Here is a 57671-nt window from a genome sequence, read left to right as displayed (position 1 = left end):
CCTCGTCATACACGCCGACCCGCCGGCCGAGCACAAGGCATATCTGCACCGCTCCGGCCGGACCGCACGCGCGGGCGCCGAAGGCACGGTCATCACCTTGATGACTGACGACCAGCGGGGCGACGTCCGCAGCCTGACCAAGGCGGCCGGCATCAAGCCCACGACCACGAAGGTCGCCGACACCAATCACCCGGTGCTGGCCGAGCTCGCGCCCGGCGAGCGGGTGCTGGTCGAGGGCGGGTATGTCGCACCGGCACCGGCCCAGCAGACGGCCAAGGCGTCGGGGTCGAAGCCCCCTCGATCCGGTGGTCGTTCAGGCGGCAACCGTTCGGGTCGCAACCGCAACAAGAGTCGCGAGAACGGGAACCGTTCAGCCGCAGGCACTTCCGCACCGAACGCTAGTAATGGATCCGGCAGCCGGCGTCGCTCGAACGGCGGCTCCGGCGGGGGACAGGCATCGAAGGGTCGTTCCGGTGGCGGTCGACGCACCGGTGGCGCGGGGCGACCGAGCGGTTCGGGTCGCTCAGGCGCCAGCCACTCGGCGGCTGCGTTCAGCTCCGGGCGCCGCTGAGGCGCGTGCATAACCGGCGACGGTCGCTGGAAGGCCGGGGGTTCGGCCCTGCCGCGTGATTAACCGGCGACGGTCGCTGGCTGTGTGTATGACGAAAGCGGCTCAGTCCACCCACTGGCCGCGCTGCACCAGCACGTCGCGGAGTATGTCCGCCCGGTCGGTCATGATGCCGTCGACCCCGAGGTCGAGGAGCGCGTGCATCTGCGCCGCGTCGTCGATGGTCCACACGTGCACCTGCACGCCCATCTCGTGAGCCCGGCGCAGTGACGCTGCACTGACGACACGCACACGACCGGAGGACACCGGCACCTGCAGACAGTCGACTCCGCGAAGTGCGTTGCGTCCCACCGGGATCCGAGACCATGAGGGCACTGGACCGCCGATCACGAAGCGGGTGATCACCGACTGGCCGCCGGATGTCGCGACCGGCCGGGAAAGGCGCCGCAGCACGGCCCGTCGGCGCTTGTCCGAGAACGACGCGATGCACACCCGGTCGTGGGCGTTGTGCCGCTCGATGACACGCGCCAGCGGCGCGACCGCGGACTCCGCCTTGCAGTCGATGTTGACGCGCAGGTCGGGCCACGTCTCGAAAACCTCGTCGAGAGTGGGGATTTCGGCCGTGCCGGCGATGTTGGCCCGGCGGACCTCACGCCACGGCAACTCCGCGACAGTGCCCGTGCGATCGGTCACCCGGTCCAGGTGATCGTCGTGGAAGGCGATGAGTGTGCCGTCGCTGGTCGCGTGCACGTCCGTCTCGACATACCGGAAGCCGAGGTCGACGGCGGCGCCGAACGCCGGCAGCGAGTTCTCCGGGGCGCCGCGCCCGTCGGTGAACCCGCGGTGCGCCATCGCGATGACACTCGGATGGTCGAAGAATGCTGTGTGCGCCACCCGTGGAGTCTAAGCAGACAAACGTGAGACGCGTTGGTATGACGGGCAGCTCGCCCGTCATACCAACGCGTCTGTGGAATGCCTCAGATGTCGCGGAACGTCTGGATGTCAGCGCCCAGCTTGTTGAGCCGGGTGTCGAGCTCCTCGTAGCCGCGGTCGATGACATAGATGTTGCGCAGAACCGAGACACCGGGAGCAGCCAGCATCGCCAGCAGTATGACGACGGCCGGCCGCAGGGCGGGCGGCGACATGACCTCGGCCGCACGCCATTTGGTCGGGCCTTCGATCAGCACGCGGTGCGGGTCCATCAGGTGCACCTTCGCGCCGAGCGCGTTGAGCTCGGTGAGGTAGATCGCGCGGTTCTCGTAGACCCAGTCGTGCAGCGTGGTGGCCCCCTGCGCGTAGGCGGCGATCACCGCGAAGAACGGCAGGTTGTCGATGTTGAGGCCGGGGAATGGCATCGGGTGGATCTTGTCCTTGGGCGCGATCAGCGGCCCGGGCTTGGTGGTGATGTCCACCAGGCGCGTCTTGCCGTTGGCCGAGGTGTATTCGTCACCCTCGATCTCGTATTTCATGCCCATGCCCTCGAGCAGGGTCAGCTCGATCTCCATGAACTCGATCGGCACCCGACGGATGGTGATCTCCGAATCGGTGACGACCGCAGCGGCGACGAGGGTCATCGCCTCGATCGGGTCCTCCGACGGGTGGTATTCGACGTCGCGGTTGATCTCCTTGACACCGCGCACCCGCAGCGTCGTGGTGCCCACGCCGTCGATCTGCACGCCGAACTTCTCCAGCATGAAGCACAGGTCCTGGACCATGTAGTTGGGGCTGGCGTTGTGGATGACGGTCTCGCCGTCATGGAGCGCTGCCGCGAACAGGGCGTTCTCGGTGACGGTGTCACCGCGCTCGGTGAGGATGATCGGCTTGCCGGGGCGGACCGACGGGTCAACCTTGGCGTGGTAGTAGCCGTGCGACGCGACGACGTCGAGGCCGAACGCGCGCAATGCGTAGAGGTGCGGCTCCACGGTGCGGGAGCCGAGGTCGCAGCCACCGGCGTTGGGCAGTTGGAACTCGTCGAACTGGTGCAGCAGTGGCCCGAGGAACATCAGGATGGTCCGGGTGCGGCGCGCAGCGGTCTCGTCCATGGCGCCGAGGTCGAACTTCGCCGGAGGGATGATCTCCAGGTCGCTGCTGTCGGGCAGCCACCGGGTCTTGACGCCGATCGAGGTCAGCACCTCGGTGATGCGGTTGACCTCCTCGATGCGGGCGAGGTTGCGCAGCGTGGTCTTGCCCTTGTTGAGCAGTGTCGCGCACAGGCAGGCGACGGCGGCGTTCTTGGAGGTGCGGACGTCGATCTCGCCGGAGAGCTTGCGACCGCCCTTGATCCGCAGGTTGAGCGGTGTCGAGGAGGCGACCGCCACGACTTCGGTGTCGAGCGCCTCACTGATCCGGGCGAGGGTCTCCAGGCTGAGGTTCTGCTTGCCCTGCTCGATGCGGGCGACCGCACTCTGCGACGTTTGCAGCGCTTCGGCCAACTCACTCTGGGTGAGCTTCTTGTGCCGCCGCGCGTCGCGGATGAGCGTGCCGACTCGGGAGAGGTAGTCATCGGTCATGCGAGCGAGTCTAGCTCACATATGAGATGAAGCGAGCCCTGCGACACGCGATCCGTGTCACAGGGCCCGCTCCGGGATCCTCGGCGAGGACTCCGTGGTATGTCGGCGGCGTGTCGCCGGGATCGTGGAGTATGTCGCCGCTGGATCTCGATACGTGACGAGGCGCTGGTCGCAAGCTCCCAGCGCCTCGTCCCTACTCGATCAGCTTGGGTCGGCTACCGACGCCACACCGGGCGCGAGGAAGCGCTTGCCGGTGACCTTCTCACTGATCCCGGTCCGGTCCAGCAGCGGTGTGACGCCGCCGTTCCAGAACGGGAAGCCGGCACCGGTGATCATCGCCAGGTCGATGTCCTGCGGTGCCTGCACGACACCCTCGTCCAACATCCGGCGCACCTCGTCGGCCAGCGAACCCAGCGCACGCTCCCGCACCTCGTCGGCGGTGAGCACGACCGGCGACGCGGGTGCCTCGAAGAGGTCCAGCACCTTGATGTCGATCGCACCGTCGCTGCCGTAGAAGCTCGGGATCTTGGCCTCGACCACCTTCGCGAGGTTGGGGGAGACGTAGAACCGATCCGGGAACGCCGCCGTCAGGGTCTCGCTGTTGTGCAGCGCGATCGCCGGCCCGACGAGGCTGATCAGCATGAACGGCGGCATCGGGGTGAGCCCCGCGAACGCCTGCTCGACGACCTCGATCGGCGTGCCCTCGTCCACGATCCGGCCGGCGTCGCCCATGAAGCGACCGAGCAGCCGGTTGACGACGAACGACGGGCTGTTCTTGACCAGGATGCTGGTCTTGCCCAGGCCCCGCGAGGTCGCGAAAGCCGTTGCGAGAGTGGCGTCGTCGGTCTTGTCGCCACGGATGATCTCCAGCAGCGGCATGACGGCGACCGGGTTGAAGAAGTGGAAGCCCACGACCCGCTCGGGGTTCTTCAGCTCCGACGCCATCTCGGTGATGTCCAGCGACGAGGTGTTGGTGGCCAGCACGCACTCCGGCGTGACCACGGCCTCGACCTCGGCGAAGACCTTCTTCTTGACCGACATCTCCTCGAAGACCGCTTCGATGACGAAGTCGGCGTCGGCGAAGCCGTCCTTGCTGGTTGATCCGGTCACCAGCGCCTTCAGGCGGTTGGCGCCGTCGTTGCTCAGCCGGCCCTTGGCGAGCAGCTTGTCGATCTCGGCGTGGGTGTAGGCAACACCCTTGTCCACGCGCTCCTGGTCGAGGTCGGTGAGGATCACCGGCACCTTCAGCTTGCGCGCGAAGAGCAACGCCATCTGGCTGGCCATCAGACCCGCGCCGACGACGCCGATCTTGGTGACCTTGCGGGCAAGCGACTTGTCCGGCGCACCCGCCGGCCGCTTGGCACGCTTCTGCACCAAGTCGAACGCGTAGAGGCCGGCACGCAGCTCGTCACTCATGATCAGGTCGGCCAGCGCTTGGTTCTCGGCGTCGAACGCCTCGTCCCGGCTCGCGGTGCGCGCCGAGCGCATCAGCTCGATCGCGCGGTATGGCGCAGGCGCCGCCTTGCCCGTCTTGGCGTCGGCCTCGGCTGCTGCCTTGTCGAGCGGACCGTTCCAGCCCTCCTCGGAGGTGTCGACCGTCTCGCGCTCGACCTTCTCCTCGCCCTTGATCACCCGTCCGGCAAAGGCCAGCGAGTCCTCCAGGAACGTGACCGGCTGCAGTAGCCGGTCGGCGAGGCCCAGCTCAAAGGCGTTCTTGCCCTTGATCATTCGGTTCTGCGACAGCGGATTCTTGATGATCAGCTGGCTGGCCTTCTCGGTGCCGATCAGGTGCGGCACGAGGTAGGTCCCACCCCAGCCGGGCACCAGTCCGAGGAAGCACTCCGGCGTCGCGTAGGCCGGCACGTCGGAGGAAATGGTGCGGTAGTCGGCATACAACGCGACCTCGACACCGCCACCCATCGACGCTCCGTTGATGAACGCGAAGGTCGGTACGGACAGTTGCGAGATCTTGCTGAACGTGTCGTGGCCCATGCGGGCGATCTCCAGCGCCTGCTCGCGGTCGGTGATCGCCGGGATGCCGGTGATGTCCGCGCCGACGGCGAAGATGAACGGCTTGCCGGTGATTCCGGCGCCGACGAGCTCACCCTTCTCTGCGCGCTCGGCGATCGTGTCGAGTGCGGCACTCAGCTCGGCCAGGCCGGCCGGTCCGAAGGAGTTCGGCTTGGTGTGGTCGAAGCCGTTGTCCAGCGTGATGAGCGCGAAAGTGCCTGCGCCGCCGGGGAGTTCGACGTCCTGGACGTGCGCGTGGGTGACGACCTCGTCGGGAAGATTCTTGGTCTCGGTCATCACGCGGCTCCTTCGGTGATGCTGCTGACGTAGTCCTTGTGGTGCGGGTTCTCCCAGATGACGGCTCCGCCCATGCCGATGCCGATGCACATCGCGGTGAGGCCGTAGCGGACCTCGGGGTGCTCGGCGAACTGGCGGGACAGCTGCGTCATCAGGCGTACGCCGGAGGAGGCGAGCGGGTGACCGGTGGCGATCGCGCCGCCATACAGGTTCACGCGCGGGTCGTCGTCGGCGATGTCGAAGTGGTCCAGGAAGGACAGCACCTGCACGGCGAAGGCCTCGTTGAGCTCGAAGAGGCCGATGTCGCTGATGTCCAGGCCGGCGTGGTCCAGGGCCTTCTCGGTCGCGGGGACCGGGCCGATACCCATGACCTCGGGCTCGACACCGACGAACGCGTAGTTGACCAGGCGCATGCCGATGGGCAGGCCCAGCTCCGTCGCGGCGCGCTCGGACGCCATCAGGCACGCGGTGGCACCGTCGTTGAGGCCGGCTGCGTTGCCCGCGGTGACATTGCCGTGCGGACGGAACGGCGTCTTCAGCTGTGCGAGGTCCTCGACAGTCGTGCCGGGACGGGGCGGCTCGTCGGCCGTTGCGAGTCCCCAGCCCTTCTCGTCGTGGCGCGTCGCCACCGGCACCAGGTCGGGCTGAATCTTGTTCTCCGCGTAGGCCTTTGCCAGCTTGTTCTGGCTGCCGACAGCGAACGCGTCACACCGCTGCTTGGTGATCTCCGGGAAACGGTCGTGCAGGTTCTCGGCGGTCTCACCCATGACGAGCGCGGACGGGTCGACGAGCTTCTCGGAGATGATCCGCGGGTTGGGGTCGACGCCTTCACCCATCGGGTGGCGGCCCATGTGCTCCACGCCGCCGGCGATGGCGATGTCGTAGGCGCCGAACGCGATGCTGGACGCGGTGTTGGTCACCGCGGTCATCGCACCTGCGCACATCCGGTCGATCGAGTAGCCCGGCGTCGACTTGGGCAGGCCGGCGAGCAGGCCCGCGACGCGGCCGAGGGTCAGGCCCTGGTCGCCGATCTGGGTGGTGGCCGCGATGGCGCACTCCTCGACCTTGGCCGGGTCGAGGTCGGGCTGGCGGCGGAGAAGTTCACGAATGCATTTGATGACCAGGTCGTCGGCGCGGGTCTGGGCATACATGCCCTTGTCACCGGCCTTGCCGAACGGTGTGCGGACACCGTCGACGAAGACGACCTCTGAGAGCGTGCGGGGCACGGTGCCTCCCGAGGGTGAGGACGAATTGACGTCTCCGACTCTACGGGAGTTGTTACTCGTCAGTAGCAGGGGCCTCGGTCGGCGCCTCCAGGATGTATGGCGCCACCAGATCGACCTGCCACGGCCGGGCGCCGAGCTGCTCGAGACGATCACGAATCTCCTTGTCGGAGAACGGATACGGTGGCGTCCACAACACACGTCGCAGCGTGTCCGGGGTGATGAGGTTCTCCAGTGGGACGTGCTCTGCCTCGGAGAACTCACTCAGCCGCTCGCGCACGTAGGTCAGTCGCGCCGCAGCCTCCGGTCGCCGATCCGCCCAGGCCCGCTGTGGTGGCGGCGCATCGCTTCGGACGGTGGCCGGGGGCAGCTCGGACTCCGTCATCGCCGCGACGCGCGCAATGGCGTCGAGCCAGCGGTCGGCATACCGGTTGGTGCCGCGTCCGGCGGCACGGGCACGGCTGCGGGACTTGGTGCGCAGCGACGAGCCTGCCTGGCGCAGTGCTTCGGCGGTGCGTGGTGCGGTGTTGGCCAGCTCGACGATCATCGCGTCCGGGAGCACCCGCCCGGGTGCGGTGTCGGAGGCCTGGGCGATCTCGTCGCGGGTCAGCCAGAGCTCCCGCACCCGGGCGATCGCGCGCTTGTTCTTGATGCGGTGCATGCCCGAGGTGCGCCGCCACGGGTCGGTGCGCTGGCGAGGACCGGCGAAGGAGGTCAGCGCGGCGAAATCCTGCAACGCCCAGTCGAGCTTGCCCTGGGCGTCCAAGTCGGCGTGCAACTTGTTGCGCACCTCGACCAGCACCTCGACGTCGAGTGCGGCGTAGGTCAGCCACGGCTCGGGCAACGGCCGGGTCGACCAGTCGGCCGCGGAGTGCTCCTTGGCCAGACTGATGCCGAGGTAGTGCTCGATGACGGCCGCGAGACCGACGCGGGGCAGGCCAGCCAGCCGCGAGCCGAGCTCGGTGTCGAACAACGCGTGAGGGTGCATGCCTACCTCGGCCAGGCACGGCAGGTCCTGGGTCGCGGCATGCAGCACCCACTCGGCGTCACCGATGGCTTCCTGCACCGGAGTCAGGTCCGGCAGCGCGATCGGATCGAAGAGGAAGGTCCCGGCGCCCTCGCGGCGCAACTGGACCAGGTAGGCGCGGTTGCCATAGCGGAAGCCCGCAGCACGCTCGGCATCGAGCGCGACCGGGCCGGTCGCTGCGGCGATCGTCTCTGCAGCGCGCTGCAACTCCCGCTCATCGGCGATGACATCGGGTATGCCGTCGGCCGGCGCCTCCAGGACGGGGTAGGTCGGGGACTCGTCGGTGGGTTCGTCGCCTTGCTCGACACTCATCGCCGCTGACCGGGCAGCGCGACCACGCCCTCCGGCAGCGGCGGCAGGCCGGCGACTGTCGACAACAGGTCGGTCCACGCCGCGAGGTGCGTGCCCAGGTCGCGGCCGGTGGGTGTCCACGAGGCGCGGATCTCGATCTCGACGGTGCCGCCGTCCTCGGCGAGCGAACCGAAGCCCTCGGACAGCACACGCGTCACGGTGCCTGCCTCGGCGCGGAAGTCGGCGCCGGCTTCACGCAACGAGTCCATCAGCCAACTCCAGCCCACCTGACCCAGCAGCGGGTCGGAGCCGGTCTCGGCCTCCAGCTCGGCACGGGCGTAAGTGACCAGCCGCCACGAACCTTCCCACGGCTCAGGGAAATCCGGGTCGTGCAGGACCACGAAGCGACCGGTTGCGAGCTCGGTGTCGTCGGGGTCGGCGGTGTTGCACACGTCGGCGGTCATCGCCAGCGAATAAGGGGCGATCCGGCCCGGGGCCGGCACTTCGGTCAGCCGGATCTCCGGCCGGAGCCGCACGGTCTGCAGGTCGCGGACGGCTTCCTGGAAGTCCGGTGCGGCGGCGCCGCCAAGGTCTTGGTTTCCCACGGATGCAAGCCTAAGTCGTACATGCCTTCGAGTGCTGGACCTTGGTTCGGCGGGTCGCCGACCGCATGCAACGATGCCCGGCATGTCGACCTCGCACGTCGTCGTGTCGACGCCGCACCCGTCACGTGGCGTCACGCAATGAGTGCATTCCTGGCCATCGTCGCGAGCGTGGTGTGGGGGAGTGCCGACTTCGGCGGAGGCATCTTCAGCAAGCGCATCGCCGCGATCCGCGTCGTGGCGATCTCACAGTTCGGTGCCCTGCTGGCGATGTCGGTCGTGTTCGGTGCGCAACTGCTCCTCTCCGGAGCGCCGACCGGCACGACCTGGTTGTGGGGCGCCGCTGCCGGCGCCGCGAACGCGATGGCGTTGTGCTCGTTGTATGCCGGGCTGTCCGTGGGAACGATGGGTGTTGTCTCGCCGATCGCATCACTGGGCGCCGTCGTGCCGGTCACGATCGGACTGCTGACCGGCGACACGTTGGGCGTGGTCGTCGGCATCGGCCTGTTCCTCGCGATGGCGGGTGCGGTGCTGGCGGCGGGGCCGGAGTTCACCGGTGACGTCTCCCGATTGCCGGTGCTGCTCGCAGTCTGCGCGGCTCTCGGCTTCGGCGCCTCGCTGTACTTCCTGCACGCAGCCTCCGCAGGAGGCGTCATACCGGCACTGTGGATGATGCGTGTCGCCAGTGTCGTGGAGCTCGTGGTGATCTGGCGCCTCTGGCCCGGTCTCGCGAACGGCGGAAAGTCGCGCCGCCGCGACCTGCCGTTGCTGCTCGTCGTCGGCTGCGGCGACCTGGCCGCCAACGGGCTCTTCGGACTCGCCTCGAAGGACGGCGAGGTCAGCCTGATCAGCGTGCTCGGGTCGTTGTATCCGATCGCCACGTTGCTGTTGGCACGTTTCGTGCTGCACGAGCGGATGCGCCCGGTGCAGGCTGCGGGCGTCGCGGTCGCCCTGCTCGGCGTCGTGTTGGTCGTGAGCTAGCTGCAAGCGGGCGCTCCCGTGATGCGAGGATTCATCACGTGACTCATCCCGATCCCCGTGACAGCGCGTTGGTCCGAGCAGCCCGCGGCCTGCCCACGACACACACTCCGGTGTGGTTCATGCGTCAGGCCGGGCGCTCCCTGCCCGAATACCGTGAGGTGCGCGCCGACGTGCCGATGCTGCAGGCGTGCCGCACCCCCGAGCTGGTCTGCGAGATCACCATGCAGCCGGTACGCCGCCACGGGGTCGATGCGGCGATCTTCTTCAGCGACATCGTCGTGCCGCTGGCGGCCGCCGGCATCGACGTCGACATCAAGCCGGGCATCGGCCCCGTCGTCGCGCACCCGGTGCGCACGCAGGCAGACGTCGACGCGTTGCCGGAGCTGATCGCGGAGCAGGTCGAGGACATCACGCGGTCGGTGCAGTTGCTCGTCGCCGAGCTCGGCGGCACGCCGCTGATCGGTTTCGCGGGCGCGCCGTTCACCCTGGCCAGTTACCTCATCGAGGGCGGTCCGTCCAAGAACCACGAGCACACCAAGGCCCTGATGTATGGCGCCCCCGACGTCTGGAATGCCTTGTGCGCCAAGCTCTCTCGCATCTCGGGCACGTTCCTGCGGGTGCAGGCGGAGGCGGGCGCTAGCGCCATACAACTCTTCGACTCGTGGGTCGGTGCGTTGTCGCTGCCGGACTATCTGCGCTTCGTGCAACCGCACTCGGCGGCTGCGCTCGCAGCGGTCGCGGACCTCGACGTGCCGCGGATCCACTTCGGAGTCGGGACCGGCGAGCTACTTGCCGCGATGGGTGAGGCCGGAGCCGACGTGGTCGGGGTCGACTACCGCCTACCGCTCGACGTGGCCGCACAGCGACTGGGTTCGGCATACAGCGTGCAGGGCAACCTCGACCCGGCGCTGCTCTTCGCACCGCGCGAGCCGCTCGAGGCGAAGGTGCGCGAGATCCTCACGTTGGGCAAGGCCGCCCGCGGGCACATCTTCAATCTCGGGCACGGGGTGTTGCCGAGCACGGATCCGGATGCGCTGACACGGGTGGTGGACCTGGTGCACACGGAGTCGTCGTCGGGGTCGTCTGGGTCCGCCTGACCGGCTCGTCCAGCGGGACCACCAGATAGCGCAGGAAGAACTGCACGAGCGGGCCGATCGACAGGGCGTAGAGCAGGGTTCCGATGCCGACGATGCCGCCGAGCAGCCAGCCGACGACCAGCACCGTCAGCTCCAGCGAGGTGCGGACCAGCCGCAGGCTCAGCCCGGTGCGCAGGTGCAAGCCGGTCATCAGCCCGTCGCGCGGCCCGGGTCCGAGTTGGCTGCCGATGTAGAGCGCGCCGCCGATCGCGTTGACCACCACGGCAGTCAGCAACAGCACCACCCGCACCACCACGTTGTGCGGTGTGGGGATCAGGGCCAGCGAGATGTTCGTCGCGATCCCGATCCAGATCGCATTGGAGATGGTGCCGAACCCCGGCCACTGGCGCAGCGGGATCCACAACAGCAACACCGGGATGCTCACCAGGATGACCGCAGTGCCCAGGTCGAGGCCGAGGTGCTCGGCGACGCCGTAGTGGAAGACGTCCCACGGGTCGAGCCCGAAGCCGGCGCGCACGAAGATCGCCATCGCCAGGCCGTAGAGCGTGAGGCCGACGAACAGGCGGACCAAGCGCGACGGCAGCTTGCCGGCGCGCAGTTGCTCGCGGGGAGTGAGGGAGGCGAGAGGGATCGGCTTCACGTCATCCAGGATGGCGCCGTTTGGCCACCGGAAAAAGAGCCACTTGCAGACGAGTGGTGCTCTTTGCGCCGGGCATCGACCGGTTGGCCTTGTCCGAGCAGGCCATTGTGGCGACGATGGATCCATGGAGTCACGTGTGTCCGCTCGCCGACTGGCCGTGTTGCTCGGTCCCCGGCGCAGCGGCGTCCCGGCATACACCTGGCTGGCGGACAGCATCCGGCAGCTGGTCGCCGACGGCAGGCTGCTGCACGGCACCCGACTGCCCAGCGAGCGTGAGTTGCTGGGGCAACTGCAGCTCAGCCGGACCACCGTCACGCGCGCGTATGGCGTGCTGCGGGACCGTGGCTATGCGCGCGCCGTGCGGGGCTCGGGCACCGTCGTCCAGGTGCCCGGCGGACCCGTCGCCGGGGGTGGTGAACCACTCGAACTTGCCTCGCTGCAACCCGTCGGTGCAGACGTCGTCGACCTGACCTGTGCGGCGCCGGCGGCGCCTCCGGGCTTGAACCGTGCCTACGCCTGGGCGGTGGAGCGGATGCCGTCCTTCATCGCCGCGGCGGGCTATTTCCCGCTCGGCGTCCCGGAGCTGCGCGAGGCCATCGCGCAGCGATATGCCGATCGCGGCGTGCCCACCGACCCCGACCAGATCATCGTGACCACCGGCGCGCTCGCGGGACTGGCTGCGGTCTACCGCGCACTGCTCAGCCGGGCGGAGCCGGCCGTCGTGGAGAGTCCGAGTTATCCCAACTCGGTGCGCGCGCTGGCGCACTCCGGTGCGCGCGTGGTTCCGGCACCGTTGGTGTCCGACGATCTGGAGGGGCTGTCGGGCGTCATACGACGGTCGAGCGCGCGAATGATGTTGGCAATGCCCGATTTTCACAATCCGACCGGACATGTGTGGTCCGACGACGAGCGCGCGCGGGTTGCCGCGATGTGGCGGGCCGGGGGAGTGACCGGCGTCGTCGACGAGACGATGATCGACACCTGGTTGGACGAGCCGATCGAGGCGCGGCCGATGGCGGCATACGCGCCGGGATGCGTCACGGTCGGCAGCGCGGCCAAGACGTTCTGGGCGGGGCTGCGGATCGGGTGGGTGCGCGCTCCGCACGCGCTCGTCGGTGCGATCGCCCGCGCCCGGCTCACGATGGACCTGGGGGCTCCCGTGCTGGAGCAGCTCGCGGTCGCCCGGCTGATGGACACCCAGGGCGGGTTGAGCGAGGAGTCGCGACAGCGGTTGCGAGCTTCCCGGCGCGTGCTGCTCGAGCTCGCCGATCGCTGCCCGGGGTGGCAGGCCGAGACGCCGACGGGCGGGCTGAGCCTGTGGTGGCACCTGCCGAGCGAGCGGTCGAGTGCACTGGTGGCAGCGGCCGAGCGGCGTGGCGTGCTGCTCGCGCCGGGGTCACTCTTCGCCGTCGACGGTCGTGGTCTGGAGCGGTGGATCCGCACGCCATACGCGCTGGACGAGGTGAGTCTGCAGCGGGCCGTCGGCGGCATCGCGGACGCGTGGGCCGACGTGACTGCGCCGAGTCATTTTGCCGTAAAGAATTAACAAAGTTGCTTCTCCTGAGGTTGCCCTTTCCGTGAAGGTGGACGGCATACGGAAGGAGTGCAGTCATGCACGGAGAGTCGGTCGCTCGACGCGATCTGTTCAAGGGTGCCGCGGCCGGTGCCGGTCTCGTGGCGTTGGGCGCCGCCGTCGCGCCGGAGGCGCAGGCAGCCAACTGGAAGGTGCTGCCGTTCACCTATCAGGCACAGGTGAACGGCTACTGGTGCGGCCCGACGGCCACGGCGATCGCGTTGTCTTGTCGAGGGATCAGCGTCAGCCAGCAGCAGATGGCGAATGAACTCGGCACGACCACCAACGGCACCGACTGGATCGGCCAGGTGACCAGGGTCCTCAACAACTACGTCGGGTGGTACGAAACCAAGGAGATCCCCAACGACCCGCCGACACAGGCACAGAAAGATCTGCTCTGGCACGACATCACCTACAACGTCGACCACGGCTACGCGTTGGTCGCCAACATCTGGGCGCCGGCGAACAACCACCTGCCGGGCTACCCGAACTACCTGATCATGCACTACTTCACGGTGGTCGGTTACAACCCGGACACCATGCAGGCCTACATCGCCGATCCGGCGAATTTCGGTGGTAACTCTCAGTATTGGCTGACCTTCGACCAGCTTGCGTCGCTCATCCCGCCGAAGGGCTACTCGGCCTGACGGGATTCCAGGACTGCACATGGTGCGCGGAGCCGGCGCACGATGTGCAGGGGGGTTGACCGGTCCGGGAGCGGCCGGCCCATGAGGTCCAGCAGGAGGTGCGTCATTCCGCACCTACTGCTGGACCTCAGTAGCCGTACCGCGCCTATTGCGGACCGCACATGTCCGGTGGGAGTGGCAGGTTGGGGTCATGAGCCGTGAGATGCAAGTGACGTTCGACGCCGCCGACCCGCGGTCCCTGTCGACCTTCTGGCGCGACGCGCTCGGGTATGTCCATCCCGGACCTCCCGGCGTCCAACTGGCACCGGACGCCGACCCGCTGGCCGCATGGGATCAGTTCCTCGAGTCCGCGGGCGTCCCTGAGGGACAACGCAATTCAGCCTCCGCTCTGGAGGATCCGGAGGGTGACGGCCCGCGGCTCTTCTTCCAACGGGTGCCGGAAAGGAAGAGCGGCAAGAACCGCGTCCACCTGGACATCCGGGCCGCGCCGGAGCTCGAGGGCGATGAACGGATGAGCGCCTTGGAGGCAGAGGCCGCCCGGCTCGTGTCGCTCGGCGGGGTTCGGGTGCGCCGCTTCGATCCGGAGCCGCCGATGTCCCAGGGGTTCATCGTGATGAACGACCCCGAGGGCAACGAGTTCTGTTTGGACTGAGCCGTTCTCACGCATGGGCCGATGCGCCCCGCGGTGACACAACTTGATGATGAGAAGCTGGGCGCATGGCTCGCATCGTCATCGTCGGCGCAGGGATCAGCGGTCTGACCGCGGCTCTGGAAGCCTCCGCATCCGCGCACGAGGTTGTCCTCCTGGAGGGTTCGCCGACGATCGGCGGCAAGCTGCGGCTGGCGACCATCGCCGGCCACCAGGTCGACGTCGGCGCGGAGGCGATGCTCGCTCGGCGTCCCGAGGGACTCGAGCTGCTCGCCGATCTCGACGTCGCGCCGGTGCACCCGGCCGGCGTTTCGGCATCGATCTGGAGCCGGGACGCGCTGCGCCCGATGCCACGCGGCACCGTCCTCGGCGTGCCCGCCGACCCGCAGTCGCTGAGCTCGCTGCTGACCGACGACGAACTGGACCGGGCCCGTGCCGAGCAGCGTGTCGATGTCGCCGATGACATCTCGGTCGGCGATCTGGTCGAGGCCGCGCTCGGACCGGCGGTCGTCGACCGACTGGTCGAGCCGTTGCTCGGTGGCGTGTATGCCGGGCACGCGCGACGACTCTCCGCGGCTGCCGCAGCACCGGCGCTGCTGGCGGCAGCCCAACACCAACGCCTGCTGACTGACGCGGCACGGGCCGCGACGGCGCAGTCCACCGCCGGCACTGCGCCGAAGCCGGTCTTCGCCGGGGTGCGCGGCGGGATGGGTTCGCTGCCCAAGCACCTGGTCCGAGCGTTGCTCGAGCGGGGCGTCTCGGTCCGGACCGGGGCGACCGTGCGCGCGCTGGACCGCACGGACACCGGCTGGCGGGTCACCGTCGGCGAGACACGGTCGCCGGAGCAGCTCGATGCCGATGCGGTCGTCGTGGCGACACCAGCGCGTGCGACCTCTCGACTCGTGTCGTCGGTCGCACCTGACGCGGGTGCCGCGCTTGAGGCCATCGAATACGCATCGATGGCGATCGTGACCTTTGCCTTCAACAGATCCGAATCCGCAGTGTTCGCAGACAGTTCCGGCTTCCTGGTGCCTCCCGTCGACGCGCGGCGGATCAAGGCGTCCACCTTCAGCTCGAGCAAGTGGCCGTGGCTGGCCGAGGCGGCGTCGGAGCTGACGTTCGCACGGGTCTCGCTGGGCCGGCACGGTGAAGAGGCCGACCTGCAGCGCAGCGATGCCGAGCTCGCTGCTGCCGGCATGTCGGACCTGCGCGCTGCCCTCGGCGACGGTGTGCCGCGCCCGGTGGCCGCGCACGTGCAGCGCTGGGGCGGAGCGTTGCCGCAGTATGCCGTCGGTCACCTCGACCGGATCGCGGCCGTGCGTTCTGCGCTGGCGGAGTTGCCGGGGCTCGAGGTCGCCGGTGCGGCATACGAGGGAGTCGGCATACCGGCGTGCATCGGCACCGGCCGCAAGGCAGCGGCGGCGGTGCTCACCCACTTGGCCGACCGCTGAACGCCGGGGAGAGAATGGCCCCATGACCGAGGAGCAGAGACTTCGTCCGGGTGCCAAGGCGATCAACGAGATCAACGACACCATCCGCTACACCATGTATTCCGCGTTCAAGGCGAGCCGCGCGCTGCCGGATGCCCGCGAGGAGGCGATCGCGGAGGTCGAGCGCTTCTTCAAGGAGCTCGAGGCGCAGGACGTCATCGTGCGCGGGACCTATGACGTGGGCGGTCTGCGCGCGGACGCCGACCTGATGATCTGGTGGCACAGCGCGGACATCGAGCCGTTGCAGGACGCCTACTACCGCTTCCAGACCACCGAGCTCGGCCGGAGCTTCGAGGCTGTCTGGTCCAGCGTTGCGGTGCACCGCCCGGCGGAGTTCAACAAGTCGCACGTCCCGGACTTCATGGTCGACCCGGAGCCGAAGAAGTACGTCTGCGTCTACCCGTTCGTGCGCTCCTACGAGTGGTATCTCCTGCCGGACGCCGAGCGTCGCACGATGCTGAAGGACCACGGCCTGCTCGCGCGCCCCTATCCCGACGTGCGCGCCAACACCGTGCCCGCCTTCGCGCTGGGTGACTACGAGTGGATCCTGGCCTTCGAGGCGAACGAACTGCACCGCATCGTGGACCTGATGCGTGACCTGCGTGCCGCCGAGGCGCGTTTGCACACGCGCGTCGAGATCCCGTTCTTCACCGGTCCGCTCGTGCCGATCGGTGACATCGCCCGCCGCCTGCGCTAAGCGGGTCGAGTAGCCGGCGGAGGAACGCAGCGGGGGAGCCGGCGTATCGAGGCCCCTATCCGTCGTCGGTCTGGACGGCCTCGCCCTGTCCGACCTTGCTGTGCTTGTAGCCGTAGGCGGCATACACGATCGCGCCGATAACGAACCAGACGGCGAAGCGGATCCAGGTCGCCTCGCTGAGCTTGGTCACCAGCCAGATCGAGAAGCAGATGCCGACGATGGGCGTGATCGGCATGAACGGCGTCTTGAACGTCCGCGGCAGCTCCGGCGACCGGTAGCGCAGCACGATCACCGCGGCGGAGACGACGATGAAGGCGAGCAGGATGCCGATGTTGGTCAGCTCGGCCGCCTCGCCGATCTGGACGAAACCGGCGATCCCCGCGGCGACGATGCCGATGATCCACGTCGGGCGGTATGGCGATTGGTGTTTGTTGGTCTTGGCGAACCACCCGGGTAGCAACCCGTCGCGACTGATCGCGAACCAGACACGCGAAGCGCCCAGGGTGAACGAGTAGAGCACGGTGATGATGCCGACGATCGCACCGACCGCGACCACCTTGGCGAACGCCGTGACGCCGACGGAGTTGAACGCCTCGGCGAAGGCGGCGCTGGCCGAGATGTCCTTGTAGTCGATCATCCCGGTCAGCACGGTGGCCGCCAGCAGGTAGAGCACCATCGCGATCACCAGCGACAGGATGATTGCTTTCGGCAGGTTGCGTTCGGCGTCCTTGGTCTCCTCGGCTGCGGTGCTCATCGCGTCATACCCGAAGACCGCGAAGAAGACCGTGGCGGCGCCAGTGGCGACACCCGACCAGCCATACGGCATGTATGGCGTGAGGTTGTCCGACTTGACGTAGAAGAAGCCGACGACGATGACCGCCAGCACGATCGCGATCTTGACGAAGACGAGCCAGGTCTCGACCTTCGCGCTGGTCTTCATGCCGCGGTTGAGCAGCCAGGCCACGCCCAGACAGAGGATCACCGCGAAGAGGTCGATGTGGTGCCCGTGGCCGGTCCCCGGTGCCCCTAGCATCCAGGCGGGCAGATGGATGCCGATCGCCTCGAGCAGGAAGCTGAAGTACTGCGAGACGCCGATGGCGACGACCGCCACGATCGCGGTGTATTCCAGCAGCAGGTCCCACCCGATGAACCAGCCGACCGCCTCGCCGAGCACGGCATACCCATAGGTGTATGCCGAGCCCGCCCGGGGGATCAGCCCGCCGAACTCGGCATACGACAACGCAGCACACGCGCTGGCGACGCCGGCGATGATGAACGAAAGCGACACCGCCGGGCCTGCGTGGTCCTTCGCCTCGGTGCCGGCGAGCGCGAAGATCCCGGCGCCGATGATCGCGCCGAGGCCGATGGCGGTGAGCTGCCACAGACCGATGGTGCGTTCGAGCTTGTGTCCTTCGGCTGCCTCGATCGGCTTGCGTCGGAAGATGCCGGTCGTCTTCGGGGCCGGGGTCGATCCGTTGGTCGCCATGACTCGCCTCCTGTGCCGAACCTTCCAAAGAGTGGCACTGGAGGGGTCACCTGTCGAGGAGGCGCGGCGGCCGCGCGCGACCTACCGAATGGTCACTTTTCGTCGCTGGGCGCGAGCTTCAGGGACACCGAGTTGATGCAGTAGCGCTGGTCGGTGGGCGTCGGGTAACCCTCACCCTCGAAGACGTGACCGAGGTGGGATCCGCAACTGGCACAACGGACTTCGGTGCGCACCATGCCCATCGAGGTGTCCGAGATCAGCTCGACGTTGTCGTCCTCGGTGGGTGCGTAGAACGACGGCCAACCGCAGTGGCTGTGGAACTTCGTGGCGCTGCGGAAGAGCTCGGCGCCACACGCGCGGCAGTTGTAGACACCCTCGGTCTCGGTGTCGGTGTATTCGCCCACGAACGGCCGCTCGGTCGCGGCCTCCCGCAGCACCGCGTATTCGGCGGGTGAGAGCTCGGAGCGCCACTCCTCGTCGCTCTTGGTCACCTTGTATGTCGACTGATCGCTCACAGGCGTCGTCCTTTCCGTTGCCGAGACGTTTCGTCATACCGCACAACAACGCAGCCCCGCCGGACGTTCCCGGCGGATCCTCACAGCGGTGGTCGCGGCGCGACGAAGGAGCGTATCGAGACCCTCCTCCGTCGAGTGATCCGCGGAAGCGTCGCCAGACACGTCGCACCGGTTGCCGCGATCGCGCCTGCTGCGAAAAGTGGCAACTGTATGACGACGGCACTGAGCATGCCCGCCGCGGCCGTACCTCCGGTGCTGCCCAGGTTGTAGACGGTCGTGACCCAGGTGTTCGCCTCGGTGCGCACGGCCTGCGGCGTGGCGTGCTCCGCCGCAATGAAGGCGATGATCCACAGGGGCGCGCCGACCGCACCGGCAATCAGTAGGCAGCCGAGGATGGGCATGCCGACGCCTGCAGCACCGGCGAGTGCGACGAACACCGCCCATGGGCCGAGCAGACAGGCGGCCGACTTCGTCCAGGGCCAGCTGACCTGGTGGCGGCCCCACAGCAGGCCACCGGTGACGGCACCGACCGCGATGGCGAATTCCGCGATGCCGGCGAATTCCGGTGTGTCGTGCGCTGCGGCTAGCGCGGCGACGCCCGTGGAGAGCAGTGCGCCGGCCACTCCGACAGCGGCCATCAGAGCGAGCACCGGCCACAACGAGGTATGACGCAACGCGCTCCGCCGTGAGCCTTTCGCGCCGTCCGGCGCAGTTGGGGCAGCGCCCGCCACTGGTGACAGTGCGAGACCCAGGCAACCGACGAGGATCAGCACCGGCGGAAGTGCAAGCACGTGCCAGGCCGGACCGATCGCGATGCCGGCACCGGCGATGACCGGTCCGAGCAGGTACAGGACTTCCTCGACGACGGCGTCGAGCGAGTAGGCGAGCTGGAGGCGGTCGCCTGCGAGACGGCGCCACTGGGCTCGCATGGCCGGTCCCAGTGGTGGTGCCGCGAGGCCCGCGAGCACACCGAACACCGGCCAGCAGCCGGTCGGCCCGATCTGCAGCGCAGCGGCGAGCGTCATTGCGAGGAGGACCGTGAGCAGGCCAGTTCCGAGGATTGGCAACACGATTCGCGCGCCTTGCTTGTCGATCAGCCTGGACTTCACCGGCATCAGGAAGGTGGTGAAGCCGTAACAGGAGATTGAAAGTGCGGCCAGCCGGAAACTGCCGGTGGCCTCGTTGATGGTGAAGAGAAGAAGCAACGGCAGCGTCGCATACCCGCCACGGCCGACCGACGCGAGCAGGAAAGTGCGCGCGATGGTGCGGTTGGCGAGGAGGGTGCGATAGCTGCCGGCACGGTTGGTGCCGGACATGGAAAGACTCCGCAGGAATCGACCGCCGCGTCATGCGCGGCGGTGGTTGGAAGGATGGACGGGCTGTGGCCGGTCCAGTCCTAATGCGGAGTCTGTGTCACGGGCGCGACGCTAGTGCAACGACGTTGAGCGCAGCAATCGCTTTTAAAGGTGGTCGAGTAGCGACGAAGGAGCGTATCGAGACCCTGAGCAGGTTTCGATACGCTCCTCCGCTTCGCTCCTCCGCTACTCAACCGCCTTGGGGATCAGTGCACCGGAAGCTTCACAACCTGCGGGTCGTGGTCGGAGTCCTGGTCGTAGAACTGCGAATTGGTGTGCACGACCTGGTAATCGAACTTCTTGGCCAGCGCGGGACTCACCAGCAGCTGGTCGAGGACCTGGCTGTTGCCCTGGTAGTCGTAGGAGTAGCGCTGGTTGGCCGGGAGGGTGTCGATGAGGTCGGTCATCTTCGTCTTGCCCGAACCCTTGACGATGTTGGCCGTCTCGCTGAAGTTGAAGTCGTTCAGGTCACCGAGCACGATGATGTTCGCGTGCTTGTTGGCCTTCAGCAACTCGTCGACGAAGCCGCGCACCGCCGTCGCCTGAGCGTGCCGCTGCACCTCCGAGGAACGCTGCGGCGGCTGGTAACGACCCATCAGCGGGTCGTCGCCGCCCTTGGACGCGAAGTGGTTCGCGACCACGAAGAGCGGCTTGCCCCACCACAGGAACTCGCCGACCAGCGGCTTGCGCGAGTCGTCCCACGCCTTGTTCGTCGGGTCGATCCGGCCGGGGGAGTAGTTGATCGACGCCCACTTGCCCTTGCCCGTGACAGCGACGGAGTTGGTCGCGGTGCCGCCGGCCTTGGGCACGAACGTCATACCCCGATCGCTGCGGTAGAGGAAGACCGACCGGATGTTGCCACCCGGCTGGCCGCCGTCCTGGTCGTTCTCGGGGTTGATCCACTCCGCCTTGTATGACGGGCCGCCCGCGGCCTTGATCGCCGCGATCAGCTTGTCCGTGGTCTGGGTCGAGTCGACGGTGCCGTCGTCGGTGGCGCCGTTGTTGTCCTGAATCTCTTCAATGGCAAGGACATCCGGCGATGCGAGGTTGGTGACGATCTGTCCCGCGAGCCGGTCGAACTTCGTCTGCGGGTCGGTCGGTGCGAGGTTCTCGACGTTGAAGGTCGCGACGGCTGCCTGCTTCTTCGCGGCCGGTTTCGCCACGTCACGTGTCGTGCCGCCCGACTCTCGGGCAGCGGCCGATGTCGCCATCAGGGTGAAGTTGCCGAAGTCGTAGTCGAGCACGCCGGCGGTCACGCCGCGATAGGTGTCGCCGGTATTGGCGGGGGCGATCGTTCCCTTGGGCAGCAGCGCATCGGACAGGATCAGCCGCATCGCATTGGGGGTGTCGTAGCTGCGGTAGAGCACGCCGCCGTCCGGGGTCGTGGTGACTTCCTTGGTGTTGGCGGGGACGATCGGAGTCTCGCCGTACGACGTCTCGGTGGGGCCGACGGCCTTGGCGTCGGTCTCCTGGATGCGCATGCCCTCCATGGACTCCCAGAAGTCCAGCGCGTTCGTCGTCGGGTCGAGTGTGAGTCCGGCCTTCTCGACATTGCCCGGGTCGCCCTGCTCGACGGTCTGCGCCGGCGGGACATGACCCTTCGAGCCGATCTCGACCGCGTCGGGGAGGGCGTTGCCGGAGCTGGTCACCTGGATGTTCGGGCTGCCCAGCTCGGTCGTCGTCAGGTTGCCGTTGTCGACGCCACCGGGGCGGTATTCGGTGACTTTCCCTGCGACGGTGACAGCGTCCCCGACCTTGACCATCCCGGCGCCGCCGAAGACATACAGGCCCTCGCTGGTGCGCGGGTCGTCGTCCGGAGTGGTCGACTGGATCCAGAAGCCGGCGCTGCCGTTGGTCGCTGTGACGACACCCTTGACGTCCTTGACCTGCTTGCCGACCAGCGGCGACTGGAAGCTGGTCCCCTGAACCTCCTCGATGGTCGAGGGCGTCCCCGTCGGGGGCGGCGGAGTCTTGCCGTCAGTGCCGCATTCCCCAACGGGCGCAGTCGAATTCAGCGGTTTCGGGTCGGCCGTGACGAAGTCCTCGGCGTTGTCGTCGGTGTCGACGCAACCGGTCGTGCGGCTGTCGGAGGTCGTGTTCGACATCGCGGGAGCGTTCGAGCCCTCGACATACGACGAGGTGACCGCGCCATACCCGACGGTGTCGACCGTGGCACCGCTCTGTCGCAGCACGACGCTGCCGTTGGACGCGGACATGTTCAGGGAGCCGGTGGCGTCAGGGGTCGGCAGCGGCTCGGCCGAGCCGGCACCGGCGCCTTCCTGGACCAGGAAGTGTGCGCCCGGTGCGACCGACCCGCTCAGCGTGGTCGTGCCGCCGCTGTTGCCGCTCGCCGAGTAGTAGGTGAGCGTCCACCCGGACAGGTCGATGGAGCTCGTTCCGCCGTTGTAGAGCTCGATGTAGTCGTTCTGGTATGGCGCGCCGCTGTTGCCACCGCCGCCGTAGACGGCGGAGATGACCACGGACTTCGACGCCGCATGGGCGGGGGTGACCGACAGGCCGGCGGATCCGCCGACGGCGAGCGCCGAAGCGGCAAGGAGCGTGACCAGACGCACGCGGGTGACGCGTGGTCGTTGAGGGGAGAGTGGCATGGGGACCTTCCAGGGGATCTCGCGACGGCGACGCGATCGCGCCACCTGCTCTTGGGACCTTAGGGACTTTGCGGTGCGCTCGGGCGGTTCGAAGATGACAAACTGTTGAACTCGTCAGACAGGCGACCAGTGGTGCAGGACGGACACAGATACCGGACACAGCAGCGGCCGTCACCGTAGATTGATCTCATGGCCAAGACCCCAGCCGCACAGGTTGTCGTCGGAGACCGGGAGGTCCGTGTCTCCAGCCCGGACCGGGTGATCTACCAGGCGACCGATCGCACGCCGGAGATCAGCAAGCTGGAGGTCTGCGAATTCTTCGCAACCGTCGGTGATGCGTTGATGCGAGCCGTCGGCGAGCGGCCCACCGCGATGGAGCGCTGGCCGAGCGGCTACCGGGAGGGTATGCGCCTGTCCACCGGGTATGGCGACGACGGCGACGGCTTCTACCAGAAGCGCCTGCCGCGCGGAGCCCCCGATTTCGTCGAGACAGTCGGCGTCACGTTCCCCAGCGGTCGCACCGCGCAGGAGTTGTGCCCCACGGAGCCGGCGGCATGCGTGTGGGCGGCGCACATGGGCACGCTGACCTTTCATCCGTGGCCGGTACGCCGGCCGGACGTGGATCGCCCGGACGAGTTGCGCATCGACCTGGACCCGCAGCCGGGCACGTCGTTCGCCGATACGCAGCGGGTCGCCGACGTCGCGCGTGAGCTGCTCGAGGAGTTGGGCATGTGCGGCTTCCCGAAGACGAGCGGCAACCGCGGCATACACATCTACGTGCGGATCGAGCCGCAGTGGTCCTTCGAGGAATTGCGCCACGCTGCAATCGGATTCGGCCGGGAGCTGGAGCGACGTGACGGGGGAGTGACCACCAACTGGTGGAAGGAGGAGCGCGGCGAGCGCGTCTTCGTCGACTTCAACCAGAACAACCGGGACCGCACGATCGCCTCCGCGTGGTCGTTGCGCGCGAAGGAAGGAGCACCGGTCAGCACGCCGATGACGTGGGCACAGCTGGCCGAGGTGTCCGACCCGGGCGAATTCAACCTGGTGACGGTCCCGGACCTGCTGGCCGATGGTGACGCCTGGGCAGACATGAACGACACGGCCTACTCACTGGATCCGCTGCTGCAGCTGTGGGAGACGCTGCCCGGCGGCGAGCTCAACTTCCCGCCCGACTATCCCAAGATGCCCGGGGAACCACCGCGGGTGCAGCCGAGCAAGAAGGTCGCCGAGCACTGGGACGCCGACGGCAACCGCATCGAGTAGCCCCGTGCTGAGGTGGCCGAGCTTGTGCTGAGGTGGCCGAGCTTGTCGAGGTCACGGGTGTGCGTTTCGACAGGCTCAACGGGCTCAGGTCAGCACGTCGTTCAGGTCGTATGCCCTGGCGCGGTCGACCTGCGACAGCAGGCACGACTCCGGGTCGCGGTCGGGGCGCCATCGCAGGAAACCTACACCGTGCCGGAAGCGTTGCCCCTCCAGCTGGTCGAACTTCACCTCGACCACGCGCTCCGGTCGTAGTCGCACGAAGGACACGTCCTTGTTGCTGCTGAACCGGGAGCGGTCGGCCGCACCGTGCACTTCGTCGCCCTCGTCATCGCGCTCGACCAGTGGAGCGAGCTCGTCGATCAGCTCCAGCCGGCGTTTTGCGGTGAACGACACGATCCCGCCGACGTTGCGCAGGTTGCCGTCCTCGTCATACATCCCGAGCAGCAGTGACCCGACTCCGTTGCCGCTCTTGTGGATCCGGTAGCCGAGCAGCACGGCGTCAGCGGTCCGGGTGTGCTTGATCTTGAGCATGGTGCGCTTGCCCGGTTGGTATATCGAGAGCTTCGCCTTGGCGACCACGCCGTCGAGGCCGGCGCCCTCGAAGCGCTCGAACCAGTCCTGGGCGACGGACGCGTCCTCGGTGACGCGGGTGAGGTGGAAGGGGGAGCCGACCGATGACACCGCCTGCTCAAGCGCGCGGCGGCGTTGCTCGAACGGCTGCTGCAGGAGCGACTCCCCGTCGACCACGAGGGCGTCGAAGAAGATCACCTCGGCGGGGGTCTCGGCCGACAGCTTGCGCACCCGGGACTCGGCGGGGTGGATGCGTTGGCCGAGTGCCTCGAAATCGAGTCTGGCAGAGCCCTTTTCGCCGGCGCGCACGACGACTTCGCCGTCGAGCGCGCACTTGTCCGGCAGCTGCTCGCGGGCGGCGTCGACGAGCTCGGGGAAGTAGCGGGTGAGTGGTTTGGACCCGCGGGAGGCGAGCTCGACCTCGTCACCGTCCTTGAGCACGATGCACCGGAAGCCGTCCCACTTCGGCTCGTAGAGGTAGCCGCCGTCGACGGCGTCCGCAGCCGGCACGGACGGGTTGGCCTTGGCGAGCATCGGGGTGATGGGCAACTCCAGTGGCAGGTCCATCCGGCCATTCTGCCTGCCACCTGCGACGATGTGCGGGTGAGCAGGGACGTGGTTCGGCGGGCGATCGCACCGACGGCAGGGGTGACCACCGGGGTGACCGCTGCAGCCGGTGTCGGCACGGTCGGCGTCTCGAGCTATTTCGCCCGGCAACTCGTGACGCCGGTGGTGCATGTCGACGACGTGCCGGTCCTCGAGGTCGGCTCCGACCACGTGGTGTTCGCCGTGGGTGAGGAGTCTGTCGCACCGGGACGTTATGGCCTGTGGCAGAACGAATTCGAGACCCACGCCCGCATCGGTGAGGTGCTGGAGACCACCGAGGACCAGGTCACCCGACGCCTCGACGGGGTGGACTTCGGCGACCTGCAGGTCGGCAGCGCGCGGTTCAACGGCTACTACTTCTGCGGTCCACCGGCCCGCTCCCTGCCGGTCGACCTCTGCGACATTCACCTGGCGACGCCGGGCGGCCCCATGCCGGCGTGGGTCGACCGGGTGTCGGGCGGCGATCGCTGGGCAGTGCTGGTGCATGGCCGAGGCGCGTTGCGGGCCGAGACGTTGCGTGCGGTGCCGACGCTGCACAAGCTTGGCATCAGCAGCGTGATCCCCAACTACCGCAACGACATCGGCGCCCCCGCATCCGCCGATCATCGCTACCACCTCGGGCTTACCGAGTGGGCCGACGTCGAGGCCGCGGTGTTGTATGCCGTTGACCACGGCGCCCGGGAGGTCGTGCTCTTCGGCTGGTCGATGGGTGCGGCGATCGGGCTGCAGTTCCTGGCCCGGTCCTGGCTGTCGGACATCGTCGATCGGGTCGTGTTCGACTCCCCGGTCGTCGCGTGGGCACCGGTGCTGGACTTCCACGCCGGGGAGCACCGGCTGCCGAGGCTGATCTCGCGGGTCGGCGCCGGGCTGTTGCGTAGTCGGTTGCGTGGACCGGCCGCGGGGCTGGACGAGCCGGTGGACATCCGACTCACCGATTGGATCCGACGGGCCGACGAACTGACGAAACCGACGCTGCTGATCCACTCCGCCGTCGACGAATTCGTGCCGTATGCACCCTCGGCGGCGTTGGCCGCGGCTCGGCCGGAGCTGATCCGGTTGGAGACCTGGGACGTCGCGCGACACTGCCGGGCGTGGAACGTCGACCCGGACCGCTGGGAGCGACTGGTCGCCGACTTCTGCGCGGACTGACCGGTGGCTCGCTGTGCCATCATTCAGCATGGGCAAGAAGAGCGCGAAGAAGTCGAAGAAGTCGAAGAAGCAGGGCGCAACGGCGAAGGCGGCGCCCGAGCAGGCCATCGGCGACGCGCTGCGCGTCACACCCGGATTTCGCCTGGCTGAGCTGGATCCCGCTGCCACGCCTGGATTTTCGGGCAAGAAGAAGGACGCTGCGAAGGCCATGGACGCGGTGCGTGAGGAGATCGAGGACCTCCAGGAGCGACTTTTCGCAGGTGGCCGCGATGATTCCGGTCCGTCAATCCTGTTGGTGGTGCAGGGCATGGACACCGCGGGCAAGGGCGGCATCATGCGACATGTCGTCGGCTCGGTGGATCCCCAGGGCGTGCAGTTGCATGCGTTCAAGGCGCCGACCGAGGAGGAGCAGCGTCACCCGTTCCTGTGGCGGATCGAGCGGGAGCTGCCCGAACCCGGCTACATCGGGGTCTTCGACCGCTCGCACTACGAGGATGTGCTCATCGTCCGGGTCCACGACCTCGTGCCGCCGGAGACCTGGGGCGGCCGGTATGACGAGATCAACGACTTCGAGAAGGCCGCCAACGACAGGGAGATTCACCTGATCAAGGTGATGCTGCACATCTCCGCGGACGAGCAGAAGGCTCGGCTGCAGGAGCGGTTGGATCGCCCTGACAAGTATTGGAAGTTCAACCCGGGGGACATCGACGAGCGGCACTTCTGGGACGACTACCAGGAGGCTTACCAGGCCGTCCTCGACAAGACGTCGACCGACGAAAACCCTTGGTATGTCGTGCCGGCCGACCGCAAGTGGTATGCCCGCCTGGCCGTCCAGCAGCTGCTGCTGGACCAGCTGCGTGCGCTGGATCTGGGCTGGCCGGACGCCGACTTCGACGTCGCCGAGCAGCAGAAGCGGCTCGCCGCGACCTGATCGGTGAGCCCCGGAGTTCGTTGAGCTCGTAGTGAGGTCGTTGAGCTTGTCGAAACGACGGCTGTGACCTCGACAGGCTCGGCCACCTCGTAGTGAGTTCGTTGAGCTTGTCGAAACGACCCCTGTGACCTCGACAGGCTCGGCCACCTCGTAGTGAGGTCCTTGAGGAGCTCGTGAGGGGACGAACGAGCGTCTCGAAAGGACCGGCCTCGGACCTCAGTCGGTCAGCTCCGCCTGCAACACCAGCATGGAGCGACTCGGCACGTCGATCGTCATACCCGACTCGTATGCCGTCTCCGGATCGTCTTCAGCGGCAGCGGTGTTCAGTGCTACCTGCCACTTCCCGTCATACAGCTCCGGCGGGACGGTGAACTCCACCGGCTCGTAGTGAGCGTTGAACAGCAGCAGGAAGTGGTCGTCGACGACCGGGCGACCGCGTTCGTCCGGTGCGCTGATCGCCTGGCCGTTGAGGAAGACCATCAAGGTGCGGGCATAACCGTTGCGCCAGTCGAGCTCGTTCATCGGCGTGCCGCCGGGGGAGTACCACTCGATGTCGCCCTGGTCGCTCGAGCCGCCGTGGTTCGCGTCGCCGTCGAAGAATCGGCGCCTACGGAACGTTGGGTGCTCGCGGCGCAGGTTGATGACTGCTCGCGTGAAGTCGAGCAACGACTGTTCCTCGGCATCCAACTCCCAGTCCAGCCAGGAGATTTCGTTGTCCTGGCAGTAGACGTTGTTGTTGCCGCCCTGCGTGCGACTGACCTCGTCTCCGTGCGACAGCATCGGGACTCCCTGGCTCAACAGCAGGGTCGCGATGAAGTTGCGTTGTTGCCGGGTGCGCAGGGCGCTGACCTCGGGGTCGTCGGTCGGGCCCTCGACACCGCAGTTCCACGATCGGTTGTGGCTCTCCCCATCGTTGTTGTCCTCGCCATTGGCCTCGTTGTGCTTCTCGTTGTAGGAGACCAGGTCTCGCAGGGTGAAGCCGTCGTGTGCGGTGACGAAGTTGATCGACGCGATCGGCCGGCGACCGGAGTGCGCGTAGAGATCGCTGGATCCGCTGAGGCGCGAGGCGAATTCGCCCAGCGCAGAAGCCTCCCCGCGCCAGAAGTCGCGCACGGAGTCCCGGTATTTGCCGTTCCACTCGGTCCACAGCGGTGGGAAGTTGCCCACCTGGTAGCCGCCGTCGCCGAGGTCCCACGGCTCGGCGATGAGCTTGACCTGGGAGATCACCGGGTCCTGCTGGATGATGTCGAAGAACGCGGACAGCTTGTCGACCTCGTGGAACTGCCGGGCCAGGGTCGCCGCCAGATCGAAGCGGAAGCCGTCGACGTGCATCTCGGTCACCCAGTAGCGCAGCGAGTCCATGATCAGCTGCAGGACGTGCGGGTTGCGCATCAGCAGGCTGTTGCCGGTGCCGGTCGTGTCGTAGTAGTGCGACTTGTCGTCGTCGACCAGCCGGTAGTAGGCGGTGTTGTCGATGCCGCGGAAGGCGATGGTCGGACCGAGCTCGCTGCCCTCGGCAGTGTGGTTGTAGACGACGTCCAGGATCACCTCGATGTCGGCGTCGTGCAGCGCCTTGACCATCGCCTTGAACTCGCTGACCTGCTGCCCGTCGGTGCCCGAGCCGGCATATTCGTTGTGCGGAGCGAGGAAGCCGATCGTGTTGTAGCCCCAGTAGTTTCGCAACCCCTTGTCGAGCAGGCTGCTGTCCTGCACGAATTGGTGGACCGGCAGCAGTTCGACCGCGGTGACCCCGAGGCTGGTGAGGTGATCGACGATCGACGGGTGCCCGAGGGCGGCATACGTCCCGCGGATCTCGTCCGGGACGTCCGGGTGCGTCATCGTCAGGCCCTTGACGTGAGTCTCGTAGATCACGCTCTCGTGGTATTCGTGCCGCGGTGGCCGGTCGTGACCCCAGTCGAAGAAGGGGTTCACCACCACCGACAGCATCGTGTGGCCCAGTGAGTCGTCGTCGTTGTAGACGTCCGGGTCCTCGAAGCGGTAGCTGAAGAGGGACTCGTCCCCGTCGAGCCCGCCGTCGAACGCCTTGGCGTAGGGATCCAGCAGCAGTTTGGAGGGGTTGCAGCGCAGCCCCTCCTGCGGGTTGTGCGGGCCGTAGACGCGGTATCCGTAGCGTTGTCCGTCCTGTATGCCGGGCAGGTAACAGTGCCAGACGTGACCGTCGACCTCGGTCATCGCGACGCGGGTCTCGTCGCCGTCCTCGCCGACCAGGCACAACTCGACGCCGTCCGCGATCTCGGAGAAAAGCGCGAAGTTGACGCCGGCGCCGTCATACGTGGCGCCGAGGGGGTAGGGGTTGCCCGGCCAAATTTCCATAAAGGGCATTGTGGTCCACGGGATTCGTGTCCCGCGCAGCTACCTTGGGTCGAGTGACCGGTGAGACCGCGCGACCTGGGACGGGCTGATGGGAGTGAAGAGCACTCTGCGGCGTGAATTGTCCCGGGTCCCAGGTTTGTTGGGTCTGGCCAGATTGGCTGCCGGGACCTTCCGGGTGTGCATGAAACACCGGGTGACCGGGCTCGCCGCGGAAGCTGGCTTCTTCGCGCTGCTGTCGTTGCCCCCGCTGATCTTCGGACTGCTCGGTGCTGTCGGTTATCTGGGGCACTGGCTCGGGCCGGACATCGTCAGTCAGGTCACTGCCAACATCGAGCACTACGCGTCGGGATTCCTCACCGAGCAGAGCTTGCGCGACGTGATCATGCCGACCATCAAGTCGGCGTTGAGTGCCGGCCGGCCCGACGTGATCTCGGTCGGTTTCCTGCTCTCGCTGTGGTCCGGCTCCCGAGCGCTGAACGTGATGCTCGACACGGTGTCGATCATGTACGGCCACGGCGGCCACCGGGGGATAGTGCAGGCTCGCCTGCTGAGCCTGTCGCTGTATTTCGGCGGGCTCATCTTCGGTGCGCTGGTGGTGCCGCTGATCGTCATCGGCCCGGACCTGCTCAGTTCCTGGCTGCCACCGGGTCTGCGCTTCCTGATGGTCTTCTACTGGCCGCTGGTGGGTGGCCTGACGATCCTGACGCTGGCGACGTTCTTCCACATCGCGACGCCGGGCCGGTTGCCGTGGCTGCGACATCTGCCTGGGGGAGTGCTCACCCTGGCGATCTGGGTCGTCGCCTCGATGCTGCTGCGCTGGTTCCTCGGCCGCTCGGTCGGCGATCACAGCGCCAGCATCTACGGCCCGCTCGCGGCCGCGATCGTGGTGATGACCTGGCTGTATTTCCTGGGCATCGCCGTCCTGATCGGTGCGGCGTTCAACACCGCCTCGGTGCGCTTGTGGCGTGCGCCCGAGCGAACGCCCGTGCACGAGCGCGCGAAGGAGTGGATCGGCGACGGCGTGACCAAGCTGCGGGAGCAGGCGGTCGAGCCCGAGACCGGCAAGCTGAAACGTCCGATCAACCGGGTCGAGCTCGCCGAGCGACGCCGGGCTCGCGCCATACCGACGACGGACGACGCGGAGGACGCCGCGCCGGACGAACCCCGTTTGGAATCCCGGCGCGCGATCAGCTAATGTTTCGGCGCGTGCCCGACGCATCTCGCGTCGAGTAGCAGGCGGACATAGCTCAGTTGGTAGAGCGCAACCTTGCCAAGGTTGAGGTCGCCGGTTCGAGCCCGGTTGTCCGCTCAGGTCGATGGTTCGAGTCCCTTCACGGGACTCGGGCCACGGACCACGCGGTGGAGTGGCCGAGAGGCGAGGCAACGGCCTGCAAAGCCGTCTACACGGGTTCAAATCCCGTCTCCACCTCGCAAACCCGGGCAGTCCACGCGGCTCCCGAAACGTCTCACCAAGGTCGTTTTGGAAGTTGGGCAGGGTGTCGGATAGAGTTCATATCCGTTGCCCCGGCTGACAAGTCAGGGTTTACAGGCGGACATAGCTCAGTTGGTAGAGCGCAACCTTGCCAAGGTTGAGGTCGCCGGTTCGAGCCCGGTTGTCCGCTCTGCAGTACATATCGCTAGGACGATTGGCGCAGCGGTAGCGCGCTTCCCTGACACGGAAGAGGTCACTGGTTCGATCCCAGTATCGTCCACCAAGAAGATCCCCGGGATGCCGGGGATTTTTTGTGTGCTCCAACATGAGAAGCCGCTCATCGCCGGCTCATGTCGGTCTTGACCTCTCCTGAGAAGCTGTTGGCATGAGACTGAGTCGATGGGTGCTGGGCGCCGTCGTCGCCGCAGTGCTGGTGATGTTTGCGGCGGTCGCGCTGTCCGTCAAAGCCGACAAGGCGCAACTGGGCAAGCCGGTCCACGTGCAGCACAGCACTCCGGCCAGTTCGACAGCCACAAGTCCGACGGCCACAAGGTCGACAACCACACGTCCCACGGCCACCGACCGGACAGGGAAGACTTCAACCGGCACGCCGTCCACGACGACACCGCCCCCTGCCCGGCGGACGGCACCACCGGCCGATGACTCCAGCGGAGCACCGCGGGTCACCAAGCCGCCGCCCGCTGCGGGTGATGATGACGACGATCACGATGAAGACGACTACTACGATGACGACGATCGTGCCGACGACGCCGATGACGACTGATCGGAGCGTGGCGTGCGCGGACTCGCCTCCAGGGTGCGGCTGAGCGCTCGGGCCCGCATCGTCGGCTGGATGGTGCTGCTGGTCGGCATCGCACTCGGGGGTTCGATCCTCGTCACCGCACAGATCGTCTCGGTGCGTGCCGACTCGCTGGCAACCCGCGAACTCGACCATGAGGCTCAGAACTTCCGCACCTTCGCTGCGTCACCGACCGGCCATGAGCAACGGACTGTCGACGGTCTGCTGACGCGCTACCTCACCGTCAAGGTCGCCGACCGTGCCGAGACCTTCTTCACCATGCTGAACGGCACACCGCACCGTCGTAGCCCCGGGACGCCGCCGGTCAGGCTGGACGCTGATCGGGCATTCATCGCCAGGATCGCCAACACGGATCAGCCGGTCTCCGGGTGGTTGGACACGGCTGCCGGGCGGGTGCGGTATGGCGTGATCCCGGCGACCGTGGACGGTGACACCAACCGTGGTGCGCTTGTCGTGATCGAATTCCGCGACGAGCAGGCCGAGCCGCTCTACTTCACCGTCCGCATCTTCGGGATCGTCGGACTGGTTGCTGTTGCCCTGGCGGCGCTGGCGAGTTGGCTGGTCGCGGGTCGGGTGCTGGAGCCGGTGCGCTGGATCAGGCAGACCGCGGACCGGATCAGCGAGACCGATCTGGACAGACGGATCCCGGTTCGTGGCCACGACGACGTGGCACGCCTGTCACGAACGTTCAATCACATGCTGGACAGGTTGCAGTCCTCCTTCAACGGGCAACGGCGTTTCATCGACGACACCACGCACGAGTTGCGGACACCGATCACGGTCGTCCGCGGTCACCTCGAGTTGATGGGCGACGACCCGGCAGAGCAGGAGGAGACCAAGGAGCTCCTGCTCGACGAACTGGACCGGATGCGGCGCATCGTGGATGACCTGGCCGACCTGGCCCGCTCCGAGCGGCCCGACTTCCTGGCTCCCGGCGAGGTCGATCTCGCCGATCTGACGGTCGACGTGTTGACGACCGTTCGCGTCATGGCACCTCGGCAATGGCTGGTCGATTCGGTCGCCGAGGGCGTGGTCGTGGCCGACGGCCAACGCCTGACCCAGGCACTGATCCAACTCGTCTCGAACGCCGTGCGGCATACCGATGAGGGCGATCGGATCACCATCGGGTCGTCCCGTAGTGATGGACACGTGTCGTTGTGGGTGGACGACACCGGCACCGGGATCGACCCCGCGGACGCCGAGCACATCTTCGAGCGATTCCGTCGGGGTGCGCAGAACCGCCGTCTTGACGGTGCGGGTCTCGGTCTGTCGATCGTGCAGTCCATTGCCCACGCGCATGGTGGGACGGTCACGTTGGTCGACCGGCCGGGACCGGGTGCACGTTTCGTGATCGTCATACCCGAGCATCGGCCGGACCGAGGCGATGTTCCCATCGATCAGTCACCAACCGAGCACGGACGGACGGAGTCGTTGCCATGAGCCGCATCTTGATCGTGGAGGACGAAGAACGCATCGCCTCATTCGTCGGGAAGGGCTTGCGCAAGAAGGGATTCGTCACCTCCGTCGTCTCCGACGGGCAGTCGGCACTGGAAGAGGTAGCCTCCGGCGTCTACGACCTGATGATCCTGGACATCGGGCTGCCGGACGTCGACGGGTTCAGCGTGTTGCGCAGGCTGCGAGAGGACGGGATAACGCTGCCGATTGTCGTGCTGACCGCGCGGGACAGCGTCGACGACCGCGTCGCCGGGCTGGCCGGGGGCGCCGACGACTATGTGGTGAAGCCGTTCGCCTTCGACGAGTTGCTCGCACGCGTACACCTACGCCTGCGAGACGACAGGGTCACTGATGCGACCGTGTTGAGCGCGGGCACGTTGAGTCTCGATCTGCGCACTCGGCGCATCACCGACGGTGGACGCGAAACTGACCTGTCAGCACGGGAATTCGCGCTCGCCGAGACATTCTTCCGACACCCCGACCAGGTCCTGTCTCGAGAGCAACTGCTCTCGAGGATCTGGGGCATCGACTTCGACCCCGGTTCCAACGTGGTCGAGGTCTACGTCCGCTATCTACGCCGCAAGCTCGGTGCGGACCGGATCGAAACCGTACGCGGGATGGGCTATCGCTTCGTTGCACGCTGAGCGATCCCGACCTTGGAGAGTTCTCATCATGGTCTCCTGATTGCCTCATCGCGGGCTGTGAACCTTGAGGGAATGTCGGCGAGATGCGCCGATGCGTTGAGAACCAAGGAGATTCGTGATGACCTTGCTCGTTGCGGTAGCCGCTGACCTGGTTGCCATTGCGGTGCTGGCGTTCGGCGTCTACTACCGCCGCCACTTCCGGCGTGACCTCGTGCTCTCTTACGTGGCCCTGAACGTAGGAATCATGGCAGTCGCGGGTCTGCTCTCCGGCGGCGGCGCGGGAGTCGGACTGGGAATGGGTCTGTTCGGCATCCTGTCGATCATTCGGTTGCGTTCCGACGCGATCACCCAGGAAGAGGTCGCCTACTACTTCGTGGCTCTCGCGATGGGCCTGGTCAACGGGCTGCATCCGGAGCCGATCTGGGTCGCTCCGGCGATCTCCGCAGGCCTGGTGGCGATCCTGTTCCTTGCGGATCATCCGCGATTCGCGCACCGCACCAGGCGTCAGCTGATCACCTTGGACCGTGCTTACCCGCAGGAGCCGGAACTGCGAGCGGCATTGGAGCGCACTCTTGGCGCCGAAGTGCTGCACATGGCAGTCGCCGAGCTCGACCTGGTCCGGGATCTGACCGTCGTCGACGTGCGCTTCCGCATCGGCATGCATTCAGCGGCGACGAGTGCCGACGGGGAGTTGACTCAGTCGTTCGCTCAGCAAGTGAGGTGACTTCGATGGATTGTGCAACCGATATCGCATCCCGATCGTTCGCGGTCGCGGCCGTGCTCGACGTGGCGAATGAACGACCGGAAACCACTCTGGCAGAGGTGAATTCGGCGGCTGCCCTGCAACGCCGGATCGATCGCACCTATCTGGTCACAGCGGGACAGCTGCGTCGCCTCGGCGCAGCGATCGGGTCCGACTTCCGGGCACTGGAGATCGGCGGCCAGCGCTTGATGGGATATGAGTCGGTCTATTTCGACTCGGCCGACCTCGAGCTGTTCCGGGCGCACCGGCAGGGCCGGCGTCGGCGTTTCAAGGTCAGGGTGCGGACCTACCTGGACAGCGCCAGTTCGTTCATCGAGGTGAAGACGAAGTCGGGCCGTGGCGAGACCGTCAAGCACCGGATCCCACACCCGGGGCCGTCGGACGATCCTGGCTTGGACGCCCCGGCTTCGTCATACGTCCGGGATGTCATCCGTGAGCAATACGGTGTCGAGGTGCCGGCGCTGCAGCAGACACTCGTATCCCGTTACCGCAGAACAACTCTGGTTGATCTGGAAGCAGGAGAGCGGCTCACGTGTGACGTCGGGCTCACCTGGACGTCGCCGTCCGGGCTCGAGGTGAGCGGGCCGGACAAGGTGCTGCTCGAGAGCAAGACACACGGTCGCGGACGGGTCGACGACGTGCTCGGGCAGTGGGGGATCCGGCCGCTGAGCATGAGCAAGTACGCGTTGGGCGTTGCGCTCCTGCATCCCGCCGCAGCAGCCAACAAGTGGGACCGGCTGCTGCGACGCGAGTTCGGGAGACACCGAGCCGGCGCGGTCGTCGCCGGCACGGATCGCGGATCTTGCAGCAGAGAGACACGCAGACGATGAGGTTCGCCTGCGAGTCTCTCGCGACGATCTCGACGTGGTCCAGGTCGCGGAGTGCCGGCGGTCAGGCTGGGTTGCCCGAGCCCTTGTAGTGACTCTTCGCGCCGACGCGGACGCCGACGTAATACTTGGTGGTCACGTCGTAGCGGGCAGCCTTCCGCACGGTCGTGTTCCCCTAGGCCTTCCTGCAGGCGAGCGCCATGTCGTCCAACAGCCGTTGGTCGCAGGTCTTGCGGGAGGTTTTGCAGCCGTGCGAGTAGCACTGGTCGTGGCTCTTGCACGCCGATCCGAACTTGGCCTTGAACCAGTGGTCCGGCATCCACTGGTGTGAGTACCTAACTCCGGCAGAGATTCAGATTTCGCCGGATCCGTAGTTCTGCCGAGGGGTTTGTCGAGGTCCAGGACGTCACGTGGCTGACCAACTGGTTTGCGCAGCGCACGTGCGGGGCCCGGCCCCGAACCGGCTGCATGCGGCGCACCGCAGACTCTGGTGCTCGGGACCTGAGTCCGGAGTGAGCAGCCCGAGGTATCAGTTGCTCTTGTCGCCGTCCTGCTCCTGGGGGTCACCTTGAGTCATGTCTGTCTCGCCATCGGCCTTGTCGCCTTTGTGATCCTCCACCCCGAGTCCCTTTTCGACCTTGTCGGTGGCCGACTCGATCTGGGAGTCGTACTTGCCGCCGGTCTTGGAGCTGATCGCGTCCTCGGCCTTGTCGAGCCCGTCACGCACCTTGTCGGGGTTCTTGCGGGCGAAGTCCTTCGCCTTGTTGACCAGGTTTCCGAAGTCGACCATGTGATATCTCCTTGAGTCCTGACGGGCCGGAACGCCCGACGGTTGCGGATAGTAGTCCACTAGTAGTCGACACAGGAGGGCAGGAAACGCATGGTCAAAGGCATGGTGGCGGAGGACCACACAACGACGGACGCGGTGCAGGTGCGCGTCGAGGGCACGGTCGGCCGGCTGACGCTGAACCGCCCGCGCGCCATCAATGCCCTCAATGCCGAGATGGTGGACGCGTTGCGGTCCGCTCTCGACGCGTGGGCGGCAGACCCCGGCATCGAAACCGTGATCCTCGACGGTGCCGGCGATCGTGGTCTCTGCGCCGGCGGCGACGTGGTCGCCATGCACTCGGACGCGGTGTCCGGCGGCACCGGGATCCTGGACTTCTGGCGAGCCGAATACCTGCTGAACGACGCCATCAGCCGTTTCCCGAAGCCGTATGTGGCGATCATGGACGGCATCGTGATGGGCGGTGGCGTCGGTGTGTCCGCGCACGGCAACACGCGGGTCGTCACCGAGCGATCACGAATCGCCATGCCGGAGACCGGGATCGGCTTCGTGCCGGACGTCGGCGGCATCTTCCTGCTCGCCCGTGCACTGGGGGAGATCGGCACGCATCTGGCTCTCACCGCCGGCCAGATGGACGGCGCCGATGCGATTGCGCTGGGGTTCGCCGACCATTTCGTGCACTCGTCCGCATTGCCGGACCTTGTTGCGGACATCGTGGCGGAGGGCCCGGACGCCATCGGCCGGTATGCCGAAACCCCGCCTCCTGCAACGCTGCTCGAGGAACGCCCCTGGATCGACGAGGTGTATGCCGCCGCCACCGTCGAGGAGATCGCCGAGCGACTCGGGCGACGCACGGAGCCCGCGGCACAGGCCGCGGCAACCGCGCTGGCGGCCAAGTCTCCGGTGGCGCTCAAGGCGACGCTGCGTTCGTTGCGCGAGGCAAGGGAGAGTGGCTCGTTGCAGGCGGTGCTCGACCAGGACTTCCGGGCCGTGTCACACGCGCTGCGATCCCACGACCTGGCCGAGGGGATCCGCGCCCAGGTCATCGACAAGGACCGCAATCCGCAGTGGTCCCCGGCATCGCTCGCTGAGGTGTCCGATGCGATGGTCGCGGCATACTTCGCGCCCGTCGAGCACGAGCTCGGGCTGGCCGCGCAGGACGGACCGGTCGGCTGATCTACGATCGCCAGATGATTCCGGCGGCGAAGGAGCGAAAGTGACCGACTTCCAGACCATCCTGGTGGAGCGCGACGGACGGACCGCCACGATCGCCTTCAACCGCCCGAAGGCGCTGAACGCGCTGAACTCCGAGATGATGACCGAGACCGTCGTCGCGGCCGAGGAGTTGGACCGTGACCCGGGCGTCGGCGCGATCATCCTCACCGGGTCGGCGAAGGCGTTTGCCGCGGGTGCCGACATCAAGGAGATGGCCGACAAGACCTTCTCCGAGGTCTATGTCGACAACCTCTTCGACGGCTGGAACCGCCTCGCCCGGGTCCGCACCCCGGTGATCGCCGCGGTCGCCGGATACGCCCTCGGCGGCGGCTGCGAGGTGGCCATGCTGTGCGACATGATCATCGCCGCGGACACTGCGAAGTTCGGTCAGCCGGAGATCACGCTGGGCGTCATACCGGGGATGGGCGGGTCGCAGCGACTGACCCGTGCGGTCGGGAAGGCCACTGCGATGGACATGGTGCTGACCGGTCGTCAGCTGGACGCCGAGGAGGCGCTGCGCGCCGGTCTGGTGGCCCGCGTCGTGCCGGCCGACGAGTTGTTGCGCACCGCGCAGGAGGTGGCCGCGAAGATCGCGGGTATGTCGTTGCCGATCGCAATGATGGCCAAGGACGCGGTCAACGCCGCGTTCGAGACGCCGCTCGCCGAAGGTGTGCGCCTGGAGCGCCGGTCCTTCCACGCGGCCTTCGCCACCGACGACCAGAAGGAAGGTATGGCGGCCTTCGTCGGCAAGCGCAAGCCGACCTTCACGAATTCATAAGGCTGGTCGAGTGCCGGGGGAGCGAAGCGGCGGAGGTGTATCGAGACCGACGTCGCGACTACCACTGCGCAGGTTCCTCGAAATCACCTGCGCCCTGGCGCAATCGGGCCAGGATCCGCAGCAGCGGCGCAAGGTCGTCGTCGGCAAGGCCCGGCTCGGCGAAGACCACTTCATTCAGCTGCTGCGTCGCGGTCTGCGACAGCTCGTGCCCCTCGGCGGTGAGCTCCACCAGTGTCGTGCGCCGGTCGGTGGGGTGCGGGGTTCGGCGCACGAGACCGACCTTCTCCAGCCGGTCGACGGCGTTGGTCACGCTGGTCGGGTGCACCTGCAGTCGCGCGCTGGCTTTGGCCATCGGCAGCGCACCGGTCCGGGTGAAGTGCAACAGCGTCAGCAACTCGTAGCGGGCGAAGGTCAGCCCCAACGGCTTGAGCACCTCGTCGACGCGGGCGAGGAAGATCTGCTGCGCCCGGATGACGGACGTGATGGCGGCCATGCCGTCGGCATACGCACCCCAGCCGTGCGCCGTCCACTGCCGCCGCGCCTCGGCGATCGGGTCATAGGGCAGCGGGCTCGGCATGCCGGTGATTGTCGCATCAGCGCGCACACCCGCGACGTGTGCCTCGCCGAGGCGGTGAACCGACCAGCGCGATGATGCGTCCGAGTGAAAGGATGGACGCATCATTTTCGAGCTTCTGGAGGGCGACATGAGCGTGCGGGTCTGGGTTGACGGCGAGTTGGTCGACGACAAGCCCAGTGTGCGGGCGTTGGACCACGGCATCACGGTGGGTGACGGTGTCTTCGAGACGGCCAAGGTCGCCGACGGCAAGCCGTTCGCGATCGACCGGCACAACGACCGGTTGGATCGCTCACTGCACGGCCTCGGGCTGCCTTCCGCGGACCGCGACAAGTTGCAGGAGGGCTTCGACGCCGTCCTCGCCGAGCCGCTGGACTTCGGCCGGTTGCGCTACACCGTCACCGCGGGGGAGGGCCCGCTGGGTTCGGACCGCCTCGACAGCCCGCTCACCTACATCGTCGCCGCCATGCCGGTGCCGCGGCCGGAGCCGTCCACCAAGATCGTCGTCGTGCCGTGGACCCGCAACGAGCGCAGCGCCGTTGCCGGGCTGAAGACCACGTCGTATGCCGAGAACGTCGTCGCGCTCGCCGCGGCGCACAAGGAGGGCGGCACCGAGGCGATCTTCGCCAACAGCCGCGGTGAGCTGTGCGAAGGCACCGGCTCCAACATCTTCGTCGTCGTGGACGGCGAGCTGCTCACCCCGAAACTGGAGTGCGGCCCGCTGGCGGGAATCACCCGCGCACTCACCATCGAGTGGAGCCGCGAAGCCGGCATCCCGGTGCGCGAGGAGAACCTGCCGATCAGCGTGCTCGACACCGCCGACGAGGTCTTCATCACCTCGTCCACCCGCGATGTGCAGGCCGTCCACGCGGTCGGTGATCGTGAGCTGGCGGCGCCCGGGCCGATCACGACCGCGGCTGCCAAGGCATTTGCCGACGCGTCGGCCGCCGGACGCGACTGAGGTGGCTGCGCCATGAGCGAGCGCGAGGCGGCGGAGCGCGAGCGCTATGACGACGACAACATCCTGATCGACGCCGACGAAGATCGCTTCGCGTGGCGACGCAAGATCAAGTCGAACCCCACGACACGGGTCGCCTACCGGGTCGGCGTGGGCGTCATCGGGCTGGCCATCGTGATCGTGGGGATCATTGCTCTCCCGCTCCCTGGCCCCGGCTGGCTGATCATTTTCGTCGGTATCGGCGTATGGGCCTCGGAGTTCGAATGGGCCGCCAAGCTGCTGGACTGGGTGAAGGTCAGAGTGCAGGCATGGACCGCATGGGTGGGCCGCCAGAACTGGTTCGTTCGTGGGCTGGTCGGCCTGGGCATCCTCGTCCTCGTGCTCGCGGTCTTCTACGCGATGTTCGCAGTCAGCGGTGTGCCGGGTTTCTTCCCAGAGTTCGCCAAGGACTGGCTGGGGAATCTGCCGGGTCTCTGAGCGCCACCCGATTATGCGGTGAGCCGCGCGGTCGGCTAGTGTTGGCGCTCGCAGCGCGGGCCGCATCCGGCCCGTGACAGCACCCGGATGTGTAGCTCAGCTGGTTAGAGCGTTCGCTTCACACGCGAGAGGTCAGGGGTTCGAGTCCCTTCACATCCACCACCTGCAAAGCCCGGCCATCGGCCGGGCTTTGCTCATGTATGCCGTCAGGCGCCGCCCGGTTCGAGCACCTCGACCGCGAGCACGGTGGGCAGGTGTCGGGCGATCTCCGCCCAGGTCTCACCCTCGTCGCGGCTGGCGAACACCGAGCCGGTGTTGGTGCCGAAGTAGACACCGGCCGGGTCGTGGCCGTCCCCGCTCATGCCCTGGCGGAGCACGGTGAAGAAGCACGATTCCTGCGGCAGTCCTGTGCGCTGCGCCTGCCAGGTCTCGCCGGCGTCGCGCGAGCGCCATACGGCGGCTGCCGCGTCGGGCGGGTAACGGCCGATGCTGTCGCCGTTGAGCGGCAGGGTCCAGATCGTCCGGCCGTCACGGGGATGCGTCCACAGCGGGAAGCCGAACGTCGACGGCAGACCCTCGGTGATGTTGTGCCAGCTGTGCCCACCGTCGTCGGACCGCCATACGCCGTGGTGGTTCTGCTGGTACAGCGGATCGCCGTCGCCCACGGCACGCTCGAGGTGGTGCACGCAGAGCCCGGTCTGCCCGTCGGTCTCTGCCGCTGTGTCTGAATTCTCCTTGCTGGCAACGGAATCCGCCAGATCGTTGCGGCGCTCCCAGGTCACGCCACCGTCCTCGGTGGCGAAGACTCCTGCTGCTGAGATGCCGACCCACATCTTCTCGGGGTCCTCCGGGTCGACCACGATCGTGTGCAGGACGAGTCCGGCAGCGCCGGGTCCCCAGTCGGGCGCGGACGGGTGATCGGTCAGCCCTTTCACCGTCTGCCAGGTCTTGCCACCGTCGTCGCTGGCGAGCAGCGTTGCCGGCTTCGTCCCGGCGTAGAGGCGGTCGTCGGTGCGACCGAGCGACCACACCTGGGAGAAGCCGTCGCCGAACGGCACCGGAGTCTCCGTCCAGCCGATCGTCGCGGCAAACTCAGGATCCTCCGCGGTCCAGGCGTCCACCTGGCCGGTGGTCAGCCTGGTCAGGTCCCAGGTCTGTCCGGTGTCCGTCGAACGCCATACGCCCGCACCGGTCCAGTCGCCGCCACCGCCTGCCCAGATCGTGCCGGTGGCGGGGTCGCCGATGACGTGGTTGATCGGCCACCCGTCGCAGTAGGGCCCGCGGACCCGCCAGCGCGTGCGGTCGGCATCGCCGTCCAGGACGAACGCGCCCTTGGTGGTTCCCACCAACAGATGGATCGCTGTCTCGGACATGGGATGCCCCTCGTCGACTTCGGGCCGGCGTGGTCGGCGGCGCCGCAACGTCTCATTCTCGTGGTGCGCGGGCGCGCCGACAAGGCCTGCGGACGGGCCACAGGAGATGGCTTCGAAAAATTTCGTAATGCCGATGTCGAAGATGCTGCAGGCTGTTCGACGTACGTGTGTAACGCAAGCCCGACCAACCAATCAGGAGTGATCGAGATGGCACGTTTCATGGGACTCGTACGGATGGAAGAGGGCGTCGGGACGCCGCCGAAGGCGTTGTTCGATGCCATGGACGTCTACATGACTGAGCAGACCGAGAAGGGCGTGTTCCTCGACGGCGGCGGCCTTTTTGGCACCGAGGACGCGGTCAACTTCATCTCCGAGAACGGCGCGGTCAGTCGCGTCGACGGGCCGTATGCCGAGGGCAAGGAGGTCGTCGGCGGCTGGGCGGTCGTGCAATACGACACCCTCGAGGAGGCGATCGCGGGGCAGCAGGAGTTCGCCGAGTTGCACGCCAAGCACTGGCCCGAGGTCAAGGTGGTCTCGACGCTGCGGCAGATCTCGGACGGGCCGGACGCACCCGCAGAATGACGGGGACGCGTGATCGAGTCGTCGCTACGCTGGCCGAGTGCCGGCCGAGACGACTGATGACACGCGCGAGGTGATCGTGGCCGCGTGGCGGGCCGAATCGGCCCGCCTCGTCGGCGCACTCACCCGGCTGACCCGCGACGTCGGACTCGCGGAGGACCTTGCCCAGGACGCACTCGTCGCCGCGCTCGAGAAGTGGCCGGAGACGGGCGTCCCGGACAACCCGGGCGGCTGGTTGATGACGGCCGCCAAACGGCGCGCCGTCGATCACTTTCGGCGCGCCGACGTGCTCCGGCGCAAGGTCGCGGAGCTGGGGCAGACCACGGTGAGGAACGAGGCGGACATGCCCGACCTCGACGCACAGCTCGATCACATCGAGGACGACGCGCTGCGGCTGATCTTCCTGTCCTGCCACCCGTCACTCACGCCGGAGTCCCGTGCCGCGCTGACGTTGCGGCTGGTCGGCGGTCTCACCACGACCGAGATCGCGCGCGGCTTTCTCGTCGCCGAATCGACCATGGGACAACGCATTTCGCGTGCCAAGAAGACGCTGACGCAAGCCCGGGCGGAGTTCGAGTTGCCCACCGGGCAGGAGCGCACCGAGCGCCTCGGTGACGTCATGGCGGTGATCTACCTGATCTTCAACGAGGGGTATGCCGCCACCTCGGGCACGGACTGGATGCGAGCCGACCTCGCGACCGAGGGCATTCGGCTCGCGCGGATGGTGTCTGCCCTCGCACCGCAGGAGCCCGAGGTGCTCGGACTGCAGGCGTTGCTGGAGCTGCAATGGTCGCGGATGCCGGCTCGGCTCGACCAGGCCGGCCGGCCGGTCCTGCTGGAAGCCCAGGACCGCAGGCTTTGGGACCAGGTGTTGATCCGACGCGGGCTGACGGCACTACAGCATGCCGAAGAGCTGGCGCGACAGGGGAGACCGGTCGGCAGGTATGTCCTGCAGGCATCGATCGCGGCACAGCACGCCCGGGCCGGGCGCGGCGAGGATACCGATTGGCGTCGGATTGCGGACCTCTACGACATCCTGGCCAGAGTGGCGCCGGGTGCGGTGGTCGAGGTCAACCGCGCCGTGGCACACGGTCGCGCCTTCGGCCCGCACGCCGGTCTCGCCATACTTGATGCGGTGCCGGACGACGCGCTCGGTGACTCACCGCTCATGCCCAGCGTCCGCGGTGACCTGTTGGAGCGAGCCGGACGCCGCGAGGAGGCACGTGCGGCCTTCACCGATGCGGCAGCGCGCACCCGCAACGAGAGTGAGCGGGGGATCCTGCGACGTCGGGCCGGGTTGGAGTGATGTGTGGCGGAGGGGTGGCTCAGAACGGTGGCTTCGGCTCGCACAGCTCGATGCGTATGTCGCTGGTGGGCCGGTAGATCCGCAGGTTGCAGCCCGCGCGGCGTTCGATGGCTCGGTCCTCGTGCTCTTCCTGGAGGAGTTGCAGGTCGTCCAGATCCGTGAACACGTTTGGTATGACGTCGTGTTCGCGGCAGAGGGCGAGCTGGATGCCGAATCGCTGCTCGGCACGACTGACCCACGGCGGGCACTGATCGTCGGGCCGATGGTGGTCGAACGGTGTGGTGCGTAACCGTCGAGTCAGCGTGTGCCAGGTGATGGACGCATCGTCGTGTTGCCGGCTGGCCCAGAAGCGGTGCGTCTTGGCGTTGTGATGGCCGCGATGCACGGCGTGCAGATTGTCCGGGTGGGTGGCGCCGTCGGCCGGACGTTGCGCGCCGGGCTGGTGCTCGACGTCGTGGTCGAGGTCGGCCTCGTGGGCGGAGACGCCGCAGTCGCCGGGTGCCCGACAGGTGTGATCGCGTCCTTGCACCAGGCGCGCCATCGCGGCCGGAGGCCGGTAGGTGTTCGCGGCGTCGATCACTTCGCCCGTGACGGGGTCGGTGACCATGCGCAACCAGGTGGACCCGGCGCGGAACGCCACGGCCCGAACCTGCTCGGGAGTGAGGAACCCCAGTCCGGGCACTTCGCCCAGTCCGAACGCCGCGCCCGGGGTGGAAGGAGTTGTGTGCTGCTGGGCGGTGTCGTCGGGCAGCAGGGCGGCGAAGGGCACGATGACGTGCAGGCGGCCGGCCGGTGCATCACCCAGGAATTCATGCCCCGGGACAGTTCCGGAGATGAGCAGGTCGACCGCGATGTCGGCGCGCAGCTGGGACAGCGGCCGCTTGTCGCCGGCTGCTCGGGCTGCTTTGGCCAGATCGTTGATGCGTTGCTGGGCGGCGAGGACGCGCGCTGCGTCGCCGGATGCCTGGAAGGTCGCGGTGCCGTCCCGGCCGGGGAAGGTGCACGCGTCCCGTGCCTCGACGGCTTCACGGTTTTTGCGTGCGCGATCCGCTTTCGCTCCGTCCACCAGGGCGAGCTGGCGACGGATTCTCGCGCGAAATCCGTTGTGGGACAACGGCACACTCGGCACACCGCCATCGAGGTTGGTGGTGCGGTCGGGTGGTGCAAGGAGCCGCTCGATGACCTGACCGGCCAGCACCGGATCGAGGTGTGCCGTCTCCGCATACGCGATCCGCGCCCGCTGCCAGGTGCAGCCGCCGGCTCTGAGCTGATCGTGTGCGGAGCTCACGCGTTCGCGCATCGCGGTGGCGAAGCGGACCCGGTCGCGCGCCGCTGGCAGCGTCGAACCGGTGAGCAATTGGATCTCGTGCACCACGGCACGGCATGCGGCCTTGCGGTGCGCCGCGACCTTGCGGGCATATCGAGGATCATCACGGTCGATGCCGTGGTCGGAAGCGACGTCTTCAACCAACGCTGACGTCGCGTCGAGTAACGACGCGTCGGCGAATCCCTTGACCGCCTCGGCCGCTTGGACGAGGTCGCCGAGGCGCTCTCGAGATGCGTCGGCGAGGGATGTCCGGCGGGCCTGCTCGGCGAGGTCGGTGATGGCGGTGACGACGGCGTCCGGGAGTCCGGACACGTCCACCACACGTGCGCCGCCATCGGGCACATCGGCATCTCCATTCGAGCTCATCACCGGTCACCTCCCACAACATTGCCGGTGTCCTTGATGTGCTCAATTCTAGAGGTGACCACCGACAACCCAATGAGCCGAAATCACCACAGTCACAAGGGCATTCATGCTCATTCGAGGCATGGAGTGTGCGATGACCTGACGAACGACGACGAGGCTCGTCCTCTCGGCTCGACGAGGCGCGACTCAGCCCATCGCCGGGGACGTGATCTCGATACGTCGCTCGTTCCTCGCGACTACTCGATCACCTTGGGTTGGTGGCTCGTTCCTCGCGACTACTCGATCACCTTGGGTTGGTGGCTCGTTCCTCGCGACTACTCGATCACCTTGGGTTGGTGGCTCGTTCCTCGCGACTACTCGATCACCTTGGGTTGGTGGCTCGTTCCTCGCGACTACTCGATCACCTTGGGTTGGTGGCTCGTTCCTCGCGACTACTCGATCACCTTGGGTTGGTGGCTCGTTCCTCGCGACTACTCGATCACCTTGGGTTGGTGGCTCGTTCCTCGCGACTACTCGATCACCTTGGGTTGGTGGCTCGTTCCTCGCGACTACTCGATCACCTTGGGTTGGTGGCTCGTTCCTCGCGACTACTCGATCACCTTGGGTTGGTGGCTCGTTCCTCGCGACTACTCGATCACCTTGGGTTGGTGGCTCGTTCCTCGCGACTACTCGATCACCTTGGGTTGGTGGCTCGTTCCTCGCGACTACTCGATCACCTTGGGTTGGTGGCTCGTTCCTCGCGACTACTCGATCACCTTGGGTTGGTGGCTCGTTCCTCGCGACTACTCGATCACCTTGGGTTGGTGGCTCGTTCCTCGCGACTACTCGATCACCTTGGGTTGGTGGCTCGTTCCTCGCGACTACTCGATCACCTTGGGTTGGTGGCTCGTTCCTCGCGACTACTCGATCACCTTGGGTTGGTGGCTCGTTCCTCGCGACTACTCGATCACCTTGGGTTGGTGGCTCGTTCCTCGCGACTACTCGATCACCGTGGGTTGGTGGCTGGTTCCTGGCGACTACTCGATCAGCTTGGGTTGGTCGGTCGTCCCCCGGCTACTAGACCCGCTGCATTTCCTCAGCGAATCTCCTGTCGCCGCAACGGGATCCGGCCACCGGCGAGCACCATGTCGACCTGTCGCGGCGACAACCGGTGCCGCAAGGTGTATGACGCCTCGCTGCGCGAGTTGCGTGCCTGCAGCGTGTCACCGGCGGGCAGCGCGTCGTGCAGCCCCTCCAGGACGAGCGTGTCGCCGAGCCGGATGTCGTCGTAGTCGGCGGCATCGTCGAACTCCAGCGCGAGAATCCCGAAGTTCGCGAGGTTCTGCCAGTGGATGCGCGCGAACGACTTGGCGACCACGACTCGCAGCCCGAGGTAGCGCGGCGCGATCACCGCGTGCTCCCGCGACGAACCCTGCCCGTAGTTCTCGCCACCGACGATGACGTGCCCGCCGCCGTCGCGCAGTGCGGTGGCGCGCTCGACATACTCCGGATCGACCGCGTGATAGACGAAGTCGGAGATCTTCGGGATGTTGCTGCGGTAGGGCAGCACCTTGGCGCCGGCCGGGAGGATCTCGTCGGTGGAGATGTCGTCGCCGACGACCAGTCCGACGGGTGCCTCGATGCGGTCGGGCAGGCCGTCGAAGTCGGGCAGGGTCGAGATGTTCGGACCCTTGACCAGCTCAACCTGCTGCGCGTCGGCCGCCGGCAGCGGCTCAACCAGCATCTCGGTGTTGACGCTGGCGTGCTCGGGCAGCTGCGGGCGCCGGTAGTCGATGCCCTGCTTGGCGGTGAGGTCGCGTGGGTCGGTGATCACCCCGGTGAGGGCGGCAGCGGCAGCCGTCTCGGGCGAGCACAGCCAGACCGAGTCCTCCTGGGTGCCCGATCGTCCCGGGAAGTTGCGCGGCATCGTGCGCAGGCTGTTGCGGCCGGTCGCAGGTGCTTGCCCCATGCCGATGCAGCCCAGGCAACCGGACTGGTGGATCCGCGCACCCGCGCTGATCAGGTCGAAGAGCCAGCCGCCCTTGGTCAGGTCCTGCAGGATCTCCCGCGACGTCGGGTTGATGTCGACGGAGACGCCGGGGGCGGCATACCGACCTCGCATCGTCTCGGCGACGACCGCGAAGTCGCGCAGACCCGGGTTGGCGGACGAGCCGACCACCACCTGGGCGACGGACTCGCTGGCGACCTCACGCACCGGCACGACGTTGCCGGGGGAGGAGGGCTTGGCGATCAGCGGCTCCAGCGTCGACAGGTCGATCTGCTCCTCCAGGTCGTATGTCGCACCGTCGTCGGCCAGAATCTCCTGCCAGTCCTGCACACGATCCTCGCCGGCCAGGAACCGGCGCACCTCGTCGTCGGACGGGAAAACCGTTGCGGTGGCACCGAGTTCGGCGCCCATGTTGGCGATCACGTGGCGGTCCATCGCGGTCAGGCCGGCCAGGCCCGGACCGTGGTATTCGATGATCCGGTTGACACCGCCCTTAACCCCGTGGCGGCGCAACATCTCCAGCACCACGTCCTTGGCCGACACCCAGTCGGGCAGCTCACCGGTCAGCTCGACGCCCCAGATCTGCGGCATCCGCAGATAGAGCGGCTCGCCGGCGAGAGCCATGGCCACATCGAGCCCGCCGACACCCACCGCGAGCATGCCGATGGCACCGGCGGCACAGGTGTGCGAGTCCGACCCGGCCAAGGTGGCCCCGGGCCGCCCGAAGCGCTGCTGGTGCGTCGGGTGGGAGACGCCGTTGCCGGGGCCGGAGAACCACAGACCGAATCGCTGCGCGGCCGACCGCAGGAAGGCGTGGTCGTCCGGGTTGCGCTCGTCCTCCTGCAGCAGGTTGTGGTCGACATACTGCACAGCCACATCGGTGCGCGCCCGGTCCAGGCCGAGCGCTTCCAGCTCGAGCATCACCATCGTGCCAGTCGCGTCCTGCACGAGGGCCTGGTCGACGCGCAGTGCGATCTCGGTGCCCGGCGTGGGGTCTCCGTCGATCAGGTGCTTTGCGATGAGCTTTTGTGCCACGGTGAGCGCCACGATGCTCCTCTCCGGCCGAACCGGTGATTGGCGCGGTTGGCCTGATCGGGACCGACCAGCCTAGCCGCCCGCACGACGGCAGGCGAACGGCCCGGCCACGGTGCTGGGCCGGACGGTGAGCGGACACACGAAGGCCCGGCGCCACCGGCGCCGGGCCTCGCTGTGTATTGAACTGCCGGAGTTACTGCTGGGACTGGTGCTGACCGGAGCTCTGCTCCGAGGAGCCGGCGTTGTTCTGCATCTTCTCCAGCTGGCGAGCAGCGGCGTCCCGGCCACCCAGGCCGAACGCGAGCGCGGCCGCGGCGGCACCTCCGACGACGAGCGCACCGAAGGCCAGGTTGATGACCGAGTTCGCCAGGCCCATGTAGCGCAGGCCGATGGCGGCGAACAGGACGATCGTCGCGATCTTGACGACGTCGCCGGTCCGACCGCTGACCATCTTCGCCAACAGGTTGGCGACGAAGACACCGGCGATGATGATCGCCGCACCGAACAGCACCCGGCCACCGATGTTCAGGACGGTGTTGAGGATCTCGGTGATCTGCGGGAACTTCAGGACGTTCGCCGCAGCGATCGCGAAGAACAACACGATCGCGATCTGCGCGACGCGGGAGACGATCTTCGGGACGTCGGTGTCGTTGGACTCGATGCCGACGCTGCGGAGCGCACCGTCGGTGTTCATGCCGCGCAGCAGGTTCTCCAGCAGGGTGCCGGCGAACTTGGCGATGACGCCGCCGATGGCCAGCAGGATGCCGGCCGCGATGATCAGCGGGATCGTGTCGAGGATCAGCTCCAGCATGTGCGAAGCAGGATCGGAGATCGACTTGATGCCCAGGATCTGCAGCGCCGAGATCGCGACGACCAACAGGACGACGGCGAAGACGACGTGACCGACCAGAGCCGAGATCTTGATCGGCTCCGAACCACCCTGCTGGGTCTGTGCCTGGGCGTGCGCCTGGCCGAGGCCCTGCTGATCACCCTGCAGGTGCTGCGGCGCGGTCTGGTGGGCGCCGGAGGCGCCATCCTCGAGCTGCTGATTGGCCGAGCCGCCCAGCTTGTCGGCGAAGCGGTCGACGTTGGCCGCCTGCAGCGCGGTGACGACCAGCTCGCGAGCGATCTTGGCCAGCACGAAGCCGATGAACATCACCAACGCCGCACCGAGGACCTGTGGCAGGGCACCCAGGAAGGTGCTCAGCATGTCGCCGAGCGGTGCAGTGACCTGCGTGAGCCGGAAAAGATTGAGCACTGCCATCAGACCGAAGAGCCAGATGACCAACGAGACGATGGTGCTCAGTGATTCGGCGAGCGAATCACCTGTGCCGTCCTGACGATTCAGTGCCTTGATCTTCGTAAACTGTTTCGCAAGGATTTTCTTGGCGAACTTCGCCAATAGCCAGGTGATGACCAGTATGACGATGGCCGCGACAACCTTGGTGATGATGTCGGACCACTGAAAATCGCTCAACTCCATGAACAACTCCATTCCAGCGCGCGCCTGACGGCGCAGGGCGGATTTTGCATCGTGTGACAGCAAGTTATCTGAAATGAGTTGCTTCGTGAACCCGCCGAAATTCGCCGGATTCATTTCGTGACTCTTCGTTGCATTAGCTGCTATAGTCACGCGCGCAAAAGCTCAGCCGACCGAAGTCACATCGCAAATTTGGTCGCTCCTGCGGCATACCAGACAGGGGATCGCGCTGGCGATCGTGCGGGAGATCCCGGGTCGTTCAGCGGTTGCGACGGTCTTTGGGGCGACGCCGTAATTCGCGTTGGGCACGCTCGTAGAAGGCGTATGTCGCCGCCAATGCGTCGGCGCGAGTAACCGCCGGACGCCGGGAGCGGGTGGATGCCTTCAGCCCCTCGACCTGCTCGGCGTCGACCAACAATTTCGCCAGCGACTCGACCATGTCGTCGGCATCCTCGACCAGCAGGCCCTCGACACCGCTCTCGACGAAATCGACCAAGCCGGTGAAGGTGTATCCCAGCACCGGGACACCGGCACTGCGGGCTTCCAGCGCCGCGATGCCGAATGCCTCCTGACGCGACGGTGCGACGAACAAGTCCGCGTCGTGCAGCAGATCGCGAATCTGCTCGGGGGTCCGGTGACCGAGCAACTCGACCCATTCACCCAGATCGAGTTCCTCGATCTGCTGGACCAAGTCGTCATGGCGCGGTCCCGCACCGACGATGCTGACCGAGACAGGAGTGCCGTCGGGGACCTTCGCCTTGACCCGCGACATGATCTCGATGAACTCGTCGATGTGCTTGCGCTTCTTCAACCGACCGACGAGCACGACTCGGAAGTCCGGATCGCCGGCGCGGTGCGCGGACGGGCGGGTGGGCGCCCACCAGTCGGTGTCGACCAGGTTGGGCACGACGGACACGTCCCCGCAGTGTGGGTAGACCCGCTTGATGTGCCGGGCGATCATCGAGCTGACCCCGGAGTAGACGACCCGCATGACGGACGGGCCGAAGAAGACGCCGCTGACGAAACGATGCGCTGCGGCGACCTTCCACCACACGGAGTGCACGGTGACCGCGACCGGGATCCCTCGCCTGCTAGCCGCGCGCGCTGCGTAGATGGCGATCGGGGAGGCGACGGTGAAGTGTGCGTGCACCACGTCGACCGGCTCACGGTCGAGGACTTCGGCCACGACGGAGTGGTTGAGGGACGGGAAGGCGATGGTCAGCCACCGGGTGCGCAGGCCGCGACGCACGTCCAGGCCGTCGCGGCCGGCGTGGGCCGCGTCGTATTCCTCGGCGCCGTCCTTGTTGACCGCCGTGATCACCGAGACGCTGTGCCCGTCGGCGCGCTGCGCGAGAGCCAGTGCTTCGACCTGTCGCTCGATCCCGCCCACGTCCGGGGGGAACGAGTCGGCCACATGGACGATCCGCAACCTGCGCGATTGTGCTCGCTCGTCGGCGGCTGTCATGCGACGTCGCGGCGCGACTGCGGGTGCAGCCGGACCGGCAGGGAGTCGACGCCGTAGACGATCGACAGGTCTCGGAAGCTGAGGTTCTCGACCGGAGTGTCCAGCTCGAGGTGCGGGAAGCGCTTCACCAGGCCGAGGAAGGCCGACCGCAGCTCCATGCGGGCCAGCTCGGCGCCGACGCAGCGGTGGAAGCCGTGCCCGAACCCGAGGTGAGAGGGGCGGTCGGCCAGGGAGTCGATGGTCTCCGGGTCGGCACCGAACGCGCGATCGCGGTTGGCGGCGGACAACGACACGATCAGCACGTCACCCTGCTTGATCTGCTTGCCGTAGAGCTCCATGTCGTTCTTGACGAAGCGCGGGAAGGTGATCTGCACGACCGACAGATAGCGCAGCAACTCGGCGACCACCGCGTCGACGTGCTCGCGCTGTCCGGCGCGCGCGTAGCTCTCCGGGTCGCGCAGGAGCGCGAGGGTGCCCAGCGACAGCATGCTGGCGCTGGTCTCGTAGCCGCCGGTGAAGACACCGTCGGCCAAGCCGCCCAGGTCCTCGTCACTGACGTCGTCGCCGAGTTCGCGGATGATCTGCCCGATGAGACCGTCGCCGGGATTGACGCGCTGACGGGCGACGGCTTCCTGCAGGAAGGCGCGCGACTCCGACATGGCCCCGAATACTCCGGCGCCGCCCTCGGCGATGTCGAACCGGGCGTGCCCCAGTTTGCGGAACGGCTCGCGGTCCTCCACCGGGAGGCCGAGCAGCTCGCAGATGATCAGGAACGGGATCGGGAAGGCGAAGTCCTCGACCAGGTCGGTCACCGGCCCGGCCGCCTCCATCGCGTCCAGTCGCTCTTCGACGACCCGATCGATGACCGGCTGGAGCCTGGCCAGCCGGCGCACGGTGAACTCCGGCGTCAGGATCTTGCGCAATCGGGTGTGCTCCGGCGGGTCGGTGAAACCGAGCCCGCCGATCGTGACGTCGGTGCCCATCCCGAGCATCGGCCGGATGTCGGTGCTGTAACTCTTGGTGTCGGCCAGGACCGCTTTGGCCTCGTGGTAGCCGGTCACCAGCCACACGTTGATGCCGAAGACCCGGCGCATCCGGTGCACCGGGTCGTGGTCACGGATGCGCCCGAGGTCGGGGAGGGGGTCCATGCCATTGCGACGCAACGGCATCGTCAGCTTCTTGGGAAGCACCGGAAGACCTGCCAGCCCCGAGGAGCGGCCTGCTGCGGCAGTGGACAGCAGTCGCTGGGCGAGCCACCGACGGATCGATGTCGTCGCGTTCACTGTGGTTCGTTTCTCCTGGAAGGATCGGATGGTGCAAGCCCCCATGCCGGTTATGACGGTGCTCGCTCAACCTCAGCACGATACCCGTGATGAGGTGCGCTGCAGCGTCAACCGTAACCGACAGGTAGCCACGCGCAGACGAGGCACGCTCAGCTGTGCACGGGCGGGGTGGTTAATCTGTCGGCCGTGTCCGTTCCATCAACCCCGGCCGCTGAGCAGGTGCCATGACAGGCAGTGATCGTGCCGCCCGTTCACCGGCGAGGTTCGGCCATTACGAGCTGCACGAGATCATCGGCTCCGGCGGCATGGGTCAGGTCGCCCGGGCGACCGACACCAGGCTCGGCCGGGACGTCGCGTTGAAGGTCATGCACCCGTCCACCGCGACGGACGATGAATACCGCGCCAGGTTCCAGCGCGAGGCGGCGATCGTCGCCCGCCTGACCGACCCGCACGTCATACCGATCCACGGGTATGGCGAGATCGACGGCCGGCTCTATCTGGACATGCGGCTGGTCGAGGGGAAGAACCTCGCCCAGCTCTTCGATCGAGGTCGGCTGGAGGTGTCCCGCACACTCGACCTGCTCAGTCAGATCGGCGATGCGCTGGACTCCGCACACCGCGCCGGGCTGGTGCACCGCGACGTGAAGCCGTCCAACATCCTGGTCGACCCGCGCGGCTTCGCCTATCTGGTCGACTTCGGCATCGCAGCGAGCGTGAGTCAGCAGGACCTCACCGCCACCGGCCAGATCGTGGGCAGTGCGTCATACATGGCGCCGGAGCGGCTGCAGGCGCCGCCGCGTTCCGACGCACGCAGTGACGTCTACTCGCTGGCCTGTGTCCTCTACCAGGGGCTCACCGGCCGCAAGCCGTTCGTCGCCGGTGAACAGGTGCAGCTGATCTCCGCCCACCTGAACGCTCCGGCGCCGTCGCTGCGGGCGCACCGCACCGACCTGCCCGAGGCACTGGACCGCGTCGTGCGCTCCGGTATGGCGAAGGACCCCGCGCAGCGGCCGACGACGGCGCCGAAGTTGATGGCGGCCGCGCAAGCGGCGATGTCCGGCCCCCGAGGCTCTGCCGTGCGGGCGACGCAGCGCCGCACCGGACCGACCCGGCCGACCGTGCCGGGGCCGACGCCGTTGCCGACCGACCGGTCGACGGCAGCACCGCAGGCGCGACCGGTGCCGTCTGCCGGTGCATCGGCGCAGACCCAGCACGCTCCGCGGGTGCTGTGGATCATCGCGGCCCTGGCCGCGCTGCTCTGCATCGGCGTGATCGCCTTCGCGATCGCAACGGGCTGACTCAGTCCCGCGAATCCGTTGCCGAATGTTCTTGCCGGTCGGCGTTGGCGTGGAAGGCCGCGCGCACCCATTCGGCGCTCTCCGGTGACGGCAGCATGGTGTTGTAGCGCGGGTCGCTCCCGAACAGGTCACCCAGCCCGCGGTGCATCGCCGGCGGGCACTGGTAGAACCAGCGCTCGATGTGCTGCCGGTGCGTCTCGGCCGCGTCCATCGCGTCCGTGTGGTCGGCAGGGGTGCCCGCGTCATACAGCCGGCCGAAGGTCGCCTGCATCGCGTCCGACTCGGTCTTGATCTGCTCCCAGTCGGCCTTGGTGTATGCCGCAGTGCGGCGTTGCGACTCCTTCCACGCGTCTGTGTCACCCCACCGTTGCTCGGCCTCGGCCTGGTGCTCCTCGAAACTGTCGCCGAAGAGTTCCTTCATGTCCTGCGTGCTCAGCTGTTCGTCCGTCATCGTCTTCTCCAGTGCGTTGTCGATGGCCGTGACGAGCTCGTGCAACTCGTCGACCCTTGCCATGACCAGGTCGCGCTGTCGCAACAGGTGCTCACGCGCATCGCCGGACTCCAGCAGGCCGCGGATCTCCTCCAACGGCAGCTCGAGACGCCGGTAGACGACGATCTCGGCCAGCCGGGAGAGGTCCTCCGGTGTGTAGAGCCGGTAACCGGCGGACGACCGTGCGCTCGGGCGCAGCAGGCCGATGGCGTCGTAGTGGTGCAGCGTGCGCACCGTGACGCCATACAACTCGGCCACCCGGCCCACCGTGAGTTCGTCCTCCACGACAGCGATTCTCCTGGTCACGGGTATGACGGTGCAGCCTGACGTCGCGTGAGGGTCAAGCGCAGGAGGTCGCGTGGCCGGGGGAGCACCGTGCCGGTCGAGTAGCCGGGGGGAGCGTGTCGGGGTCCCCGCGAAGTATTCGGAGGAGCGGAGCGGGGGGGAAACTTCGTGGGGTGACGCAGCGGAGGAGGCGTATCGAGACCCTGGTCCGATCCCGGCGAAATGGCGGGCGATAATCTGAGTCGGCTCAAGGCTCGTCATACGAAGGAGAACACCCGTGTCAGCAGGTCAAGCCGCACCCACCGCCGCCACCGGCCGACGGGTCGAGCAGGCCACGACGGGCACCGAACTCTTCGGTGACGACCGGAGGATCGTGGCGATGACGGTCGATGGCGAGTTGCAGGACCTCTTCCGCGAGGTCCCGGCCGGCGCGCTCGTCGAGCCGGTCCCGATCGACTCGCCCGACGGTCTCAACGTGTTGCGGCACTCGACCGCACACGTGCTGGCGCAGGCGGTGCAGCAGATCAACCCGGACGCGAAGCTGGGCATCGGCCCGCCGATCACCGACGGGTTCTACTACGACTTCGACGTCGAGACGCCGTTCACCCCCGAGGACCTCAAGGCCCTCGAGAAGGCGATGCAGAAGATCATCAACGAAGGTCAGACGTTCCAGCGTCGCGAGATAAGCGACGACGATGCGCGGGCCGAACTCGCCTCCGAACCCTACAAATTGGAGCTCATCGGGCTGAAGTCTAAAGCCGGTGACACCGCCGAGGGCGCCGACGCCGAGGTGGGCGAGGGCGGCCTGACGATCTACGACAACGTGCGCCGGGACGGTGAGGTCGCCTGGGGCGACCTGTGCCGCGGCCCGCACCTGCCGTCGACGAAGTTGATCGGCAACGCCTACAAGATCATGCGGTCGGCCGCGGCCTACTGGCGCGGCTCGGAGAAGAACCGACAACTGCAGCGCATCTACGGCACGGCGTGGCCGAGCAAGGCCGAGATGAAGGCCTACCTCGACCGTCTCGCCGAGGCGGAGAAGCGCGACCACCGCAAGCTCGGCGCCGAACTCGACCTCTTCAGCTTCCCCGAGGAGCTGGGGTCGGGCCTTCCGGTCTTCCACCCCAAGGGCGGTGTGATCAAGCGGGAGATGGAGGACTACGTCCGCGCCCGCCACCTGGAGGAGGGCTTCCAGTACGTCGGCACGCCGCACATCTCCAAGGACGGGCTCTTCCACACCAGCGGTCACCTGCCCTACTACGCGGACACGATGTTCCCGGGCATGGAGCTGGAGGGCGCCGAATACCGCCTGAAGGCGATGAACTGCCCGATGCACAACCTGATCTTCTCCTCGCGCGGGCGTTCCTACCGCGAATTGCCTTTGCGTTTCTTCGAGTTCGGCTCCGTCTACCGTTACGAGAAGTCCGGCGTGGTGCACGGCCTCACTCGCGTTCGCGGTATGACGCAGGACGACTCGCACTCGTATGTCACCGCCGAGCAGGCACCCGACGAGATCCGCCACCTGCTGAACTTCGTGCTGTCCCTGCTGCGGGACTTCGGCCTCGAGGACTTCTACCTGGAGCTGTCGACCCGGGAGACCGAGGGAGACAAGAAGGACAAGTTCATCGGCTCGGACGAGCAGTGGGAGACCGCGACGGCGATCCTGGAGCACATCGCCACGGAGTCCGGCCTGGAACTCGTCCCGGATCCGGGCGGCGCTGCCTTCTACGGACCGAAGATCTCCGTGCAGGCACGCGACGCGATCGGCCGCACCTGGCAGATGTCGACGATCCAGTACGACTTCAACCAGCCGAACCGCTTCGGCCTGGAGTTCCAGGCTGCGGACGGCACGCGGCAGGAGCCGGTGATGATCCACTCGGCGAAGTTCGGCTCGATCGAGCGGTTCTTCGGTGTGTTGGTGGAGCACTACGCGGGCGCCTTCCCTCCGTGGCTGTCGCCGGTGCAGGCGCTCGGCGTGCCGGTGGCCGAGGAGTTCGCGCCATACCTGCAGGGCGTGCTGGATCAGCTGCAGGACAAGGGGATTCGCGTCGAGCTCGACGACTCCGACGACCGCTTCCCGAAGAAGATTCGCAACGCCAGCAAGTCGAAGGTGCCCTTCACGCTGATCGCCGGCGAGGAGGACCGCTCCGCCGGAGCCGTCTCGTTCCGCTTCCGCGATGGTTCGCAGCGCAACGGTGTACCCGTCGCCGAGGCGATCGCCGAGATCGAGGCTGCGATCCGCGACAAAGTTCAGGTTTAGCGGGAACACCGGCCGGACCTCGCGAGTTGGACGAAGTGCAGCCCCCACGGACACTCGAGGCCCCGGGGGCTGCACCACGTCCGGGGTGGTTCCACGTCGCTCGAGCGGCGCTCACAAGTCTCCCCAGTGTCGGGCCATGTGCGGGTATGACGCCCGGGGATGTTTATAGGTCTCCCCGGTGTCGACTTGCGTGCAGCGTCGATACAGGGTGACGAGAAGCCTTCCGAGTGAACAGCCTCAACCGACCTCGTCGGGCCGTACCGCGTACGCGTGCAGCCATGAACCACCACCCGGATCGGGCTCGACCCTCAGGTCGTCGACGGTCCAGCCGACGGAGCTGAGCAAGTTGCCGAAGGCATCAGAACGCCAAAAGGTGAAATGTCTTGCCGCGTCCAAGGTTCCGGTGTCCGACCAGGCTTCGCCATCCCCTTCCTTGGTGGACAGGAAGAGGCGCCCGCCCGGTCGGGTCGCGTCATACAAACGCTTGGCGAGACGAGCAGCGCTCGTTCTGTCCAGGTGTACGACAACCGCGCTGCACCAGACTCCGTCGTAGGGCCCGCCCAAGTCGTCGGACAGGGGGTCCAATTGAGTCGCGTGATGGCCGTTTGCCCTGAGCATCTCGACGAACGCAGCGGTGATGTCGGTCCGGCGGACGCTGAGTCCGCGCGACTCAAGCGCCGCAGCGTCTCGTCCCGGGCCGCTGCCGACCTCCAGGATCTGTGCGCCCTGGGGAAGGCTGTCGACGAAGCGTTCGATCGCGATGACAATCGCCGGCGGCGTTGTCGCGGTCGCCTCACGGTATTGCTGCGCGCCCTGCTCGTACGCCGCGATGGTTGTGTCGATCTCGCCGGATCTGCTCATGAAGGCAGAGTATGAGACGTTCGGCACGCGTTGTAGTTTGCGGATTGTCCATGCCAAGTGAGGTCCACCGATGAAGCTACGTGGCACCAGCCCCGTCGCGGGTGGGCGCGTCGCGCACCAGGTTGAAGGGCCACGGGACGCGCCTCCGCTGTTGTTGCTGCAGGGACAGGCCAACTCGCACGAGTGGTGGCGCCAGGTCCGGCCATTGTTGACCGATCGCTTCCTGACGATCACCTTCGACTACCGCGGCACCGGAGACACTGCCCGGATGCAGGCGGCTACCGGTACCGAGGACGAGACCAGTTGGTCGACGCAGTCGTTCGCCGATGACGCAGCGGCGGTGCTGAGTGCGTTGGGCGTCGAGAGCGCGTTCATCTATGGCACGTCCATGGGCGGGCGCATCGCGCAGGAGCTGGCGATCGC

General features: G+C 67.2%; 49 protein-coding genes and 5 tRNA genes (2 of these 54 cut by a window edge). 31 read left to right on the top strand and 23 right to left on the bottom strand.

Translation table 11 applies throughout. From position 1 onward, the window contains the following. Positions 1–571: the 3' portion of a DEAD/DEAH box helicase gene (locus ACSZL9_RS02500; RefSeq protein WP_446663881.1), read on the top strand. Its footprint begins 944 nt before the window's first position; 571 of the gene's 1515 nt are visible here — the last part of the coding sequence; its start codon lies beyond the left edge, outside the window; it ends in the stop codon at positions 569–571. Between the two features lie 102 nt (positions 572–673). Here the strand turns inward: ACSZL9_RS02500 and ACSZL9_RS02495 are convergent, their stop codons facing one another. From ACSZL9_RS02495 to ACSZL9_RS02470, 6 genes are all read right to left on the bottom strand, one after another. Next, on the bottom strand, positions 674–1462 hold the full coding sequence (locus tag ACSZL9_RS02495; protein ID WP_446663880.1) for a glycerophosphodiester phosphodiesterase: 789 nt from the start codon (positions 1460–1462) through the stop codon (positions 674–676). Between the two features lie 83 nt (positions 1463–1545). Further along, positions 1546–3078 (bottom strand): helix-turn-helix domain-containing protein, encoded by a 1533-nt coding sequence (locus ACSZL9_RS02490; protein WP_446663879.1) that lies wholly within the window; start codon positions 3076–3078, stop codon positions 1546–1548. A 201-nt stretch (positions 3079–3279) separates the two neighbouring features. Continuing rightward, on the bottom strand, positions 3280–5385 hold the full coding sequence (locus tag ACSZL9_RS02485; RefSeq protein WP_446663878.1) for a 3-hydroxyacyl-CoA dehydrogenase NAD-binding domain-containing protein: 2106 nt from the start codon (positions 5383–5385) through the stop codon (positions 3280–3282). Then, positions 5385–6611: a thiolase family protein gene (locus ACSZL9_RS02480; protein ID WP_446663877.1), complete on the bottom strand. Its 1227-nt coding sequence runs from the start codon at positions 6609–6611 to the stop codon at positions 5385–5387. The genes ACSZL9_RS02485 and ACSZL9_RS02480 overlap by 1 nt, the downstream gene beginning before the upstream one ends. A 52-nt stretch (positions 6612–6663) precedes the next feature. Then, a complete protein-coding gene (locus ACSZL9_RS02475) occupies positions 6664–7947 on the bottom strand; it encodes an HRDC domain-containing protein (RefSeq protein WP_446663876.1) in 1284 nt (427 codons plus the stop codon). Beyond that, positions 7944–8531, bottom strand: coding sequence for a DUF3000 domain-containing protein (locus tag ACSZL9_RS02470; protein ID WP_446663875.1), 588 nt, complete (start codon positions 8529–8531; stop codon positions 7944–7946). Before ACSZL9_RS02470 ends, ACSZL9_RS02475 begins: the two co-directional genes overlap by 4 nt. Positions 8532–8669: 138 nt before the next feature. Between ACSZL9_RS02470 and ACSZL9_RS02465 the strand changes: the two genes are divergently transcribed. Together ACSZL9_RS02465 and hemE are read left to right on the top strand one after the other, a co-directional pair. Next, on the top strand, positions 8670–9509 hold the full coding sequence (locus tag ACSZL9_RS02465; protein ID WP_446663874.1) for an EamA family transporter: 840 nt from the start codon (positions 8670–8672) through the stop codon (positions 9507–9509). Between the two features lie 38 nt (positions 9510–9547). Next, positions 9548–10606, top strand: coding sequence for a uroporphyrinogen decarboxylase (gene hemE, locus ACSZL9_RS02460; RefSeq protein ID WP_446663873.1), 1059 nt, complete (start codon positions 9548–9550; stop codon positions 10604–10606). Here the strand turns inward: hemE and yczE are convergent. Next, positions 10500–11246 (bottom strand): membrane protein YczE, encoded by a 747-nt coding sequence (gene yczE, locus ACSZL9_RS02455; RefSeq protein WP_446663872.1) that lies wholly within the window; start codon positions 11244–11246, stop codon positions 10500–10502. The two genes, hemE and yczE, sit on opposite strands and share 107 nt — an antisense overlap. A gap of 136 nt (positions 11247–11382) precedes the next feature. Between yczE and yczR the strand changes: the two genes are divergently transcribed. The 5 genes from yczR (at position 11383) to hemQ (ending at position 16302) form a co-directional block, all read left to right on the top strand. Further along, positions 11383–12792, top strand: a complete 1410-nt coding sequence (gene yczR, locus ACSZL9_RS02450) for a MocR-like transcription factor YczR (protein WP_446663871.1) — start codon at positions 11383–11385, stop codon at positions 12790–12792. Positions 12793–12857: 65 nt separating this feature from the next. Then, positions 12858–13466 carry a C39 family peptidase gene (locus ACSZL9_RS02445; protein WP_446663870.1) on the top strand — a complete coding sequence of 203 codons (609 nt, stop codon included), beginning with the start codon at positions 12858–12860 and terminating at the stop codon, positions 13464–13466. Positions 13467–13656: 190 nt separating this feature from the next. Further along, positions 13657–14118 (top strand): VOC family protein, encoded by a 462-nt coding sequence (locus tag ACSZL9_RS02440; RefSeq protein WP_446663869.1) that lies wholly within the window; start codon positions 13657–13659, stop codon positions 14116–14118. A gap of 65 nt (positions 14119–14183) precedes the next feature. Beyond that, the gene (gene hemG, locus ACSZL9_RS02435; RefSeq protein WP_446663868.1) at positions 14184–15566 is read left to right on the top strand and encodes a protoporphyrinogen oxidase; all 1383 of its coding nucleotides are present in this window, start codon (positions 14184–14186) and stop codon (positions 15564–15566) included. 22 nt (positions 15567–15588) lie between these two features. Next, positions 15589–16302, top strand: coding sequence for a hydrogen peroxide-dependent heme synthase (gene hemQ, locus ACSZL9_RS02430; protein ID WP_446663867.1), 714 nt, complete (start codon positions 15589–15591; stop codon positions 16300–16302). Between the two features lie 55 nt (positions 16303–16357). Here the strand turns inward: hemQ and ACSZL9_RS02425 are convergent, their stop codons facing one another. The 4 genes from ACSZL9_RS02425 to ACSZL9_RS02410 all read right to left on the bottom strand — a co-directional run bounded on the left by ACSZL9_RS02425 (position 16358) and on the right by ACSZL9_RS02410 (position 22267). Further along, positions 16358–17788, bottom strand: a complete 1431-nt coding sequence (locus ACSZL9_RS02425) for an amino acid permease (protein WP_446663866.1) — start codon at positions 17786–17788, stop codon at positions 16358–16360. Between the two features lie 92 nt (positions 17789–17880). Further along, a complete protein-coding gene (gene msrB, locus ACSZL9_RS02420) occupies positions 17881–18303 on the bottom strand; it encodes a peptide-methionine (R)-S-oxide reductase MsrB (RefSeq protein WP_446663865.1) in 423 nt (140 codons plus the stop codon). An 80-nt stretch (positions 18304–18383) separates the two neighbouring features. Further along, positions 18384–19619 carry a hypothetical protein gene (locus ACSZL9_RS02415; protein ID WP_446663864.1) on the bottom strand — a complete coding sequence of 412 codons (1236 nt, stop codon included), beginning with the start codon at positions 19617–19619 and terminating at the stop codon, positions 18384–18386. Between the two features lie 245 nt (positions 19620–19864). Continuing rightward, entirely contained in the window at positions 19865–22267 is a 2403-nt protein-coding gene (locus ACSZL9_RS02410) for a lamin tail domain-containing protein (RefSeq protein ID WP_446663863.1), read from the bottom strand. Positions 22268–22456: 189 nt separating this feature from the next. Between ACSZL9_RS02410 and ACSZL9_RS02405 the strand changes: the two genes are divergently transcribed. Continuing rightward, positions 22457–23533 carry a DNA polymerase domain-containing protein gene (locus tag ACSZL9_RS02405; protein WP_446663862.1) on the top strand — a complete coding sequence of 359 codons (1077 nt, stop codon included), beginning with the start codon at positions 22457–22459 and terminating at the stop codon, positions 23531–23533. Positions 23534–23617: 84 nt separating this feature from the next. Here ACSZL9_RS02405 and ACSZL9_RS02400 read toward each other — a convergent pair whose 3' ends face one another. Further along, positions 23618–24670, bottom strand: a complete 1053-nt coding sequence (locus ACSZL9_RS02400) for an ATP-dependent DNA ligase (RefSeq protein WP_446663861.1) — start codon at positions 24668–24670, stop codon at positions 23618–23620. A gap of 36 nt (positions 24671–24706) precedes the next feature. On the opposite strand from ACSZL9_RS02400, the gene ACSZL9_RS02395 reads away from it, so the two are divergent. Both ACSZL9_RS02395 and ACSZL9_RS02390 read left to right on the top strand, forming a co-directional pair. Next, a complete protein-coding gene (locus ACSZL9_RS02395; RefSeq protein ID WP_446663860.1) occupies positions 24707–25858 on the top strand; it encodes an alpha/beta hydrolase family protein in 1152 nt (383 codons plus the stop codon). A gap of 28 nt (positions 25859–25886) precedes the next feature. Further along, positions 25887–26789 carry a PPK2 family polyphosphate kinase gene (locus ACSZL9_RS02390; RefSeq protein WP_446665096.1) on the top strand — a complete coding sequence of 301 codons (903 nt, stop codon included), beginning with the start codon at positions 25887–25889 and terminating at the stop codon, positions 26787–26789. Positions 26790–27005: 216 nt separating this feature from the next. On the opposite strand, the gene glgX is transcribed toward ACSZL9_RS02390, so the two are convergent. Then, entirely contained in the window at positions 27006–29123 is a 2118-nt protein-coding gene (glgX, locus tag ACSZL9_RS02385; protein ID WP_446663859.1) for a glycogen debranching protein GlgX, read from the bottom strand. A gap of 88 nt (positions 29124–29211) precedes the next feature. Here glgX and ACSZL9_RS02380 point away from each other — a divergent pair, with 88 nt between their 5' ends. The 10 genes from ACSZL9_RS02380 (at position 29212) to ACSZL9_RS02335 (ending at position 35067) form a co-directional block, all read left to right on the top strand. Next, positions 29212–30318, top strand: a complete 1107-nt coding sequence (locus ACSZL9_RS02380; protein WP_446663858.1) for a YihY/virulence factor BrkB family protein — start codon at positions 29212–29214, stop codon at positions 30316–30318. Positions 30319–30359: 41 nt separating this feature from the next. Continuing rightward, positions 30360–30432 (top strand) — tRNA-Gly (locus ACSZL9_RS02375). A gap of 49 nt (positions 30433–30481) precedes the next feature. Then, positions 30482–30552, top strand: a tRNA-Cys gene (locus tag ACSZL9_RS02370). Positions 30553–30672: 120 nt separating this feature from the next. Continuing rightward, positions 30673–30745 (top strand) — tRNA-Gly (locus tag ACSZL9_RS02365). Positions 30746–30763: 18 nt separating this feature from the next. Continuing rightward, positions 30764–30838, top strand: a tRNA-Val gene (locus ACSZL9_RS02360). A 102-nt stretch (positions 30839–30940) separates the two neighbouring features. Next, complete coding sequence (locus ACSZL9_RS02355) at positions 30941–31339, top strand: hypothetical protein (RefSeq protein ID WP_446663857.1); 399 nt, start codon at positions 30941–30943, stop codon at positions 31337–31339. Positions 31340–31351: 12 nt separating this feature from the next. Then, positions 31352–32815 (top strand): sensor histidine kinase, encoded by a 1464-nt coding sequence (locus ACSZL9_RS02350; RefSeq protein ID WP_446663856.1) that lies wholly within the window; start codon positions 31352–31354, stop codon positions 32813–32815. After that, positions 32812–33474: a response regulator transcription factor gene (locus tag ACSZL9_RS02345; RefSeq protein WP_446663855.1), complete on the top strand. Its 663-nt coding sequence runs from the start codon at positions 32812–32814 to the stop codon at positions 33472–33474. The genes ACSZL9_RS02350 and ACSZL9_RS02345 overlap by 4 nt, the downstream gene beginning before the upstream one ends. A gap of 118 nt (positions 33475–33592) precedes the next feature. Continuing rightward, positions 33593–34198 carry a DUF4956 domain-containing protein gene (locus tag ACSZL9_RS02340; protein ID WP_446663854.1) on the top strand — a complete coding sequence of 202 codons (606 nt, stop codon included), beginning with the start codon at positions 33593–33595 and terminating at the stop codon, positions 34196–34198. Positions 34199–34203: 5 nt separating this feature from the next. Continuing rightward, positions 34204–35067: a polyphosphate polymerase domain-containing protein gene (locus ACSZL9_RS02335; protein WP_446663853.1), complete on the top strand. Its 864-nt coding sequence runs from the start codon at positions 34204–34206 to the stop codon at positions 35065–35067. A 526-nt stretch (positions 35068–35593) separates the two neighbouring features. On the opposite strand, the gene ACSZL9_RS02330 is transcribed toward ACSZL9_RS02335, so the two are convergent. After that, a complete protein-coding gene (locus tag ACSZL9_RS02330; RefSeq protein ID WP_446663852.1) occupies positions 35594–35854 on the bottom strand; it encodes an antitoxin in 261 nt (86 codons plus the stop codon). A 90-nt stretch (positions 35855–35944) separates the two neighbouring features. Here ACSZL9_RS02330 and ACSZL9_RS02325 point away from each other — a divergent pair, with 90 nt between their 5' ends. Together ACSZL9_RS02325 and ACSZL9_RS02320 are read left to right on the top strand one after the other, a co-directional pair. Then, entirely contained in the window at positions 35945–37027 is a 1083-nt protein-coding gene (locus tag ACSZL9_RS02325; protein ID WP_446663851.1) for an enoyl-CoA hydratase/isomerase family protein, read from the top strand. A gap of 40 nt (positions 37028–37067) precedes the next feature. Then, positions 37068–37844, top strand: coding sequence for an enoyl-CoA hydratase (locus ACSZL9_RS02320; RefSeq protein WP_446663850.1), 777 nt, complete (start codon positions 37068–37070; stop codon positions 37842–37844). Between the two features lie 58 nt (positions 37845–37902). Here ACSZL9_RS02320 and ACSZL9_RS02315 read toward each other — a convergent pair whose 3' ends face one another. Beyond that, complete coding sequence (locus ACSZL9_RS02315; RefSeq protein WP_446663849.1) at positions 37903–38421, bottom strand: MarR family winged helix-turn-helix transcriptional regulator; 519 nt, start codon at positions 38419–38421, stop codon at positions 37903–37905. Positions 38422–38548: 127 nt separating this feature from the next. Here ACSZL9_RS02315 and ACSZL9_RS02310 point away from each other — a divergent pair, with 127 nt between their 5' ends. From ACSZL9_RS02310 to ACSZL9_RS02300, 3 genes are all read left to right on the top strand, one after another. Continuing rightward, positions 38549–39379 carry an aminotransferase class IV gene (locus ACSZL9_RS02310; RefSeq protein ID WP_446663848.1) on the top strand — a complete coding sequence of 277 codons (831 nt, stop codon included), beginning with the start codon at positions 38549–38551 and terminating at the stop codon, positions 39377–39379. Positions 39380–39391: 12 nt separating this feature from the next. Next, complete coding sequence (locus tag ACSZL9_RS02305) at positions 39392–39853, top strand: TIGR02611 family protein (protein WP_446663847.1); 462 nt, start codon at positions 39392–39394, stop codon at positions 39851–39853. A gap of 85 nt (positions 39854–39938) precedes the next feature. Then, positions 39939–40015: transfer RNA gene (locus ACSZL9_RS02300), tRNA-Val, on the top strand. A 44-nt stretch (positions 40016–40059) separates the two neighbouring features. On the opposite strand, the gene ACSZL9_RS02295 is transcribed toward ACSZL9_RS02300, so the two are convergent. Continuing rightward, positions 40060–41226: a WD40/YVTN/BNR-like repeat-containing protein gene (locus ACSZL9_RS02295; protein WP_446663846.1), complete on the bottom strand. Its 1167-nt coding sequence runs from the start codon at positions 41224–41226 to the stop codon at positions 40060–40062. A 3-nt stretch (positions 41227–41229) separates the two neighbouring features. Here ACSZL9_RS02295 and ACSZL9_RS02290 point away from each other — a divergent pair, with 3 nt between their 5' ends. Together ACSZL9_RS02290 and ACSZL9_RS02285 are read left to right on the top strand one after the other, a co-directional pair. Continuing rightward, on the top strand, positions 41230–41808 hold the full coding sequence (locus ACSZL9_RS02290) for a YciI family protein (protein WP_446663845.1): 579 nt from the start codon (positions 41230–41232) through the stop codon (positions 41806–41808). Between the two features lie 37 nt (positions 41809–41845). Then, positions 41846–43111 carry an RNA polymerase sigma factor gene (locus ACSZL9_RS02285; protein ID WP_446663844.1) on the top strand — a complete coding sequence of 422 codons (1266 nt, stop codon included), beginning with the start codon at positions 41846–41848 and terminating at the stop codon, positions 43109–43111. 19 nt (positions 43112–43130) lie between these two features. On the opposite strand, the gene ACSZL9_RS02280 is transcribed toward ACSZL9_RS02285, so the two are convergent. The 5 genes from ACSZL9_RS02280 to ACSZL9_RS02260 all read right to left on the bottom strand — a co-directional run bounded on the left by ACSZL9_RS02280 (position 43131) and on the right by ACSZL9_RS02260 (position 52054). After that, a complete protein-coding gene (locus tag ACSZL9_RS02280; RefSeq protein WP_446663843.1) occupies positions 43131–44804 on the bottom strand; it encodes an HNH endonuclease signature motif containing protein in 1674 nt (557 codons plus the stop codon). 1075 nt (positions 44805–45879) lie between these two features. Further along, positions 45880–47838 carry an aconitate hydratase gene (locus ACSZL9_RS02275; protein WP_446663842.1) on the bottom strand — a complete coding sequence of 653 codons (1959 nt, stop codon included), beginning with the start codon at positions 47836–47838 and terminating at the stop codon, positions 45880–45882. A 181-nt stretch (positions 47839–48019) separates the two neighbouring features. Next, on the bottom strand, positions 48020–49309 hold the full coding sequence (locus ACSZL9_RS02270; RefSeq protein ID WP_446663841.1) for a mechanosensitive ion channel: 1290 nt from the start codon (positions 49307–49309) through the stop codon (positions 48020–48022). A gap of 256 nt (positions 49310–49565) precedes the next feature. Next, on the bottom strand, positions 49566–50771 hold the full coding sequence (locus ACSZL9_RS02265; RefSeq protein WP_446663840.1) for a glycosyltransferase family 4 protein: 1206 nt from the start codon (positions 50769–50771) through the stop codon (positions 49566–49568). Beyond that, positions 50768–52054: a cytochrome P450 gene (locus ACSZL9_RS02260; protein WP_446663839.1), complete on the bottom strand. Its 1287-nt coding sequence runs from the start codon at positions 52052–52054 to the stop codon at positions 50768–50770. Before ACSZL9_RS02260 ends, ACSZL9_RS02265 begins: the two co-directional genes overlap by 4 nt. Positions 52055–52278: 224 nt before the next feature. Here ACSZL9_RS02260 and ACSZL9_RS02255 point away from each other — a divergent pair, with 224 nt between their 5' ends. After that, positions 52279–53352, top strand: a complete 1074-nt coding sequence (locus ACSZL9_RS02255) for a protein kinase domain-containing protein (protein WP_446663838.1) — start codon at positions 52279–52281, stop codon at positions 53350–53352. Position 53353: 1 nt separating this feature from the next. On the opposite strand, the gene ACSZL9_RS02250 is transcribed toward ACSZL9_RS02255, so the two are convergent. Beyond that, positions 53354–54148: a MerR family transcriptional regulator gene (locus ACSZL9_RS02250; protein ID WP_446663837.1), complete on the bottom strand. Its 795-nt coding sequence runs from the start codon at positions 54146–54148 to the stop codon at positions 53354–53356. Positions 54149–54404: 256 nt separating this feature from the next. Here ACSZL9_RS02250 and thrS point away from each other — a divergent pair, with 256 nt between their 5' ends. Continuing rightward, a complete protein-coding gene (thrS, locus tag ACSZL9_RS02245; RefSeq protein WP_446663836.1) occupies positions 54405–56387 on the top strand; it encodes a threonine--tRNA ligase in 1983 nt (660 codons plus the stop codon). A 237-nt stretch (positions 56388–56624) separates the two neighbouring features. Here thrS and ACSZL9_RS02240 read toward each other — a convergent pair whose 3' ends face one another. Next, positions 56625–57248: a class I SAM-dependent methyltransferase gene (locus tag ACSZL9_RS02240; protein ID WP_446663835.1), complete on the bottom strand. Its 624-nt coding sequence runs from the start codon at positions 57246–57248 to the stop codon at positions 56625–56627. A gap of 70 nt (positions 57249–57318) precedes the next feature. On the opposite strand from ACSZL9_RS02240, the gene ACSZL9_RS02235 reads away from it, so the two are divergent. Then, on the top strand, positions 57319–57671 hold the start of the coding sequence (locus tag ACSZL9_RS02235; RefSeq protein WP_446663834.1) for an alpha/beta fold hydrolase. It continues 475 nt past the right edge of the window; 353 of the gene's 828 nt are visible here — the first part of the coding sequence; it begins with the start codon at positions 57319–57321; the stop codon falls past the right edge of the window.

It is taken from the genome of Flexivirga sp. B27 (assembly GCF_052905685.1).
Note: the sequence above shows the minus strand (reverse complement) of the source record. Positions and strands in the feature narration are given on the sequence as shown.

What these genes read in the sequence shown, in the direction of transcription:
- ACSZL9_RS02330 (WP_446663852.1), bottom strand. Translation starts at nt 35,854, where the DNA reads ATGGTCGACTTCGGAAACCTGGTCAACAAGGCGAAGGACTTCGCCCGC.
- ACSZL9_RS02465 (WP_446663874.1), top strand. Translation starts at nt 8,670, where the DNA reads ATGAGTGCATTCCTGGCCATCGTCGCGAGCGTGGTGTGGGGGAGTGCC.
- ACSZL9_RS02440 (WP_446663869.1), top strand. Translation starts at nt 13,657, where the DNA reads ATGAGCCGTGAGATGCAAGTGACGTTCGACGCCGCCGACCCGCGGTCC.
- ACSZL9_RS02485 (WP_446663878.1), bottom strand. Translation starts at nt 5,385, where the DNA reads ATGACCGAGACCAAGAATCTTCCCGACGAGGTCGTCACCCACGCGCAC.
- ACSZL9_RS02400 (WP_446663861.1), bottom strand. Translation starts at nt 24,670, where the DNA reads ATGGACCTGCCACTGGAGTTGCCCATCACCCCGATGCTCGCCAAGGCC.
- glgX (WP_446663859.1), bottom strand. Translation starts at nt 29,123, where the DNA reads ATGGAAATTTGGCCGGGCAACCCCTACCCCCTCGGCGCCACGTATGAC.
- hemG (WP_446663868.1), top strand. Translation starts at nt 14,184, where the DNA reads ATGGCTCGCATCGTCATCGTCGGCGCAGGGATCAGCGGTCTGACCGCG.
- ACSZL9_RS02255 (WP_446663838.1), top strand. Translation starts at nt 52,279, where the DNA reads ATGACAGGCAGTGATCGTGCCGCCCGTTCACCGGCGAGGTTCGGCCAT.
- ACSZL9_RS02490 (WP_446663879.1), bottom strand. Translation starts at nt 3,078, where the DNA reads ATGACCGATGACTACCTCTCCCGAGTCGGCACGCTCATCCGCGACGCG.
- ACSZL9_RS02405 (WP_446663862.1), top strand. Translation starts at nt 22,457, where the DNA reads ATGGCCAAGACCCCAGCCGCACAGGTTGTCGTCGGAGACCGGGAGGTC.
- ACSZL9_RS02305 (WP_446663847.1), top strand. Translation starts at nt 39,392, where the DNA reads ATGAGCGAGCGCGAGGCGGCGGAGCGCGAGCGCTATGACGACGACAAC.
- ACSZL9_RS02410 (WP_446663863.1), bottom strand. Translation starts at nt 22,267, where the DNA reads ATGCCACTCTCCCCTCAACGACCACGCGTCACCCGCGTGCGTCTGGTC.
- ACSZL9_RS02270 (WP_446663841.1), bottom strand. Translation starts at nt 49,309, where the DNA reads ATGGAGTTGAGCGATTTTCAGTGGTCCGACATCATCACCAAGGTTGTC.
- ACSZL9_RS02325 (WP_446663851.1), top strand. Translation starts at nt 35,945, where the DNA reads ATGGTCAAAGGCATGGTGGCGGAGGACCACACAACGACGGACGCGGTG.
- hemQ (WP_446663867.1), top strand. Translation starts at nt 15,589, where the DNA reads ATGACCGAGGAGCAGAGACTTCGTCCGGGTGCCAAGGCGATCAACGAG.
- ACSZL9_RS02295 (WP_446663846.1), bottom strand. Translation starts at nt 41,226, where the DNA reads ATGTCCGAGACAGCGATCCATCTGTTGGTGGGAACCACCAAGGGCGCG.
- ACSZL9_RS02425 (WP_446663866.1), bottom strand. Translation starts at nt 17,788, where the DNA reads ATGGCGACCAACGGATCGACCCCGGCCCCGAAGACGACCGGCATCTTC.
- ACSZL9_RS02340 (WP_446663854.1), top strand. Translation starts at nt 33,593, where the DNA reads ATGACCTTGCTCGTTGCGGTAGCCGCTGACCTGGTTGCCATTGCGGTG.
- ACSZL9_RS02390 (WP_446665096.1), top strand. Translation starts at nt 25,887, where the DNA reads ATGGGCAAGAAGAGCGCGAAGAAGTCGAAGAAGTCGAAGAAGCAGGGC.
- ACSZL9_RS02280 (WP_446663843.1), bottom strand. Translation starts at nt 44,804, where the DNA reads ATGAGCTCGAATGGAGATGCCGATGTGCCCGATGGCGGCGCACGTGTG.
- ACSZL9_RS02415 (WP_446663864.1), bottom strand. Translation starts at nt 19,619, where the DNA reads ATGTCCGGCACCAACCGTGCCGGCAGCTATCGCACCCTCCTCGCCAAC.
- ACSZL9_RS02355 (WP_446663857.1), top strand. Translation starts at nt 30,941, where the DNA reads ATGAGACTGAGTCGATGGGTGCTGGGCGCCGTCGTCGCCGCAGTGCTG.
- ACSZL9_RS02240 (WP_446663835.1), bottom strand. Translation starts at nt 57,248, where the DNA reads ATGAGCAGATCCGGCGAGATCGACACAACCATCGCGGCGTACGAGCAG.
- ACSZL9_RS02310 (WP_446663848.1), top strand. Translation starts at nt 38,549, where the DNA reads ATGAGCGTGCGGGTCTGGGTTGACGGCGAGTTGGTCGACGACAAGCCC.
- ACSZL9_RS02290 (WP_446663845.1), top strand. Translation starts at nt 41,230, where the DNA reads ATGCCCCTCGTCGACTTCGGGCCGGCGTGGTCGGCGGCGCCGCAACGT.
- ACSZL9_RS02475 (WP_446663876.1), bottom strand. Translation starts at nt 7,947, where the DNA reads ATGAGTGTCGAGCAAGGCGACGAACCCACCGACGAGTCCCCGACCTAC.
- ACSZL9_RS02265 (WP_446663840.1), bottom strand. Translation starts at nt 50,771, where the DNA reads ATGACAGCCGCCGACGAGCGAGCACAATCGCGCAGGTTGCGGATCGTC.
- ACSZL9_RS02315 (WP_446663849.1), bottom strand. Translation starts at nt 38,421, where the DNA reads ATGCCGAGCCCGCTGCCCTATGACCCGATCGCCGAGGCGCGGCGGCAG.
- ACSZL9_RS02335 (WP_446663853.1), top strand. Translation starts at nt 34,204, where the DNA reads ATGGATTGTGCAACCGATATCGCATCCCGATCGTTCGCGGTCGCGGCC.
- ACSZL9_RS02445 (WP_446663870.1), top strand. Translation starts at nt 12,858, where the DNA reads ATGCACGGAGAGTCGGTCGCTCGACGCGATCTGTTCAAGGGTGCCGCG.
- ACSZL9_RS02380 (WP_446663858.1), top strand. Translation starts at nt 29,212, where the DNA reads ATGGGAGTGAAGAGCACTCTGCGGCGTGAATTGTCCCGGGTCCCAGGT.
- ACSZL9_RS02345 (WP_446663855.1), top strand. Translation starts at nt 32,812, where the DNA reads ATGAGCCGCATCTTGATCGTGGAGGACGAAGAACGCATCGCCTCATTC.